Origin of the sequence: Maribacter sp. UBA3344 (genome assembly GCF_002362375.1) — a bacterium.
Lineage (GTDB): Bacteria > Bacteroidota > Bacteroidia > Flavobacteriales > Flavobacteriaceae > Maribacter > Maribacter dokdonensis.
This window is the reverse complement of the sequence record NZ_DERI01000005.1, coordinates 57,672-115,342: the sequence shown is the minus strand read 5'-3', so window position 1 is coordinate 115,342 and position 57,671 is coordinate 57,672. Positions and strand designations below refer to the sequence as shown.

Sequence of the window (57,671 nt, the reverse complement as noted above, 5' to 3'; positions counted from 1 at the left end):
GATTATCGTAAATTAGACCACAACTTAGCAGCTCTTTTAATTGAAACTTATCCTTATGGTTATGGTGATGAAGACATTATTACCTTCAAGAATATTAATGGTGATTATGTTGAGGCAGTTGAGCTGAAAACAACAGACACCTTATACTTGGTAAAAATTAGTAAGAGCCTTTCTAATTTTATCGCAAATTTTGAGGAGAATGTAGGCAAAGAGCTAGAATCAAGCACTCCCGAAGAAATAATGTCTTCAGAAGATATGACAAATGCCTTACACCTAAATTTTGAAAACGAACACGAACAAGAGTTAGATTAAACTAAATATCGCTCTTTTATAATATTAAAATGATGCCTTTGATGACCACTAATCACAAGGCCTAGCGCTGCTACAGACCAAGGTAACCCACTTGCGGTACCTGTTCTTTTTAGGACATCATTAGATAAAAGACTGAAAAAGTTAATAGATGCTTCTCTAACTATTAGGAATTCCTGTAAAATATCCTCTTTAGTTCTTTGATTTGCATAACTCTCTAAAACGTAATCATCTTGCTCAAAACCTGGTAAAGGAGTTTTATCGTTTCTAGAAATTCGAAAAGCCCTGTATTGAAAAACGCGTTCAGAATCTATTAAGTGAACTAAGACTTCAGCTATAGTCCATTTACCCTCCCCGTAGCTATACATCAACTGATCTTTGGTTAAATTTTCAATTAGCTGTTGAAAGTTCTTCTTGCCATTTTCTAAGGCAGACTTTAAATCTTCTTCTTCATTTAAAGCATTTAAGTAGGTTCCGTAAAAATATTGCAATTCGCTATTCTCTAAATCTTTTACCTTCATAAAATATTTTTTGTTTTACAAAAACAACCAAAAAAGCCCAATTAAAAAATTTAACCGGGCTTTTCTTCAAGTTAGTTGACTATATTATTCTTATAACTCGTTAAAAATAGTATGCATTAAACGCTTTTTGTCATTAAAGCTTTCTTCTAACGAAATCATTGTCTCGGTTCTGCTGATACCATCTATATCATCAATTTTAAAGATAATATTTTTAGCATGCGTAGTATCCTTTGCTCTAATCTTACAGAAAATATTGAATTTCCCGGTTGTAATATGTGCAATGGTAACATTAGGTATTTGATTTAAACGTTCCAATACAAATTTGGTCTGGTGCGTTTTTTCAAGAAAAATACCCACATACGCTATAAAAGCATAACCTAGTTTTACGTAATCTAAAGTTAGCGAAGAGCCTTTTATTATACCGGCTTCTTCCATTTTCTTAACCCTTACATGAACAGTACCTGCAGAAATAAGAAGTTTTTTTGCAATATCAGTAAAAGGTGTTCTGGTGTTATCAATTAACATATCCAGAATTTGGTGGTCTATTTCGTCTAATTTGACTTTGCCCATAGTTGTAAAATTTCTGCCAAAAATAAAAAATAATCACATTAAATTCATTGAAACTCGATTTTTTTTATTGAAAATGTAAACAATTTTACTATTTCAAAGAAATAAAACAATGAAATCTAAGAAAGTAGTTTTAAAATATCATTTTCTCTCAACCATTTCACATCGTTTTCATCATTGCAATTCAATGATTTATGTGCAAAAACTTCAGGAGGTTCCTTATCAAAAACATGAACCATAGGAACAAAATCCACTTTACCATTTTTTAGCACCTCCTTATACTGAATTGGTGTAAATTCAGCCGAAGTAAGACCATTATTCTCAAAATCTTTATTATACACCCCAATATCAACAAACTGTTTACCATTCTCTGGTATTGATAAATATTGGTCAACGGTATATTCTGTTATTTCATTATCCTCTATAGTTAATAAACTCTTTACTAAAGCTTTAAAAATGTATACCCTTGTTACATCTCTATCATAATCATTATAATAATGACCAGCTTCAAATAATATAGTAGGTGTTCCCTTCATTTGAAAAGCATCGCCTACGCAATTTGCATTAAAGCCATCATCATACCTACCTACCTGCCCAGGTATTTCTTCTTGCAATTTGCTGTTCATTGCCGCTATTAATTGCATACTCAGTTTTCTAGACGGTGAGTTATTACGGTCTTCATCAAAAGCTGGAGCCAAAAAAGAAACCGTAGCCGGTTTATGAGTAGTACCTACATTAAAAATAGTACGTTGATCATGCAGATTAAAACAAAAATCTGGCGTAAAATCATCATAAACCTTTTTTAGCACTTTACTCTCTGGTTGCGATAAGTTTTGTGCGTCTCTATTTAAATCGATTTCATTGGCATTTATCCTAGTAAAGTCTCTAGCACCATCCGGATTTAAAATTGGAATAATCTTAATGGTACAGGCATTCCATATTTTGGAGGCTTCCATGGAATCTTGATTCATAAAATTAAATAAATCTAAAACAGCCTTCGTTGTCGTTGACTCATTTCCATGCATTTGAGACCACATTAAAATTCGCTTAGGTCCGTTACCAAAAACAACACTTTTGATAGCTTCTCCGCGTACCGATCTACCTACTACCTCAGTTTTAAATGTTACCGGTAATGAATTTAAAAATTCATCTATATGGTCATAAGTAATATATCTTCCCGATATACTGGTTACACCATAGTCCTTATAATTTATTTCTTCCATGTATTACTTTTCAAAAAACAAAAATACTACAGGTACAGTTTACAATTGTAAATCAGTTTGTGATAAAAGAACCAAATTAAATGGTATTGAAATTTACAATTCTAATCAAAAAGATAAATAATATTTCATTATATTGAAAATCAATTATTTAATGTTATTTAAATAAACCTAAACTTCATAAATTTCTAAACGGATTTAAGAATTTTACACATAATTTAACTACTATTAAATGGAGTATGAATTAATTTTGTAAACATGTTAGACAGCAATTCATTCATATTAAGGTTAAAGTCAATTTTAACCCATTACGAACTTTCCTCCTCTGCATTTGCAGATTTAATTGAGGTGCAAAGATCTAGCATATCACATTTGTTGAACGGCAGAAACAAACCTAGCCTAGAGTTTATCATGAAAATTAATGATGCCTTTGCAGAGGTGGATATTCAATGGTTGCTTTACGGCATTGGTAGCTTTCCTAAACTAAACGAAAAAGAACCAACCAAAACTTACAATAAATCTAAACAGACCACCTTACCACCTAGCGAAAAGAATATTGACCGAATAGTTATTTTCTATAATGACGGTACATTTAAAACATACCTAGAAAAATAGTTTTAAAATTCTAAATTCAGCATTCCTAACTTTTACTAGAATCATCATCGGGAATTTGTTTATTTTGCAGTATGATGAAAAAGATATTTTTTACTGCTATTACAAGCCTTTTACTTTGTTCTTGTTACCAACCTGAGCGCGATTGCGAAAAGTATCAAACAGGCACTTTTAAATTCACTTATGAAGTTGGAGACACTGTCAAGGAGGGAAAATTCATAAGAACCAAAGATTACAGCATTGACTATTATGAAAACAAAATAGACAGCGCCACCGTCCGCTGGTTCAATGACTGCGAATTTGTGCTACAAGACATTAATAGCAAAACAGCCATACATTATAAAATTATTAGTACAACGGATTCTTCTTATACCTTTCAATACAAAAGCGCTGTAAAAGACCCTAACAAAAAATTAGTAGTAAAAACCGGAACCGCAATTAAAACCAACTAACCATGTTTGAAATTTTCACCAGTCCAGATGCTTGGATTGCCCTACTTACACTAACATTTCTTGAAATAGTTCTAGGTATAGATAATATAATTTTTATCTCCATTGCCGCAGGAAAACTTGAACCTGCACAAAGAAAAAAAGCTACAAATATTGGACTTGTATTGGCCATGGTTATGAGAATTGTATTGTTATTTGGCATCTCATTGCTTACTTCAATGAAAAAACCGTTTTGGGTGTTTGACAGTGAATGGATTACAGGAGGAATTAGCGGACAGGGAATAATACTCTTTCTAGGAGGTTTATTTCTGCTTTACAAAAGTACTAAGGAAATCCATGAAAAGGTAGAAGATAAAGGGCATGACGAACGCGAAGTAAAGAAAGCGAGATCCACATCCCTGACCAATGCCATTTTGCAAATAACCGTAATAAACATAGTATTTTCATTTGACTCTATTTTAACTGCCATAGGAATGACCAACGGCATCTCTCCCAACCCTAACGATGCATTAATACTTATGATTGTAGCCGTAGTTATCTCAGTAATCATAATGATGTTATTTGCCAATCCTGTTGGAGAATTCGTAAATAGACACCCTTCCATTCAAATCCTAGGGCTTTCTTTTTTAATCTTAATAGGTTTTATGCTAATTGCAGAAGCAGCTCATTTAAGTCATCTAATTGTATTTGGAAATGAAGTGGGCACCATCCCGAAAGGATACCTTTACTTCTCCATTGCATTTTCATTAATGGTTGAATTCTTTGACCTAAGAATGAAAAAGAATAAGAAACCCGCTACACCAATTGAAAATCAGTAGGAAAATTAAATAACGTAAAAACCCTAATTAAACATGTGTTTAATTAGGGTTTTATATTTTCTTGCAACTGTATTTTAAACCGCCTGAGGTGTTTAATTTGGTCTATCAAAAGCCATTTCAGGGTTTTGTTCTTTTTGCTGCTTAAAAAGCCTCTGTTGCTGCTTAACAGTCATTGTACTACCATCATGGCTCCATCCTGGAGGACCAAAAATATACATTAGTTTATGTTTAAATTTCTTCACCTTCTTCACATCTGCCCATATATCTTTAAATTCATGGGTAAGTATTACAATAGGATTATTAGAATTAGGAGCATGTATAACGCCGAATTTTACATCAATTTCTTCATCATACTCTTTCCAGGTACCGAACATTTTATCAAAACAATTAAGAAATCCACCGTGATTCTTATCTAAGTACTCTACATTCTGTGCATGGTGCACTTGGTGCATGGTATGAGTGTTGAAGATTTTCTCTATAAAGCCCATTTTAGGCACATATTGGGAATGCAATTGAAACTGCCAGAAAGATTCTATAGCCAAACAAACTACAACCATTTCTACCGGAAAACCAATAATAGGCATCCAAACATAGAAGAAAGGTTTATACAACAAGGTAAACCACCCATTTCTTATAGCGGTACCAAGATTAAAATTATCTGAAGAATGATGTACAATATGTGCAGCCCATAAAATTCGTATTTCATGATTTGCCCTATGAAACCAGTAGTACGTAAAATCATCGGCCAACTGACATAAGAGCCACACGTACCAAGCATACCCAAAGGACTCATACCCCATTATATTGGTTCTCACCCCATCAACCATTGGGTTGAACAATTCATAGGCCCATTCAAAAAGAACTACCAACAAAATAACCTTAAGTAAAGGACCAATAATGGCCGAACCAATACCCATTGCACTACTAGCTGCAAAATCTTTCCAATCATAAAGATCATCATCTCCATGAGTTTTGCTATAGGTCAATTCTAATAAGATAAAGGCAATAAAAGCTGGTGCACCGTATACCAGCGGGTTAGTGAAATCCATTAATTCAAATTTTTGTAAAGGTAGTTATAAAACCAACCGTTCTAAAAAAATGTCTAATCTTAACTTTCTATTTTACGATAAGACAATTCAATTGTTCAACACAAAACTATTATTTCTTGTTTTTAAGTATCTCATTTTGCTCCTGTAACAATTTTTCCAAACTAGACAATAGCGCAATATTCTTAGGTGTTTCCACTTCTTTATTTGTCGGATCTTCAGATTTTTGCTTGAACCTGTTAATAAACTTCACCATTACGAAAATGGTAAAAGCAATAATTCCAAAATCTATAAGTGACTCTATGAGCTCCCCATAACCTATAGCAACTTCTTCTGCACTATCCGTTGCCTGCCTAAGTATCCACTTTTTATTTGAAAGATTAACATCATCTGTCAACAAAGAGAGAGGAGGCATAATAATAGCAGAAACAATTGTACTGACAACTTTATTAAATGCGGTACCAATAATAATACCGACAGCCAAATCTATCATATTGCCCTTGATGGCAAAATTCTTGAATTCTTCAAAAAAATTCTTCATAAACTCAATTAATCAAATAAAGTGGGTTCATCTGCAGAACCACCTTCTACATCTTTTGATTTCTTATTTTCGGTACCAGATTCTACTGCCTGCTCATCTACTACTTCAATATCTTCCGTTTTTTCAGGGATAACCGGCTCATAAGGCAAAGGCTCTAAGCTATTAATGTTTTTCACCTTTTCAGTAATCAATTGATTACCTAAAGCTTTAATCCCCTTGATAGCTATAAAATTCTCAATATCAACACTTTCACTTTCCTTAGCCTCTTTACCTCTAGGCTTTGGAAATTCAATTTCAATCATTGGTCTCCAATCTGTAGAAACAAGCTCCAAGTATGATTTCGGATGTTCTGAAATAAATAATTCCTCTTTATTTTCATTCTCTATTAAAAATCTTTTTACGTAGAATCTTTCTTTCTCACCCTCCCAATAAATGGCTGAGATGGGCTTTTCAGGTATCCATTTTTCAAGTACGATCATATCATCATCAAAATGCGAAGTAAGCACTGGCAAAAATGTTTTAGCCACACCTTTTTGATTGATTACCAAAAGCAAATCATCACCTTTAAACTCCCCCAACAACTCTCCTCTGCCATCAACATTCAATCTACGCACAACATCATCAAACCAAATCTTTCTTGGCTTTAATGTAGAAACACCTTTTTCTTTAAGTTCTATGCGTTTTACAGAGTATTTGGTCACTATATTTCCTTTAGAGGCTCTTCCTTTTATAAGAACATCTGAAAAATCAATATCCCATTTTAATTTTTTAATGCTTCCAACTTGACGTAACAACACGGTAATAACTTCAGCCTCACCGTTAGGGTTTGCGGAAAAATATAGCACTTGTGTTCCAGGCTTACCTGTACCTAGCTCATAAATTCTATCACGTGTTATACTGGTAACATTAAAACGTTTTATATAGGTAGCCCCACCTTTACCGTCCTTATAAATTAAATTATAAGTAGTACGCTTATCTTTCTTCTTAAATACTGCGACATGAATGATTCCCTTACCAACAAAAATTTTGGAATCTACCTTTGAAACCATCATCTTACCCTCGTTGGTGACAACAATAATATCATCTATATCACTACAATCCGTTACGTATTCATCACGTTTTAACGAAGTACCCACAAAACCTTCTTCCCTGTTTACATAGAGCTTGGTATTCCTTATAACCACTTTGGTAGCTTCTATATCGTCAAAAACACGAATCTCGGTTTTTCTACCTCGATCCTTGCCATAAGTTTCCTTTAGGTTTTTAAAATAATCAATGGCAAACTCTATCAAATTAGCCAAATGGTTTTTAACTTCCGCAATTCGCTCTTGCAGACTCTCTAAATGTTGTTGCGCCTTATCTAAATCAAATTTTGAAATTCTTTTAATACGAATTTCAGTCAACCTGGTAATATCCTCTACGGTAACGGCTCGTTTTAAATGCTTTGTATGTGGAGCAAGCCCTTTATCTATAGCATTTATTACCCCTTCCCAAGTCTCCTCTTCCTCAATATCCCTATAAATACGGTTCTCAATAAAAATTCGCTCTAAAGAGGCAAAATGCCATTGCTCCTCTAGCTCACCAAGTTGAATTTCCAATTCTTGTTTTAAAAGATCAACCGTAGAATCCGTAGATCTTTTCAACATCTCCGTTACACCAATGAATAAAGGTTTATTATCTTCAATAATACAACCCAATGGTGAAATAGAAGATTCACACGCCGTAAATGCATAAAGGGCATCTATTGTTTTATCAGGTGAAATTCCACTGGGCAAATGCACCAATATTTCAACTTCCGCGGCGGTGTTATCCTCAATTTTTTTAATTTTTATCTTACCCTTTTCATTGGCCTTTAAGATAGAATCTATTAAACTACCAGTATTAGTACCATAAGGTATCTCATTGATTACCAGTGTATTTTTATCTAACTGGGAAATCTTTGCACGCACACGAATTTTACCACCCCTAAGTCCATCATTGTAATTGGTAACATCAATAATACCAGCCGTTTGAAAATCCGGAAAAATTTTAAATCGTTGTCCTTTTAAGTGCTTAATGGATGCATCAATCAGCTCTACAAAATTATGCGAAAGTACCTTTGTGGAAAGCCCCACAGCAATACCTTCCGCTCCTTGAGCTAATAACAAAGGAAATTTTACGGGTAAGTTTACAGGTTCTTTTTTTCTTCCATCATAAGAAGCCTGCCACTCGGTAATTTTAGGACTAAAAATAACCTCTAAGGCAAATTTAGACAACCTTGCCTCAATATATCTTGAAGCAGCCGCTCTATCCCCGGTCAAAATATTACCCCAGTTTCCTTGTGTATCTATTAAAAGGTCTTTTTGACCTATTTGAACCATGGCATCGGCAATACTGGCATCACCATGTGGGTGATACTGCATAGTGTGACCCACTACATTCGCCACCTTATTATACCTACCGTCATCCAACTCTTTTAGTGAATGCATGATTCTACGCTGTACAGGCTTAAAACCATCTTCAATAGCAGGTACAGCTCTTTCTAGAATTACGTAGGAAGCATAATCCAAGAACCAATCTTTATACATACCGGTTACCCGTGTAAGGGCCTCGGCAGGTTCAGTTGTTTCGTTATTTTCTTCGGAAAGGTTGTCGTTAATTTCCTCGTTCAAATCGTCATTTTCTTCCATTCAGAAGCAATCGTATTAACTTAATTTATACTACTTTATCTTCTATTAAATCAACTTCTACTTTAAGATTGTTGATAATAAATTTTTGTCGGTCGGGTGTGTTTTTCCCCATATAAAAACTTAGCAATTCTTCAATGGACATTGCTTTATCTAACATTATGGGCTCCAACCTAATATCGTCACCAATAAAATGCCTGAACTCATCAGGTGAAATTTCACCCAACCCTTTAAATCGGGTAATTTCTGGTTTACCACTTAACTTATTTATCGCATTTTGACGCTCTTCATCACTGTAACAATAAATAGTCTCCTTTTTATTTCTAACCCTGAATAAAGGAGTCTGTAGAATATACAAATGATTTTCCTTTATCAATTCCGGGAAAAATTGCAAAAAGAAGGTAATCAACAATAAACGGATATGCATACCATCTACATCGGCATCTGTGGCAATAATGATATTATTATATCGTAAATCCTCAATAGATTCCTCAATATTCAATGCCGCCTGCAGAAGATTGAATTCTTCATTTTCATATACAATCTTCTTTGACATTCCGTAAGAGTTCAAAGGCTTTCCTTTTAAACTGAAAACGGCCTGGGTATTCACATCCCTTGACTTTGTTATGGAACCAGATGCAGAATCACCCTCGGTAATAAACAGGGCACTTTCCAATCTACGATCATGCTTCATATCACTTAAGTGCACCCTACAGTCCCGTAATTTCTTATTATGCAAACTGGCTTTCTTTGCCCTGTCACGAGCAAGTTTACGAATACCGGACAGCTCCTTACGTTCCTTCTCCGCCATCATAATCTTACGCTGAAGTTTCTCTGCCGTCTCTGCATTCTTATGTAGATAGTTATCTAAATACTTGCCAACAAAATCATTGATATACGTACGTACGGTAGGAAAGTCTCCACCCATATCGGTAGAACCCAATTTAGTTTTTGTCTGACTTTCAAAAACCGGCTCCATTACCTTGATCGATATAGCGGATATTATTGATTTCCTAATATCAGATGCATCATAAGACTTTCCATAAAAGTCACGAATAGTTTTTACGATCGCCTCTCTAAATGCTGCTTGATGCGTACCACCATGGGTAGTGTGCTGACCGTTTACAAAAGAATGGTACTCCTCACTATATTGTGTTTTACTATGGGTAATGGCTACTTCTATATCTTCACCCTTTAAGTGGATAACAGGGTACAACATATCTTCTACATTGTTATTATCCTCTAAAAGATCTTTTAATCCGTTTTCAGAATGAAACTTTTCGCCGTTATAAACTATTGTCAACCCTGGGTTCAAGTAAACATAGTTTTTAAGCATGCGTTCTACATACTCATTCCTGTATTTGTAATTTTTAAAAATGGTCTCATCAGGTATAAAGGTAACTTTGGTACCTTTTCTTTTACTGGTTTCCTCAGGACCTACTTCGCTTTCTAAATTCCCGGAACTGAACTGCGCGGTCTTTAGTTGATTATCCCGAGAAGATTGCACCTCAAAAAAACTGGATAACGCATTAACCGCCTTTGTACCAACTCCGTTTAGACCCACTGATTTTTTAAAGGCGCGACTATCATATTTACCACCAGTATTCATTTTAGAGACTACATCTACCACTTTACCTAAAGGTATACCCCTACCGTAATCCCTTACCTTTACAACTTTATCTTTTATGGAAATTTCAATGGTCTTACCAGCGCCCATTACAAATTCATCTATACAGTTATCTATAACCTCTTTTAAAAGAATATAGATTCCGTCATCGGCAGAAGACCCATCCCCTAACTTACCAATATACATACCAGGTCTTAATCGGATATGTTCTTTCCAATCGAGCGAGCGTATGTTATCTTCAGTATATTGAGATTCTTGAGCCATATAAAAAAATTTATGAAAGTTGCGTTAAAGATAGCACCACTCGGCAAAAGATAAAATAGCTAACTGTTAAAGTAATTAACAATTAATTCATGTCTTTTGTTGATAGCCTCAACAAATATGGTAATTCGGTCAAAAACTATTGCATTAAAATTCATAATAAATGAACTAATAATAACTGACCTATGTCATTGTAGTTTTTTCGTCAATTAAATATCTTTAATGAAGAATTTGAATACTTATGGAATTTATTGACTACTATAAAATTCTTGAATTAGACAAAACGGCTACTCAAGCAGATATTAAAAAGGCGTATCGCAAATTGGCCCGCAAACTTCATCCGGATTTAAACCCTAATGATAAATCCGCACAAGAGAAGTTTCAACGCGTTAATGAAGCTAACGAGGTTTTAAGCGATCCTGAAAAAAGAAAAAAGTATGACCAATATGGTAAAGATTGGGAACATGCCGAAGCTTTTGAAGAAGCCAAAAAAAACCAGCGCCGTTCCACTTCTAATACAAATAGAACATACACCAATTATAGCGGGCAGCAAGAAGATTTTTCAGATTTCTTTGAATCCATGTTCGGTGGTGGCGGCTTTGGAGGCAGTGCAAGACAAAGAACCTCCCAATTTAAAGGTCAAGATTTAAATGCTACGTTAAATTTAAATATGACCGATATTCTACAGGAACAAAAGCAGACTTTAGATCTTGGAAACAAAAAAATTAGAATCACTATCCCTGCGGGTGTCGAAGACGGACAAACAATAAAGATTTCAGGTTATGGTGGCGAGGGTGTAAATGGCGGTCCCAAAGGGGATTTATATCTAACATTTGAAATTTACAACAACACAGATTTTCAACGAGTAGGAAACGATTTATATAAAAATGAATCTATTTCTCTTTATGATGCCATTTTAGGTAGCTCAATTGAAATTACAACATTGACCGGAAAGGTAAAATTAAAAGTAAAACCAGAAACACAGAACGACACCAAAATAAAGCTAAAAGGAAAAGGTATGCCTATTTATAAAAAGAAAGGTGCACATGGAGATTTATATATTACCTATAAGGTCACTATGCCAACCAATCTATCTCAAAAAGAAAAAGAATTGTTTAAACAGCTATCAGAATTAAGATAATTATGGATCAAGAGAACTATATACAAATAGAAGTATACTGCAAACAAACGCAAACTCCCTTAGAGTTCATTGACGACTTGTTAGAGTTTGAGATGATTGAAGTTCAAGAAATTGACAACAAGAATTATGTGTTACCACATCACATATTAGAAATAGAACGCATTTACAGATTGAGAAATGACCTTGGTATTAACATGGAAGGAATAGACACCATAAATCATATGCTAAAAAAAGTCAACCGACTGGAGCAAGAATTAAAAATGCTACGAGATCGGCTGACTATATATGAGCCTAATTAAAAGTTATTTCCTAACTTATGAAATAGTAAGATTAAAATGATAATCAAATTCTAAAATTCACATTGACCAGCTTTTAAATCAAAACAATTACCTGCGGCATTTTGTGAAATAGAACAATCAATTGTAGGATTTAAATCAATTAAATTATTTATACCACAATAATTTCTAAGCAAATTGTTATTGTAAATTGACAAGGAACCTTCTACTTTAACTAAACTTTCCAATCCTTCCAAATTAATTAAATTATCATTAGCATAAATTTGAAGATTTGCCCCAATAAATTCTAAATTATTTAAACCATTTAAGTTTTCTATATTTAAAAATTCAAGTATAAAACGGGAACCTATATTCCGCAATGAACTAAAACCACTTAAACTAATTAGTTTTGGATTATTGGAAATCTGGATTTCCCCTTCAACAGATTCTATACTATTCAAAAAATTAATATTTTCTAATTGTAGATTATTTTCTAAAAAAATATTTCCAGAAATTAACTTTAAGGCTGAAAACGTATCATCCTCTAATAGACTACTAGTTTCTGATAATCGAAAAGAATTTACTTGCTCCAAAGCATTAAAACCTGATACATTTTCAATGGTTTCATTATATCCTATACTAAAATTCCCTGTAACACTCTTTAAAGAATTAAAACCATCTATTATTTCAAGTACAGGATTAAATTCTATTTCAAATCTACCTTCAATAGTCTGCAAGGATTCAAAACCTTCAATACTTTTAATACTTGAATTTCTTGTAACTTTAAAACCAGAGCTAATACTAACTAAAGTATTAAAACCCTTAATCTCAATCAATTTTTGATTGTTGTAAATTGATAAACTACCTTGAATTGATTCTAACTTATTAAAGTAAGGAAGACTTATTAAATTTAAATTATCATTAATACTAATTGAACCAACTTGCATTTCAGCATTATTAAACCCATCAATCAATGTCAATGCATTATTATCTACAATTTGAAAATTTCCAAAATTTATAATATTGTCAAAGCCTTTTACTGAAATTAAAGCATCATTATTTTCTACATGAATATTTTGAATTTGTGTTAAATTATTAAACCCATCAATACTTTTAAGATTAGTATTATTAACAAATACCATTCCCTGCAAAGTTGACAATTCGTTTAAGCCCGAAACATCTAACAAACCAACATTTTGTTCAATAAAAATATTGTTTTCAATTATCTTAACATTTTTAAATCCATCTAAATTTTCTATTAAAGTAGTTGCCTGTATGCTGATTCCCAAAGAAATTTCTTGCAAGCCATGAAAACCAATTAAACTTGAAAGTGATTTGTTGCCAAAAATATGAATGAAATTAGCTATTGAAATTTGAGACAATGCATCAATATTTTCTAATTTATCATTTGAGTACAATTGAATATCTCCACTAAAATCATTAAGATTATTTAATCCACCTAAATCTTTTAAAATTTCATTTTCATAAAGTATTAAATCAGCACCAATACTACTTAGACTATTTAAAGAAGATAAATCAACAATTGTTGAAGGATTATTTGAGTCTCTAATTTCTAATGAACCAGAAATTTCTGTATAATTATTGTCACCAAAATCATCTACCTCTTTTTGGGATGTAAGCACTACATCACCTTCAAAAACTTTTTCAATTTGCTCGAACATACCAGTTTTAAGGCTAACTTCATTCCCATAGCCCACACCCTCACTATTGGTTGCGTAAGCCCTCACAAAATATTCGGTATTTGATTCCAACCCATCAATTACACTTGTAAAATCTGCTGCGCCAGTACCATCAGATGTTATAAAATCATCAATTGTTGGTGTTGAAGAAACACTCCAACAAACTCCTTTAGATATAATTTCCGCACCTCCGTCATCAGAAATATCACCCCCTGAAACAGCTGAATTATCAGTAATATTCGTAGCAATATTAGTAGTTAACTCCGGAATTCCTAACTCTACAAATTCATCTGTGCCCAAATCATCCGATTCAGAATCCGAGCAACTAATTGTACATAAAATAATAAAGTAAAGCGGTAATAATTTTTTAAACTTCTGCATTTAGATAGATAAAATTTTAATTTATTCAAAGAAAACAAATCAACTAATTATCTAACTAAAAAACAGACTTAACAATCAAATTAATCGCCAATTAACATCAGTAGCCTCTTACACATTAAAACGGAAATGCATTACATCACCATCTTTAACAATGTATTCTTTACCTTCAACTCTCATTTTACCCGCTTCTTTCACTTTTGACTCACTCCCAAAGGTAACATAGTCATCATAAGCAATAACTTCTGCACGAATAAAACCTTTTTCAAAATCGGTATGTATAACTCCAGCTGCTTGTGGCGCAGTTGCACCAACAGGAATTGTCCATGCACGTACCTCCTTTACCCCTGCGGTAAAATAGGTTTCCAAATCTAATAACCTATAAGCTCCACGAATTAATTTTGCCGAACCAGGTTCCTCCAAGCCCAAATCTTCTAAAAACATTTGGCGCTCATCATATGTTTCCAATTCGGTAATGTCAGCCTCAGTGCCAACAGCCAAGAATATGACCTCTGCATTTTCTGCCGCAACTGCTTCCCTCACCTTTTCTACATACGCATTTCCATTAACCGCTGCCTCTTCATCCACATTACAAACATACATCACCGGTTTATCGGTTATAAACTGTAACGGTTTCACAAATTCTAGCCTTAACTCCTCTTCAATTTCGATAGCCCTTACAGAGGTACCAGCCTCTAGACCTGTCTTAATAGCCAATAGAACAGCTTCTTCTTTTTGCGCTTCCTTATTTCCCGTTCGTGCGGCTCTTTTTACTTTTTCCAATTTCTTATCTACAGTCTCCAAATCTTTCAACTGAAGCTCCATATCTATGGTTTCCTTATCCCGAATAGGATCAACACTACCATCAACATGAACTATATTGTCATTATCAAAGCAACGTAATACATGAAGAATTGCATCCGTTTCACGAATGTTACCTAAAAATTGATTCCCTAAACCTTCTCCCTTACTAGCACCTTTAACCAAGCCGGCAATATCCACAATTTCTACAGTTGCAGGTAACACTCTTTCTGGGTTTACCAATTCCTCTAACTTCTCTAACCTTGAGTCTGGGACATTAACCACACCAATATTAGGTTCAATTGTACAAAACGGAAAGTTTGCGCTTTGTGCCTTAGCATTGGACAAACAATTAAAAAGTGTTGATTTACCAACATTTGGCAACCCTACAATACCTGCTTTCATAATTTATAATATTTCAAGAGTGCAAATATAGTTTTTACCAACACAATTTTCATTCATTTTTAAATCTAACACATCTGTTAAATTACATACGATTAAATTAAATATAATTCAAATTATTTAGCTAAACGATATTTAAATTGAACGTATTTAACAATATTTAAGAAATATTTCTTACTTTGTCAGCAGAACATGTGAAAATATATGGAACTTCATTCAGATGAAACAATATGGTATTTCTTTAAAAAGGGCGAAGCAAACGGCTTTAGTCTCCTTTTTAAAAAATACTATCCTCAATTACACGTGTACGGTTTAAAGCTTAGTAACAACAGAGAAATAACAGAAGATTGTCTGCAAAACTTCTTCATTCAACTATTTGAAGAACGCGAAAAACAAAATGAGATTAAGAATCTTAAAGCCTACCTATTTGTATCTTTTAAAAGAAGATTGATCAAACAATTACAAAAAAATCAAAAGAACGTTCCAATTTCTGAAGCACAGCTATTTAAATCTAATTTTACTTTTTCTGCCGAAGAAATTTCAATTCACCAAGAGATGCATTTTAAATGCACGTCTACCTTAGCCCAACTGATTAATAATTTATCCCCTAGACAAAAAGAGGTACTCTATTTGAAATACTACAGCGAAATGAAAAGTTCCGATATTGCTGAAGTTATGGATATGAACTACCAAAGTGTTTTAAACGTACTTCAAAAAGCTTTAACAAAGCTAAGAAAAGTATCTGAAAATCAACAGATTAAAAATATTTTGAAAAAAAATTGAATTTAATAGGGTATATTTTTAAGAAGTAAATCTCTTATAAATGGAATACCTTACTAAATGAACAAGAAGCACAAATTCGATCTACATTATTTTCTAAACGATGCGTCTTTTGAAAACTGGGCCAAAGGCTTAAACAATAACGATGTCTCCTATTGGAATTCTTGGATACAAAACAATCCAGAACATCTAGAAACATTTCATAATGCAAAATCTATAATTACGGGTATTAATTTCAATCAAGACTACCCTAGCAACATCGATGTTGATCATGCGCTATCAAAGGTTTTAGATAAAATTGATATTGACGATTCTTCAACAAAAAAAATGAAGAAAGTTCGCTCATTGAATACGGTATTATACTCTACAGCTGCCGCAGTACTTCTGATCCTTATAAGCTACAGCAGCATTACATATTTTAATGAACATTCCACCACTGTACACAAAACCAATTACGGAGAAATAATTGATCTAAAGCTACCTGATGGTACATCTGTGGTACTTAATGGCAACTCAGAAATTTCATATGACAATGATAATCCACGCCTTTTGAACTTAAAGGGTGAAGCATATTTTAAAGTTAAACCCATACCAAGTACAAATGCCAAGTTTTGGGTAATTACCAATGACCTTAAAGTTGAAGTATTGGGCACACAGTTTCATGTGAATACCAGAAAACAAAAAACAAACGTAGTTCTTGACGAGGGTTCTATTCATTTAGAATTTAAAAATGGTGAAGTGGCAAAAATGATACCGGGCGAAATGGTTTCATTTTCAAACGAGAGTAAAAAACTACTTCATAAAAGGGTAAATATTGAGACCCCATATGCTTTATGGAGAGGTGGCACCTACGCCTTTAATGAAATTCCACTTAAAGATGTTATGACCAATTTAGAACTGACATATGGTCTAGAAGTACAGTATTCAGCTGAAAATTTAAAGGAAATACCCATTTCCGGTGGTATACCAAATCAGAATTTGAATATATGTATAGCTGCCATAGAGAAGGCTACAGGAACAAGAATTATTAACAAAGGAAATATTTTACGCGTACAAGAAAACCCTATTTATTAACTAAACTATTTATTTATGAGAACAAAACAAATAAAGAGATTGCTTTTTGCAACACTACTATGTACTAGTAGTATTAGCATGATGGCGTCTGAAAAACTCAAAGAAAAAATCACTTTAAGTGAGTTTTTAAACGAGATAAGTGAAAAGCACGAAGTGTATTTTACTTACAACCCCACTCTGGTATCTACTACCAGTTTAAACCCTGAGGAATATAAGTTCCCTGTTTTAGATAAAATCATAAATAAACTAGAACGTAAAACTAGTTTCGATTTTGAATATTTAGGAAACAAATACTATGTAGTTTATCATAAAAAACCACAAAGAGCTAAGGTTTTAAGACTAAAATCCAGTACAAACGGTATATCTGCCATGACATTGAACACTAAGGTTCAAAATAGCATTACAGGTAAGGTAACCGACGATTCAGGAATGCCTTTAGCAGGTGTAAACATCGTAGAAAAAGGAACCACAAACGGAACAACTTCAGATTTTGATGGTAATTATACCATTAATGTTGAAAATGACACCAAATTAGTTTTTAGCTACATAGGTTTTGCTTCCCAAGAAGTGTCTACAGCTGGCAAAAGCGTAATTAATGTTCAATTATCTGAAGGTGTAGCCCTAGATGAATTTATTGTTGTTGGGTCTAGAACTGCTCCTAGAAGTAATACAGATACACCATTACCTGTTGATGTTGTTGGTGTTAAAGAATTGACCTCTACCGGTCAGGCTACTTTTGACAAAGCTTTACAATACAGAATACCATCTTTTAATACGGTACAGACACCTGTAAATGATGCAACTTCATTATTGGATCCTTATGAGATAAGAAATATGGGACCAAGTAGAACGTTGATATTAATAAACGGAAAGCGTAAAAACTTAAGTGCATTGTTATACACTCAAACATCCCCAGGTCGTGGTGAAACCGGTGCTGATATATCGGCAATACCTACAGATGCGATTAAAAGAGTGGAAATTCTTAGAGATGGAGCATCTGCTCAATATGGTTCTGATGCTATTGCGGGCGTAATGAACATTATTCTAAAAGATTCTCCAAATGAAGGTTCTGCCACGTTGAGAACAGGTATTACTTCTGAAGGTGATGGTGAAATGTTCGGTGTAGCAATCAATAACGGTTCTACCATAGGCGAAGACAAAGGTTTTGTAAATTATACATTGGATTTATCTAAAGTAAATCAAGCAAATAGACCAGGTACTGTTAATGCTGCTGGTGAAGCCGCTGATTTTGGTGCCGATATTGCAGATGTACAAGAATTCTTATCAAGACGTCCAGATGCTGGTAACATCAATGGTTCTCCAGAAACTGCTGCTGCAAAATTCTCCGTAAATTTAGGTTATGACTTAAGCGAAAACACCACTTTATATGGTAACGCTGCATATGTCTACAAAGCTGTAAATAGTTTTGCAAACTACAGAACACCGTATTGGAGAACAGTTGATGATTTTCCTTATCTAGCTGATTTCTTTCCGGGTGACAACCCAAATACTGCCGGTGGATATGATGGATACTTACCAACATTTGAAGGTTTATTAAGTGACTATAATGCAACAATAGGATTCAAATCAACAATTAATGATTGGAATGTTGATGCAAGCTTCACAACCGGTGGCAACTTACAAACGTATAAGGTAAACAATACCCACAATAGAAATGTTGTATATTCTCCATCTGTATTTATAGATGCTAATGGCAATGGCTCTGTTGATGACGGTGAAATTACTGAAGGTTCAGAATTATATAGAGAAAATAGCCAGCAGTCTTTTGATCCGGGAGGAACTAGATTTTCCCATAATGTTGGTAACATTGATATCTCAAGGTTACTTTCAGACAAAGTAAGTATTGGTGTTGGTGCTGAGTTTAGAACAGAAACTTTTGAAATTATAGAAGGTGAACTTGCCTCTTACGACGGTGGTGGTGCAGATTCATTTGCAGGAGCATCTCCTCAAAACTCAGGAAAATTCAATCGTTATAACATTGGTGGATATTTAAGTTTAGACTACGATGTATCTGATGCATTTTTACTAAGCGGTACTATTAGAACGGAAAACTATTCTGATTTTGGAAATACGTTCATCTATAAGTTTAGTTCTCGTTACAAGTTTAGCGATGCATTTACATTGAGAGGTTCTATTTCTTCTGGTTTTAGAGCTCCTACCCTACACCAAATTTATACTCAAAAAGCACAGTACAGCTTTGTACCGGGTCAAGGTATTCAAGTTGGTGGTCTGATCAACAACGTGTCTACACAAGCAAAACTTTTGGGTATACCTCAATTAGACGCTGAAACATCTACAAACTTTACTATAGGTTTTGGTGGAAAAATCGCTAATAAATTCAGCTATACTTTAGATTATTACAACATTAAAGTAAAAGATAGAATTGTATTAGGTAATGAGATAGGTCCTAGTGGCGACGCTACTAACGCATTAGACGTTTTATTGGCGAACAACAACTTAAGCGATGTAAGTTTCTTTTCTAACGCAATTGACACCAAAACCTCTGGTGTAGATGTGGTACTTGCCTACAAAGGAATTGAAATTGGAGAAGGCAGCTTAGATTTGAACTTATCTGGTAACTATACAATTCAGAATGAACTAGACGGTCCTGTAAAGGATATCGCCTTAGTAGCAAATTCTGGTCAATCTGTAGTTAACCAAACGCAAGAAGCCTTGTTCTTTACATCAAGACCTAGAACAAAGTGGATTTTAGGAGCTAATTATGACATCAATAAATTCGGTTTTTCATTGAATAACACATTATTTGGTAAAACCAGCTTCTTTCAACAAGGTTTAAGTACTGATGCAAATGGTAACTTTAATTTGGGTACAGAATTCGATCCAAAAGTAGTTACGGATTTAGGAGTTAATTATAGCGCTACAGATAAATTAACTATAGCCTTAAACATTAACAACTTGTTCAACGTATTACCAGAATGGAGTTTTGTTTCTCAAAATGCTGCAGGAGATGCTATCTTGGCAGATCCAGCTCAGACTCAGAACCAATCTAACCTAATTACTTTTAACCAACGTTATTCTCAAATGACGTATGATGGTTACCACTTTAGCCAATTAGGAACCATGTTCAACTTATCTTTAAATTACAAGTTTTGATTTTGATTTAGTTTATTTAATAAAAAAGCTACCTATTGATTTAGGTAGCTTTTTTTTATTTCATCAAGAAGTAATAATAAAATCTAATTCAGAATATATTTTTTATGATAGCTATATTCTAAAAATCACCCCCTCATTTATTCAGGGTGCATAAAGCGTTGCTTTGCCAATAATACCTCCTCTGTTTCAACATGGTCATCATCTGGCACACAACAATCTACCGGACATACAGCTGCACACTGTGGCTCTTCATGAAAGCCCATACACTCGGTACATTTATCTGGAGCTATATAATACACTTCATCACTAATAGGTTCCTGTACTTCACCCGCGTCAACTTCTTTTCCATCAGGTAAAACAACATTGCCCTCTAAAGATGTACCATCACTATATCTCCACTCATCTGCTCCTTCGTAAATTGCAGTGTTTGGACATTCTGGTTCACAAGCCCCACAATTTATACATTCATCAGTTATTATAATTGCCATAATTTCTTCTACATTAAAATGCCCAAAAAAGAACGGGCATGCTTATTTTTGCACAAAGGTAATTCCTACCTATTTAGTATACAAATATAATGGCCCATAGCAACCTTACGATAACAGCTTTTGTTAAACTTGGAAATTTTCTAAGAACATTTTGTGAATTAATAGACAAAAACACCATTTCTGATCATTTAAATGACAAATGGGTAAGTTCTTTCAAATCAGAAATAGAACGAGCACATCATTACAATGGCTGGTTTACGGAAGAAAACTGTACCCATGCTTTCAAAGAATGGGGAAAAGTACTTTCTGAAGAAAATATTGAAGCCTGGCTGAGTAACTACGACCTTAGCATCAACAATGAAAAGGTTGTAGCGTTAATTTTGGCCGGCAATATTCCTTTAGTAGGGTTTCACGATCTTTTATGCGTTTTAATTACCGGCAATAAAGCTTTAGTAAAACTATCAAGCAATGATCAAAAATTAATTCCACTTCTCATTGATTTTTTAATTGACATTGAACCTTCTTTAAAGGATAAAGTAATATTTACCAAAGAAAAACTTGATCATTACGATGCTGTAATTGCGACTGGAAGTAACAATACGGCACGTTATTTTGAGTATTATTTCGGTAAAAAACCAAATATTATTCGTAAAAACAGAAATTCTGTGGCTGTTTTATCCGGAAAGGAATCCCAAGAAGAACTAACAGCATTAGGAGAGGATATTTTTAGATATTTTGGTTTAGGGTGTAGAAGCGTATCTAAAATATACCTCCCAAAAGAATATAATATTGACACTTTTTTCAAAGCAATGTTTCCGTACAATAGCATTATCAACCACCATAAATACGCCAATAACTACGATTACAATAAAGCAGTTTATTTAATGAGCGAGTTTAAATTATTGGATAATGGTTTTTTGATTTTAAAAGAAGAGGAAAGTTTTGGTTCGCCAATAGCTTCATTGTTTTACGAGTACTACGAAGATGTGTCAACATTAAAAGAGAAGCTTAAGGACAATAAAGAAAACTTACAATGTATTGTTTCATCTGGTTTTGTAGAAGATGAAATTTCTTTTGGAAACACCCAAAAACCAATGCTAAACGACTATGCCGACGGTATAGACACCATAGCATTCTTATTGAACACTTCTAAGAATTAAATAGCGATAGTAAAGAAAAATCTTCAAAAAATTCTGACCTTTGCAACCTTAAATTACACACAAGATGAAAAAACATAATTTTAGTGCCGGTCCCTGTATCTTACCAAAAGAAGTACTTTTAAAAGCTTCTGAATCTGTTATGGACTTTAATGGTTCTGGACTTTCACTTATTGAAATTTCACATAGAAGTAAAGACTTTGTTGCCGTAATGGAAAATGCAAGATCATTGGCATTAGAACTGCTAGATCTTAAAGACAAAGGCTATAAAGCATTATTTCTTCAAGGTGGTGCAAGTATGGAGTTTTTAATGGTAGCCTACAATTTACTGGAGAAAAAAGCAGGTTATTTAAATACTGGTACTTGGAGCGATAAAGCCATTAAAGAAGCTAAATTATTTGGCGATGTGGTTGAAGTTGGCTCATCTAAAGATGAAAATTTTAAATACATACCTAAAGGATACTCAGTTCCCAGCGGTTTAGATTATCTACATATTACATCTAACAATACAATTTTTGGGACCCAATTCAAGAAGTTTCCAAAAACCGACTGTCCTCTTGTTTGTGATATGAGCTCAGATATATTCTCAAGAAGTTTAGACTTCTCTCAGTTCGATTTAATATATGCCGGTGCACAAAAGAATATGGGTCCTGCAGGGACAACTTTGGTGGTCGTTAAAGAAGAAATTTTAGGTCAAGTATCTAGAAAAATTCCTTCAATGTTAGATTATCAAGTACATATTTCAAAAGATAGCATGTTCAATACACCACCTGTATTTGCAGTTTACACTTCTATGTTAACATTAGAATGGTTAAAAAATCTTGGTGGTATTGCAGCTATAGAAGAAATCAACGAAAAGAAGGCAAGATTACTTTATTCTGAGATTGATCTAAATCCTGTTTTTGAAGGCTTTGCCAATGTAGAGGACCGTTCTTTAATGAACGCCACTTTCAACCTTACGGATGATGTCTTAAAAACCACTTTTGAAAGTTTGCTAAAAGAAGCCGGAATTAATGGTTTAAACGGTCACCGTTCCGTTGGAGGGTATAGAGCTAGTATGTACAATGCATTATCATTAGAAAGTGTTGGTGTATTGGTAGACGTCATGAGCGAAATGGAAAGAAGAGGATAATTGTTGTAACATATACCGAACACAACAATAAAATTGTATTAAAACATATGAAGATATTAGCAAATGATGGAATTTCCCAAAATGGCATCACCACTTTGGAGAAAGCTGGATTTAACGTTTTAACGACGACGGTTGCTCAAGAACAATTAAGCAACTATATCAATGAAAATAAAATTGACGCATTATTGGTACGTAGTGCTACCAAAGTCAGAAAAGAATTAATTGATGCCTGTCCTACTCTAAAACTAATTGGTAGAGGTGGTGTTGGTATGGATAATATTGATGTAGATTACGCTAAATCTAAAAATATTCATGTCATAAATACACCAGCTGCCTCATCAGAATCTGTGGCAGAATTGGTTTTTGCACACCTTTATGGAGGCGCACGTTTTTTATATGATGCAAATAGAAATATGCCTTTAGAAGGTGATAGTAACTTTAAAGGATTAAAGAAATCTTACTCAAAGGGTACGGAACTTAGAGGTAAAACCTTAGGTATATTCGGATTTGGTAACATTGGTCAAGCTACCGCTAAACTTGCCATTGGCGCTGGTATGAAGGTTATATACTGTGATCCAGATGTAGCGCAGACAGACATTGAGCTTACTTTTTATGATGGTCAAAATGTTACGTTCACACTAAAGAACACTGACAAAGATGATGTCCTAAAGAATGCAGACTATATTTCATTGCATATTCCCGGTCAAGAGAACTATGTTCTGGGAAAAGCTGAATTCTCCAAAATGAAACAGGGTGTTGGTATCGTCAATGCCGCAAGGGGTGGTGTTTTAGATGAAGTTGCATTGATCGATGCTTTAGAAAACGGCACTGTTGCTTTTGCCGGTTTAGACGTTTATGAATCTGAACCAAAACCAGAAATTAAAATTCTAATGCACTCTAGCATTTCGCTTTCTCCACACATTGGTGCAGCAACTTTAGAGGCACAAGAAAGAATTGGACAAGAATTGGCCGACCAAATTATTTCTTTACTAAATTAAGAGCTCAATAGCATATTTTATTGACTCTTTTTCGTATTTTACAGCATAAACATTAAATTAACCATTACAATGGCAGGATTATTAGATTTATTAAATAGCCCAATGGGGCAACAATTAATTAGCGGTGTAGCTGGACAAACAAATCAGCCTGAAGACAAAACCGCTAATGTACTAAGTATGGCAATGCCACTAATTCTTGGTGCAATGAAAAAAAACGTTTCAACACCAGAAGGTGCTCAGGGTTTAATGAGTGCATTATCAAGTAATCATAGTGGCGGAATCTTAGATAACCTAGGAGGTTTGTTTAGTGGCGGTGTAGACGAAAGTGTAATGAATGACGGTGCGGGTATTTTAGGCCATGTATTCGGAAGTAAACAACCACAAGTAGAAAGTGCATTAAGTGCAAAATCTGGTTTAGATTCTGGATCGGTTGCTCAAATACTAAAAATTGCAGCCCCTATAGTTATGGGCTTTTTAGGCAAGCAAACTGCGCAGAGCAATGTAAGTGACGGCACAGGAATGAACGCTCTTTTAGGTAGTATGCTCGGTGGCCAACCTCAAGAAAACCAAAGCCTTATCACTTCATTATTAGATGCTGATGGTGACGGAAGCATATTAGATGATGTTGCCGGTATGGTAATGGGCAGCAATAAAAAACAAGGTGGTCTTGGAGGCCTTTTAGGAGGTCTTTTCGGTAAATAATACCTAGAAATCATATAGTTAAGCCGCTTGTAAATACAAGCGGCTTTTTTTGTATCTTATTTCTATGAAAAAGAAGATATTTAAAATTATTTACGGTACAATAGCTGCGACCTTTTGTGCATTGCTATTTAATTGTGGTACAAAGAGCGCATCACTAGCTATAAGCGAAGATGAAAAAAATGCCTTTACCCAAGTAGAAGGAGATACCATTTCCATTTCAAGTGAAGAAACTGAATATGAAATTATTATCATAGAGCCTGGTTTTAATATATGGTTGGCCTCAATAGCAAAACCTGAAGGTTATTATTCGCAAAATTTCTTGGAAAATAGAAATCAAATAATGGTTTTAGAATGGAACCAAAGAGTATTACAGCCTGCTAGATACAATCCAAATTTATATGAAATGCAAATAGATTACTTTAGACAAATTGATTATGGCTATGAAGTAAACTATAAGCTGTATAATTATTTTATTTATTTCCAAAGAAAATACAATCAGCGATTAGGCCCTTTTATACCACGTATATAAAAAGTATATTTGGCGTTTTCAATACATGCCATGCAGAAATTAAAAGAACGCTGGGGAATCACCAGTAATTTTCAACTTGTAATTATATTTATAGTATTTGCCATCACCGGATCATCATCTGTATATGTAGCAAAGCCTTTTCTAAATTTAATTGGTCTTCAGCAAGAAAATTTTTCGACTGCCTGGTGGGGAAGCACTCTGTATTGGTTTTTACGAATTTTATTAATTTTCCCTTTCTATCAAGTGTTATTGGTAATTTATGGATGGTTATTTGGTCAATTTAGATTTTTTTGGGCTTTTGAGAAAAAAATGCTGAAAAGAATTGGACTTGGATTTTTATTCTAACACACTTTTGTTGGGTTTTCTTTAACAAACAGTTCTACATCTTTTAGTACTTTAGCGCTGTGAAGAGATCAATATTTACATATTTCTCAGTATTTATTTTGTTCTGCCTTATGCTGATCAAGGTAACTTCTTTTCATGTCTATTCCCATCAAGATAATAAAGTAGATACTATAGAAAATTGTAGTATTTGTGAATTGGCAGTTCAGAATCAAAACGCTGAATACACTTTAGTTGCCACATTTTTATTCATAATTGCTTCAGTAATTATTATCACGGAAAAAAAACTGATACCTTTTTCAATTACAGTACCTAAAACGCTTTTCAGGTACACTACTTTTGGTCGCCCCCCACCCTGCCAAGCCTAATACCCCTTCCGAATTTTAAAATTGGTTTTCTTTTTCAACCAATTTATTATAGCGCTAAACTTATATAATGAAGTATTATTTATATGTTTTCGCAATCCTATGTAGCACAATTATTTACGCTCAAGATTGCAATTCAATATTATTAGGAGAAATTGTTGATTTCCATGACAACAGTCCGTTGAGTGGAGCAACTATTAACATAACTGGCAAAGGTTTTTCTACGGTCTCCCAACAAAACGGAAAATTTAGCTTTAAGGAGCTATGTGACGGGGTTATAGAACTTGAAATATCGCATCCAGAATGTACAACAAAGTTTGTAACATTGACCATTAATGGGGATACCTATTCAGAAATTAGGCTAGAACATCACCTAGAAGAATTAAAGGAAGTCAAAGTTGTTGGCGATGTACCAAAAAACACAAATTCCGCTCAGGAAAATATTTTATCGGTTAAAGATATCGAACGAAGCAGTGGTAATAGTTTAGGAGATGCATTAAAAAAGATTGCCGGAGTATCAACCTTAAATACCGGAGGAAATATAGTTAAACCGGTCATACAAGGTTTAAACGGTAGTAGAATCTTAATTTTGAACAATAACGTTCGTATGCAAGATATGGAATGGGGAGAAGAGCATGCCCCTAATGTAGACGTAAATGCAAATCAGAATATAAGCGTTATAAAAGGTGCTGCCGCTATAGAGTACGGAGGCGATGCTATCGCAGGTGTTATTGTACTTGAACCTTTACCAATAATAAGAACCGACTCTTTATTCGGTAAAACCCAACTTAATCTTGCCTCCAATGGCCGTGGTGGTAACATAACATCTTCATTGACCAAATCATATAAATCAGGCCTTTATATTAAAGGACAAGGGTCATTTAAAAGACTTGGGGATCTTGAAGCACCAGATTATATATTATCAAATACAGGTATTAAAGAAAGTGGGGTCTCACTTAGTATAGGTAAACGAGACTTTATACAAGGATGGGAAGGTTACTACTCATATTTTAATTCGGAAATTGGCATATTGAGAGCATCGCATATTGGCAATATAGATGATTTAATAACAGCCATTAATAGTGACGTACCAAGTGTGGTAAACGATTTTACTTATGATATTTCCCAACCATACCAAGAAGTTAGCCACCATTTAGGAAAGCTAAATTATTATAGAAGATTTGAAGGTTTTGGAAAATGGACCCTGCAATACGATTTTCAAAAAAACAGAAGATTCGAATATGATATACGTGTAGGCGATGATGCGGATAAAGCATCTTTAGATCTTGATTTAACCACACATTCCGTACTTACCAATATAAAATTTGATGCAAAACAAGGTCTAGATCTCAAGGTTGGAGCTCTAGGAAGGTTCCAAACCAATTTTGCCAATCCAGATACCGGTGTCCGAAGATTGATACCTGATTACGATAAATTTGATTTTGGTTTGTATTCAATAGGAAGTTATGAACTTGATACCGATTGGACGCTAGATGCCGGACTACGATATGATTTCAGCAGAATAGATTCCAAAAAATTCTATAGAACTTCTCGCTGGGAAGAACGTGGTTATGATATAGATTTTGCCGATATCGTATTGGAAGATTTAGGTACGCAACTACTGACAAACCCAGTCTTTGACTATCATAACGTCTCAGGAACATTAGGTTTCCATTATGAAATAAACGGAAAAGATCATTTACGGTTTAACTATGCCCTATCTCAAAGAGCACCTAACCCATCTGAATTATTTAGCGATGGTCTTCACCATTCTGCGGCACGAATAGAATTGGGCGATTTAAGAATGAGCAGTGAAACCTCTTCTAAATTTTCAGCTTCACTAGAAAGAAATAGTAACAAATTGGGGTATTCTGTTGCTCCATTTGTTAATAGCATTAGAGACTTTATACTTCTTGAACCAACGGGTGTAGAATTTACTATACGTGGCGCTTTCCCCGTATGGTCTTATCGTCAGACCAATGCAGTCTTGTTTGGTATTGATGCTTCTTTATATAATAATTGGTCATCAAATATTAGAACAGATCATAAGTTTGCTTGGGTAAAAGGTACAGATAGTGAAACAGACACACCGTTGATTAATATACCTGCTGCAAATTTTACAAATAGCATTACATACACCAATACCAAATGGAACAATTTTCTTATAAGTCTTGAAAGTCAATATGTATTTGAACAATCCAGATATCCAGAAAATATTGAGGTTTTTTCTCCTCAACAACAAGAGAACGTGTTATTGGAAATTAATACACCACCCGAAGCTTATCACCTATTGGCATTAAATACGGAAACATCTTTTACAATTAAAAATAAAAATGACTTAACCGTAGGTCTAAGTGCAACCAACTTACTAAATACAAACTATCGTGATTACCTAAATAGGCAACGTTATTTTGTAGATGATATGGGCAGAAATATAAGTATGCGCCTAATTTTTAACTATTAAGAATAATTATTACTAACAAATGAAAACAAGAACAAATATGAAAAGAAACAACATACTAAAAACCGTCCTAGCTCTAAGTTTAATGGCAACCGTAATGACTTCATGTTCAAGTGATGACGATACCCCAGAAGTAGTAAACGAAGAAGAAATCATTACTACGATGAAAGTAACGTTAACAAGCGCTGATGGTATTGCAACATTGCAATCTCAGGATTTGGATGGTGACGGACCAGATGCTCCAGTAATAACAGCTGATAATTTAACCGCAAATACGACCTATACTGGGAGTATTGTATTATTGAACGAAACGGAAACACCTGCAGAGGACATTACCGAAGAGGTAGAAGAAGAAGCAGACGAGCACCAGTTTTTCTTTGGACTATCTGGTTCTTTATCTGAAGTGACTTATTCTGATACCGATGAAGATGGAAACCCAGTTGGTATTGAATTTGAATTAACAACTGGTGATGCAGGTTCTGGAACAATTACAATTACGTTACGTCATGAGCCTACAAAACCTAACGATGGCACTTTAGCAGATGCAGGCGGAGAAACAGATATTGCTCAGACTTTTTCCGTTACGGTAGAGTAGTAAAAATATAAACACATGTAAAACTAAAAGCCTTTGATGTTTAATTCAAAGGCTTTTGTTTTTTTATTCTTCAAATTGATACCATTCAATATCCGTGAGTACAGCCCTCCTACCTAATTTCTTAGGTGGGTAATTGGTAACCAAGTAATTAATAATTACAGCTTCATTCTCTCCCAAGTCCCATAAATTTTGGGTTTCCTGCATCCATTTTATAGTTGATTTCCAGCGTTCTTCATTCATTCGGTTCTGCATTACCAACTTAGCGGAATGGCAGTTGGTACAGTTTTGAACGGTAACCATCATTCCCGGGGCATCTATAAAACCGGTACGTACATGAATTCCATTTTCTACCTTATCGTAATCGTCCTCTTCGGGAACAGTTACCAGCTCGGTTTGTGGTGCATCCGTTTTAAATGTAGAAAAACTTGGATCAACTATTAAATACACTAAAATTATTGCACCAATGCCAATAACAGCGCAAGCTAATATTATCTTTCTGTATAATTCCTGAAAATCGCCTTTTAACTTATTGTGATTCTGCTTTTTCATTTATGCGATTTTTACGGCTATCCTGTGACAAGCATTGTTTAAATACCCTTTTGGATTCCACCCAGGCAATAACATAGGTTGACTAACCCCATTGGAATCGGTAGCTTTTGCCCAGACTTCATAATAGCCCTCTTGCGGAAATGAAATATCTGCTGAGAAATGCTGCCACGCTAATCGGTTTGCAGGTTTTTCAATTGTACAATGATGCCAAGTAGCGCCAAAATCTATAGAGTATTCCATTTTGGCAACTTCTAGTTCACCTGCCCATGCATGACCTCTAATACTTAATTTTTTATTCTTTGATAAAACAGCACCAGATTTTGGATAGGTAATTAAAGATTTTACCGGCATAGATTCAATGATACACATATCTTCATCCGCGACTTTTTCACCAGAAGCAACGGGTTTACAAGGCACTCTATATGCCGTGCCGGTCATTTTGGTACCGTCATGAACTATATTTCTAATACTAATACGTTGTAACCATTTTCCAGAAACCGAGGCAGGCCATCCTCCCGCAATGACCCGTAGGGGATAACCATGTACTAAGGGAATCTCTTCACCGTTCATTTTAAAAGCCAACAATGTTTCATCTTGTAAAGCTTTTGACATGGGCGCTCCTCTAGATATTGGTTCTTTAGTAGGATCTCTACTAAGGTGTGTATCTGCAGAATGATAACCAAAGTAGACAGCATCATCTTTAATACCGACATCTTCTAACACATCGCGCAATCTCACACCTGTCCAACTAGCACAATACACCGCACCCACAGTCCACTGATTTCCTTTTGCAGGTGGATCAAATTCGCTTCTACCATTACCACCACACTCTAAGGTCAATTGATAGGTATGATGCTTAAATTTTGACTTTAGCTCAGACAACGTATATGTTTTCTCCTGCTTAACAGACTCTCCGTCTATGGTAAGTGTCCAAGTATTAACATCTATGTCTTCCGGAATCAATCCGTTATTTCGAACAAAAATAGATTTATTTGGAGTTACCCTATCATCTAAAAGATGAGCTTTAGCCTCAATATTCCAAGGCTTATCGTTTAGTACGACCATGCCTTTATCCTTATTGAATAACTTAAATGGGTCTGATTCTTGTAACGCCACAGGTGTGTAGCCCAAAGGCATACATTCCTTATAAATAATATCCACTCCTAGTAAAGCGGCAAGACCACTTAGACTAGATTTTGCAACAAAATTTCTTCTCTTCAAAACTCATGGTATTTGAGTTAAAGTTAAGAGTTTCTATAAAAATAAAGGTGGGTTTTACACTTCAATCGTACGCCCTTTTTTAGAAGACTTGAACACATATGTATATAACCACATTAGCGTAAACGAAGGTATGATATCAAAACCAGGAACAATTTCTTCTATAAAAGTGAAAACACCGGCAGCTTGACCTATTTTTCCTTTATACATACGTGTCATTAACCACGCAGAAAGTGGAGCCCATACCACATCTGAAAATTCACCCACGAAAGGTATAGCAAAAGAAAGCATACCTATACCATCAAATAGCAACCCCATGAAAAGTTGCTTGTATTTTTTATCTTTTAAAATTGACATACTTAAAAATTAGTTATTCTAACTTTAGATTACAACAAAGATGCCAAATTTTACAAAAAAATATTCTCAACGTGCAGAGATAGTAATTAGGAAAGTTTAGCACTAATTAACTTCAAGAATTCATTTCTAGTCTCAATTTTTTCAAATTGACCTCTAAAACCAGATGTTGTAGTTACAGAATTTTGCTTTTGTACACCTCTCATCATCATACACATATGTGAAGCTTCTATAACAACGGCCACTCCCTTAGGCTTTAAAGTATTATTTATACACTCTAAAATATCATGCGTTAACCTTTCCTGTACTTGTAACCTTCTTGCAAAAACATCTACCACTCTTGGAATTTTACTTAATCCTACGATATGACCATTTGGTATGTAAGCAATATGTGCCTTACCAAAAAATGGCAACATATGATGCTCACATAGGGAATACAGCTCAATATCTTTTATAATGACCATGTCATCATAATCTTCTTTGAACATTGCCCCTTTCAAAATTTCAACGGCATCTTGCTTATAACCTTGAGTTAAAAATAGCATTGCTTTTGCAGCACGTTCAGGTGTTTTAACTAAACCCTCTCTTGCTACATCTTCACCAATTTCATCAATAATAGATGAGTACCTACTTTTAACTTCATCGGTAATTTCAAGATTATATTCTTCTAAATTTCTATACGGGGACATATTTTATATTTAATGTTTAACCTAATTAAATTTAGGTTGAACAAATTTAATATTTCTTTCCTCAACAAACGTAAAAATATCATAAATAGTTCATATTACTATATAGTCTTAAATAATGGCACCAGAACATTGGGCTAAATGATCACTAAATGAAAATTACAGTTTTTAACGTGCCCCTTTTTCATTAATTTTGAATTTCAAACTATCACAACTCTAAACTAAACTTAACTCATGATAAAAGCTTCTAACATTCATAAATATTACGGAGAATTAGAAGTATTAAAAGGAGTTGACCTCCATATTAAAAAAGGAGAAATAGTATCTATAGTTGGTGCTTCCGGTGCCGGTAAAACTACCTTATTACAAATTTTGGGAACTTTAGACGTTCAATCAAATAGAAAAGACAGTACGTTACTGATCAATGGTATTGAAACTACGGAACTAAATGATAAAGATTTAGCAAAATTTAGAAATGAACATATAGGATTCATTTTTCAATTTCACCAATTATTACCAGAATTTACGGCCATTGAAAATGTATGCCTACCTGCATTTATAAAAAAGACGCCAAAATCTGAAGCTGAAGATAGAGCCAAAGAACTATTAAACTTTTTGGGCCTGGGTCACAGATATGACCATAAACCTTCAGAATTATCGGGCGGAGAACAACAGCGGGTAGCGGTTGCCCGTGCGTTGATCAATAACCCTTCAATAATTTTTGCTGATGAACCTAGTGGAAATTTAGATTCAGAAAGTGCAGACAACCTGCATAAATTATTTTTTGAGCTTCGTGAAAAGTTTGGTCAGACCTTTGTAATTGTGACCCACAATGCTGAATTGGCAGAAATGGCAGATCGTAAATTAACCATGGTAGATGGTAAAATTGTAGACAAGGAAATAATAATAGCATAACCAAGATCCGTATGCTTCAAGAGCTACTTTCATTTATAATAAAACCTGTCTATACACAAGATATTGAAAGTTCTTTATCAGAAAAATTGAGAGTTCTCTTCAAGCTTTTAATTATTGCATTAACGGCAAGTATTCTATTATTAATGGCAGCTACAGTTTTAGAAAGTATCCTAAAGCTTGAGATGGGCAAACATGCCATGGATGATTTATTCGGAAACTACTCAGTGGCACTTATTTTCTTTTTAGCAGTAATTGTAGCTCCTTTCTTTGAAGAACTGTTATTTAGAGGTCCGCTTGTCTTTTTTAAAGATTCAAAATTTTTTAAACCAATTTTCTATTTGTTTACAATTGCGTTCGGCTTTATGCATATCAGTAATTTTGAAATGAGCACTCAGGTTTTACTTTTTTCCCCATTGTTGGTTGCACCACAAATTAGTGTAGGTTTTCTTTTAGGCTACATACGGGTAAAATTTGGTCTTTTATGGTCTATGGCGCTACACGCCATTTACAATATGGTTTTAGTGGTTCCTGTGCTAATTATGCAATTGTTAGATATTTCTATTGAATGACAAAAAGTGAGCTAAAAATATTTCTTGACGAAAAGGTTTTTGAATACAATAAACCTGAATTCTTAGAAACCGACCCTATACAAATTCCGCATCTTTTCACACAAAAAGAAGATATTGAAATCAGTGCTTTTCTAACGGCAACCATTGCTTGGGGTAACAGAAAGAGCATCATCAATAATTCTCATAAGTTAATGGAAAAAATGGGACAAAGTCCGTATGACTTTGTGCTTAACCATACCGATGATGATTTAGATAATTTATCAGGATTTGTTCATAGAACTTTCAATGAAAATGATTTAAGATATTTTATAAAAAGCTTAAAGAATATTTACCTTCAACACCAAGGTCTTGAAAGTATTTTCACAACTCTTCAAGACAAAAATTCTCTACAGCCCACCATTACAAAATTCAAGAAAATATTTTTTGTGTTACCATATGAGCAACGCACAACAAAGCATGTATCTGATCCTTTAAAAGGTTCTGCCGCCAAAAGGATAAATATGTTTTTACGTTGGATGGTTAGAGATGCAACTACCAATGTAGATTTTGGCATATGGAAAGGAATACCTACCTCAAAATTATCTTGTCCATTAGATGTACATTCAGGTAATGTAGCTAGAAAATTAGGATTATTAAAAAGAAAACAAAACGATGCCAAAGCATTAGCCGAGCTAGATAAAAGCTTAAGAAAACTGGACCCTTTGGATCCAGTTAAATATGATTTTGCCCTTTTTGGTTTAGGTGTTTTTGAAAAATTCTAGTTTATGGCTTCTTTCTCAAATCTTTTATCGGTCAGTGTTTTCATAAACGCAATAATCGCCTTTGATTCTGTAGTCGTTAGATGTAAAGAATCAGGCGGTAGTGTTTGGTAAGGTACATCTAAGCCCATGCCCTGACCGCCACCAACATTATAAAACTCAACTACTTCCTCTAAAGTTTCATACACCCCGTTGTGCATATAGGGTCCGGTTAATTCTGCATTACGCACTGTTGAAGTTTTAAAAAAATGCTTCTTCTCCTCTACTTCATAAGGATAATACTGCCCCCAATCATCATCTAAAACAGGGTTTTCAAAACTTGCGTTTTTGGGCACACCCAAATTTTCAAATTCGCTTTCCATATATTTAGGAGGCACTGTACCGTTAAATGCCGGTGGAAAATGACAAGTGGCACACGCCGCTTTACCCATAAAAAGATTAAAACCGGTAATCTCTTCGGTAGTCATGGTTTCTTCTAGATTGTTCATGTTTCTATCGAATTTAGAATCGAACGGAGCTAAACTTCTTATATATGTTGCAATAGCATTACGCACGTTCATATCGGTAATTTTACCATCGTAAAGCGAATCAAATTGAACTTTATATGCTGATTTTTCTTGAATTTTTTCTTCTAATTGTTCCAAATCTATATGAAACTCATTTTCATTATTGGTGACTCCAACAATTTGATCCTCAAGACCATCTGCCCTACCATCATAAAATAAAGAACGTTGGTAAACAGCATAGGTTAATGTTGGAGAATTACGTTGTAAATCTTGTCCGTTAATACCTTTAGCAATTTTATGACCGTCGGTAAATGCTTTTTCCGCAATATGGCAAGTAGCACAGCTTATTGTACCAGAGCCTGATAAATCGGTATCATTGAATAACTGTCTTCCTAACTCAATTCTTTCTTCAGTAATATCTGGTGCTCTTTGCGTGGAAAACATCTTCATATTGAAAAAGTTCTTGTCAAAAAGATTGGTCACCTTAGGGTCTAAAGCTCTTGATTGGCTTAACTCAATTCCCCAATCATTAGCAGTCTTATCCACTAGCTCCAATTGCGTATTGGTATGTAATCTTATAAATGAGTATCGATCAAATTCATCAAAATTGGCACTTTGTAAATCATCAATGGTGGAAGAAATTTCTTTTTTCCATTGTACATATAAGGTATTATTCCTAAAAGCCTCTTTATAAATATCCAAAACTGTTTGTAGCGTTTTATAATTATAAACAGCTTCGTTCAATGAATTTGCCAACATTGGAGAATCAAAACCTGTAATACCTTTAGTGGCCACATTTACAATGGCATCTCTTATCATTTTTAAATGATGCCTATCTCTTTGGGTGATGAGAATATGATTTTTTCTTACAAACGGAATTCTAATCTTTAAATACTCCAATACAGTATTTAAATCTTCATTGGAATATCCTTCTTCACTATAAAGGAGCTCTTCCAATACTTGAAAACTCTTTGGTTTCTGTTTTTTAATATCGGTATGGTCGTCTATTTCTACCTTAAGCAAATTAGGCGCATTCATTGAGATGTAATTCTCATAATCATACGCAATAAGCATAGGCTCTACCCTTTTATACCATTCCCTACTTTTTAAAAACAATTCTTTATTCTTTGAGAGCGATTGTGCGGTATCTATTTGCTGCATGTAATAAGAAGTACTATCCAATGCCAGAAAATAATGTTCCCTTATAGCATTGTTGAACATAGATTGATCATTAGCATTTATAGCCAACAAAGGTTTTGTTTCCTCATTCTTGCAGGACAGAAAAAAACAAACAAATACTATCAAAATCCATTTATAATTAAATGCGCTCATGTTTCATTTGAAATTAATATGAATAGAAAAAGGTTCCCAGTGAAGGGAACCTTTAAACTTGGTACAATTACATCACTTATCTAGGTAAGCCAGTCAATTTGAATAAAACTGAACCTTCTAATGCAGCACTGCCTTCACTAATTGCTGTTGGGTCAACAAATTTTAGTCCGTCTGCCCTTACAGCTGTATCAGGAGTGGTACTAAAATTCCAACCATGTACTTGAGCTCCACCAATAAAGGTTGGTTCAGTTGCACCTATGATATCGGTAACATCGATCAAGCCGGTTATTTCCCACATACTATCGGTATTACCAATACCAACACTTGCAGCATATGTTTGGTTACACTCCATAACTTCAACAAAGTTGCCCGTATTTAGGTCTAATTGCCATAATTTGGCAAAACCTGTTATATCTGCATTTAAATCTCCATAACCATTTGGATCTTCTTGAATGTAAGCATAGTTCTCAGTTACCAAAATGTTATCTGGAGAATGCATTCCATCACCTTTTCCACCTTCCAAGTCACCATCAACTACAACAGTTAATTTAGCAGGAGCCGTTGGATCTTCAGGATCTAAAACTAGTTTATATACACGACCAAAACCTGTACCTCTTAAGTTAAGGTCCGGATTATCACCACGAATTCTACCCGTAGCATTAAAATACACTTCTCTTTGAGCATCGGCAGAACCTCTTCTCCAATCGATATCTTCAATTCTTTGAAATCCTATAGCACCCAAGTCAATAGCTTCTTGGTTCAACTCATCTATAGTTCTTTCAGTAACTTCTACCCATTCTACATCGTATTCAATGTCTTGAGCCATACCCATTTCAAATAACTGACCACCTTCTCCTGGAGCAGATTCTACTGGGTTTGTACCTCTAAGTACATAAAGTTTTCCTCCATAAAGGTCACCTCTTTGACCAACGTACATTCCAAAATGAGCTTGCGGATATGTATTATCACTATGATCATCACCCATAAAAATTACCGTTTGAGAAGAATAGGCATCTTTGCCAATAACAACAGCATTTTCAGTTGACCACTCACCCAGTGCAGGTAATCTTTCTACTTCTACCCTGTCTTCTTTTGCTCTAAAAGGGTTTACTTTAAATACACCTTTAGCGTTACCGCCCCATTCTCCACCAGATAGGTATAAAGGACCAAATCCGTGCTCTTCAACAGTAATTGAAGATCCAGAACACATTGCCGTAAATGCAGTAGCTGTAGAATTTACTATATAATCTCCTTGTAAAGGCTGAAGTTCAGAATTTAACATAATTCTTGCAATGGAGTAATCTGCTTCTAGATTATTGATTAAAGCATAGTTACCATCTTCGGTAGGATATAGTGCAGCACCATCCATATAAGAACCATAAACAAAAGTAGAATCAGATTCTAAGATATCTGCAGAAGACATGATCATATTAAGGTCGGCAGAACCTGCAAAAGCACCTTTTAATTCGAAAAGTTCGTTTGGAGTTACGGAACTAGTTAATGGAATAGATTCTTCTAGAGTCAAATCTTGTCCGTCAGCACCATCGGCGCCATCAGCTCCGTCTGCGCCATCAGCACCGTCTACACCGTCAATACCGTTTGTACCATCTACACCATCTTCTCCATCACAGCTCATTACAGCTAATCCTAAGCAAGAAAGGAAAAGGGCTTTAAATAGTAAATTTTTCGTTTGTTTCATTATCAATATAGTTTTTAGGTTATGAATTCCAAAACTATAGAGATAACCTTGTAAAAAGGTATTCTAAAAATTAGCAATAAATGAACTAAACTTTATGATAATGTTAACATGTAAACTTAACTTGAAATCGAAGTGATCAAATCTTGAATTTAACTTTAAGTTAAGTTTCAACTATTTGTTTTTCAAATAATTACACCACAATACCTAAATCACCTAATGACAATAATTGTTCTTGCCCTCCTTCTCTTATCGATTTGTAAATAGCCTCTACAATTATCATATCTCTTTTTCCCATTTCACCAGGAGCCAAGTTTTTACTGTCCAACAAAATATGCTTTGCAAAATCATCCATCTGTAAAGCCTGTTGTCTTTTATGTGGAAACTTTAAGATATCGCCATTAGAAGTTCTACCACTTATTGGCCCGTAACTATGGGCTGGATCTAACTCAAACCAACCTTTACTACAATGACATTTTAATCTATTACCATTAGCATTATGCGAAGTCATCATATGTGCAACAGCACCATTCTCAAATTTAAACTGAGCTGTAATGGTCTCATCGGTATCCTTAAAATAATCTGGTCTAGTACTAAATTCTTGTGCAGAAACTGAAATAGGGTTTTGACCTGTACCATAGATACTGGTTTGTATAGCGTACACACCCATGTTCATGAGCGCTCCGCCACCAGATAATTTTTTATTTAATCGCCATTGATCTGGATTACCGTTAGAGACATATCCTGCATCAGATGAAACAAACAATACATCGCCAAAAGTTTTTTCCCTAACGTATTTTTTGACTTCATGGGTATAAGGGTCGCTTTGCATTCTATAACCAACAGAAAGCTTAACCTTATACTCATTGCAGGTATTCATAATTGCATCACATTCCGTAACACTTACGGCCATTGGTTTTTCACAGATCACATGTTTACCTGCCTTTGCCGCACGAATACAAAATTCCGCATGCATACTGTTAGGTAATACTACATAAATAACATCTATACTGTCATTATCCGCAATGGTATCAAAATTCTCATAATTATAAATATTCTCTTTGGGTATATTGTATTTCTCTTGCCAAACAGATTCCTTTTCTTTGGTACCGGTTACAATTCCTGCCAAATAACAATGCTCCGTATCCAATAAAGAAGGTGCTAATTGATAAGTACTGTAGCTCCCTAAACCAACCAAGGCTACACCCAACTTTTTACTGTTTTTATTAGTTGTAAAGGCATTTGCCAACGGCATATTGGCTAGAAAAGCGGATCCTAACAGGCCTTTAGTAGCCAAACCATTAAATGATCGTCTTGTAAGTTGTTTCATGAGTATTAGTTGTATGAATTAGAAATGTAAATAATTATCAGGTAATTCCATAATTAATTAGGTTGTATTAACATTATGAATAACAGCTAAAAAATTTTAAACATATCATTTTTAAAACCATCATAATTAAGGATTTGACATTTAAAACTCAATCGGTCCGAACAACGAATAAAATAGCACAATTATGCTTATTTTCGTTTTACAACAGAACCTTATCAAACCATGAAAAAAATAGTACAATTTACCTTTTGTTTGGTCACTGCATTTGCCTTTGGCCAGTCTAGGGAATTACCCGTAGACACCGTTATCACAACACAACATAACGCTACCATTAATGGCGCTAGTTTTTCGTACACCGCACAGACCGGGACCCAACCTGTGTGGGATGAAAATGCAAAACCCATAGCCTCTTTGCATTATACCTATTATACTAGAAACAACATCAAGGATCGTGCTGCTAGACCGCTATTGATTTCATTTAATGGAGGTCCAGGATCAGGTTCGGTATGGATGCATTTAGCGTATACCGGACCAAAGGTTTTAAAAATTGATGATGAAGGATATCCTGTTCAACCTTATGGTGTAAATGACAATCCGCATTCAGTTTTAGATATTGCGGATATCGTTTATGTAAATCCTGTAAACACAGGTTATAGCAGAACTATCCCTGCAAGCGGAAAAGAAGTAGACCGCGACAAATTCTTTGGCATAAATGCCGATATTAAATATTTGGCAGAATGGCTGAACACCTTTGTAACCAGAAACAACAGATGGCGCTCGCCAAAATATATAATCGGGGAAAGTTATGGGGGCACACGTGTTATGGGTCTTTCTTTGGCTTTACAAAATCAACAATGGATGTATTTAAACGGTGTCATAATGGTTTCACCGGCTGATTATAAAGTGATACGCAATTCCGGACCCGTTGCCGAAGCAATAAACCTACCATATTATACTGCAGCGGCATGGCACCACAAAGCTTTACCACCTGCCTTACAGAGTAAGGATCTTTTAGAAATTCTACCGGAGTCTGAAGCATATACAATTGATAAGCTTATACCGGCATTGGCTAAAGGAGGATTTTTAGAGGCTTCCGAAAAAGAGGCTGTAGCAGATAAAATGGCTTATTACTCAGGATTGAACAAAAAAGACATTCTTGACCACAACCTTTCCGTACCTACTTCTTTCTTTTGGAAAAATCTTTTAAAAGATAAAAGCGGGCATACCGTAGGGCGCTTAGATTCAAGATATTTGGGAATAGATAAACAGCTATCTGGAACAAAGCCAGACTATAATTCTGAATTAACATCTTGGCTACATAGCTTTACCCCTGCCATTAACTATTACTTACAGGAAGAGTTAAATTTTAAGACCGATGTAAAATATAATATGTTCGGTCCGGTACACCCTTGGAACAATGACGATGACAATACCAGAGATAATTTAAGACAAGCAATGGCACAAAACCCATATTTAAATGTTTTGGTACAATCTGGCTATTATGATGGAGCTACCACCTACTTCAATGCAAAATATACCATGTGGCAAGTAGACCCAAGCGGACGCATGAAAGATAGATTTAGTTTTAAAGGATATCGTTCAGGTCATATGATGTACCTACGAAGAGAAGATTTAAAAACTGCAAATGATGATATTCGTGATTTCATAAATCGTACTATTGCAACAGGAAAAAGTGCAAAGTATTAGAAAACTACCTTTCTAGAACAGTACTGGACATTCCCAATACAAATAGCGAGTTGATCTCTGTTGTTTTTATTGGGAATTTCATTTGATGACGGTAATCTACAGTTTTTGTAGCATCTTTAAATAATTGCTCCCTTTTACGTTGTTTTCTTTTTTTGAAAATATCAATTGTAGCACCAATTGTTACACCACCCAATACGGTAGCTAACAAATCTTCATTGCTCCATCCTCCATATTGATTTTGATCAATAGCCTCTTTGGCCAAACCAATTAGCAAACTTCCTCCAACTGCACCAACAAAAGTCCACGTTCTGTCTCCATCTGAAATTTCATTCGCAACCCCTGCCCCCACAAGACCATATAAATTACCTCCTAAGTAGTGAAGAACCTTATCTTGCTCAATTTGACCGTAAGCTTTGACAGCTAAAAATAGCAGAAGAGAAATAGTTAGTATCTTTTTCATACTGCGCAAAGATAAAAATTCTAATAGATGCCCTAGGTTAAATAATTACAAGTAATAACCCGGCAAATTCATCATAGGTCAATTTTATATTATCTTAGGATTTTAAATTAGAATATGGAAATAAAAAGTTTTATCAAAAGTCTTACAATAATGCACCTATTCCTATTAATAGGCTTAAGCATTTTTACCCTTTGGGTATTTTTACAGATCAATTCTTTTAATACAAGTACTGCAGGGCAAGGGGTCTTTTTATACATGGTACCCCTATTTGCAATGTTGGGGTATTTTGGCAGTCAATGGGTCTTCAAAAAAATGACTTCCAATATTAAATCAGAAAGTCGTTTAGAAGAAAAGCTAAAAAAGTATCAATCTGCTTTACATATCAAATATGCCCTTATTGAAATCCCTGCCTTCATAGGGTTGTTTGCATATTACAATACTGCCAATGCCCTTCCATTGGTCATTTCTGTGTGCTTATTGGCCTATTTGGCTGCGCAAAGACCAAATAAGGCTAATATTATAAACAACATCCCATTAAAAGCAGAAGAAAAAGAACAAATTCAACAATCATAATAAAGATGAATAGAATAAAAACAATAATATATACGTGTATGTTATCTATTTTAGGATTAACCTCTGTAAATGCCCAAGATTGGCCTGATCTAAATCATTTTGAAGTTGCTAATGATACAATAGAACAAGCCAAAGAAAACGAAAATCGGGTGGTGTTTATGGGCAATTCCATTACAATAGGTTGGCTAAAAACGCGTCCGGAGTTTTTTAAGGGCAAGCCCTATATTAATCGAGGTATCAGTGGTCAAACCACGCCACAAATGTTAATACGTTTTAGACAAGATGTCATTGATCTTAAACCAAAAGTGGTAACAATATTGGCAGGCACCAATGATATAGCAGGTAATACAGGACCATCTACCCTAAAAATGATTATGGACAATATTAAAGGCATGGCAGAAATGGCGCATGCAAATAACATTAAGGTAATTCTTTCCTCTACCCTACCGGCCTACGATTATCCTTGGAAGCCAGGTTTAGAACCTGCTGGAAAAATTATTAAGCTTAATGAGATGATAAAAGAATATGCCAATACGCATGGACATATCTATTTAGATTATTTTTCAAAAATGGTTGATGAGCGTAATGGACTTCCAAAAAAATATGCCAGAGATGAAGTACACCCAACAGCTGAAGGCTATATGGTTATGGAGCCATTAGTTGAAGCGGCTATCTCTGAAGCTTTAAAAAATTAAAGCTTTTAATAAGCAGGTAATCTTATTGTTGAATACAACAATTGAAACCAACTAAGATTTAATTATTTTTGATAAATTTTGATCACTATAAAATGAAAAAAACACTATTCTTATTGGTCGCAACGGCCTTATCTTGTAATTCTTCCCAAAAAACCATTAAAGAAAACGCTTCTGAAGAACCACCAATTGCATCTGAAATTACTTACGCAGAAACAATTACCGAAGCTGAACTAAAAGATCATTTATATATCTATGCATCGGATGAGTATGAAGGTAGGGAAACCGGACAACCAGGTCAGAAAAAAGCAATAGCCTACTTAAAGGCGGAATATGAAAAGTTAAGTATTCCTGCAGCAAAAGAAGATGGCAACTATTTTCAAGAAGTACCTTTAGAGATAAGTAAACTACCTATAGGTAAACTAAGCTTGAACAATACGGATTTTATCATAGGAGAACACGTACTTACTTTTGCTGCTGCAAATTCTTCAAATGATGAAATTGTTTATATAGGTTATGGTATTGATGATACGGTATACTCTAGTTATGACAATGTAGATGTTACAGATAAAATTGTACTATTAAAATCTGGTGAACCCATAAAAGAAGATGGCACTTACGTTATTTCAGGCACTTCAGAAAAATCTATTTGGAGCAATATGTCAGAGTCATTGACCAAGCGTATACAAATTGCAGTTGACAAAGGTGCCAAGGGAGTACTATATTACGATAAGGACAATTTCAGCAGATTTAAACGCAGATTTGAATCTATGAAGCAAAACAACAGTGGTAGAATGGAAGTTGTAAATAATGACGCCCCTGAGTTTTACAGTTTGTTTATAGACCAAACCCTTGCAGAAAGTATTTTACCGACAATAGAAAAAGAAAACGATTCTAAAGTTTTAACTGAAAAATTGATTTTGAATTTTGAAAGTTCTAATGACAAGGTCTCTTCAGAGAATGTTGTTGCCATCATAAAAGGTTCAGAAAAACCAAATGAATTTTTAGTGATATCCTCTCATTTAGACCATATTGGCGTAAGTGGTGATGGTCAAATAAATAATGGAGCAGATGACGATGGATCGGGTACTGTTGCCCTATTGGAAATTGCAGAAGCCTTTAAAAATGCAGCCGATGCAGGCAAGGGACCAAAAAGGTCTATAGTATTTTTACATGTTACCGGCGAAGAAAAAGGATTATTGGGATCTCAATATTACACTGATGTTGACCCTATTGTGCCTTTAGAACAAACCGTAGCCAATTTAAATATTGACATGATCGGTAGAATTGACCCAAAACGGGAAGGAGACAGAAATTATATTTATTTAATTGGTTCTGATAAGCTTAGTATTGAATTACACAACCTATCAGAAGAAGTGAATAAGAAATTCATGAATATTGAATTGGACTATACCTATAATGACGAAAACGATCCAAATCGTTTTTACTATAGAAGTGACCACTACAATTTTGCTAAAAATAACATTCCCATCATATTTTATTTTAATGGTACGCATGCTGACTATCACAAACCAAGTGATACACCAGATAAAATCAATTATGATCTATTGGAGAACAGAACTAGATTAGTATTTTACACTGCTTGGGAAATAGCAAATAGAGAGCAAAAATTAAAGGTAGATTAAGCATCAGCCTATTTAAATTTAATAAGCCTGGCACTTTGTGTCAGGCTTATTTTTTTTGCATAAAAAACTGACAGCCAACACCTTTAAAACAAAAAAGTCTTGGAATAAATCCAAGACTTTCTATCTGCTTTAGGGTGGAAGACCGGGTTCGAACCGGCGACCCTCGGTACCACAAACCGATGCTCTAACCAGCTGAGCTACAACCACCATTTGTAAGCGAGTGCAAAGATAATTTTTTTCTTTAGTTCTAACAAATAATAAATTGAAATTTGAAGAAATAAATAATTTTAATAATCGTTTAATTAATTTATTTATAACTTGAAGTTTTAAATAAAACAACCTACTTAGCCCCTAATGCGTTCTAAATCAAATTATAAATATAATTTTTTACTCATTGCATTAACATGCCTAAGTTATACTACCTGTTTTTCTCAAATTGATAGTGTTCAATTTTATAAATCAAAAATTTCTGAATTAACAGGAGGACCAGACTTTACTGAAGACAATACCGCATATATTGATAACCTAAATTACTTATCCTATTATTCAAGGTTAATTGAGCAAGACTCCATGCTCGTTTATTCTGAAAAGGCACTTGAACTAAGTTTAAAGAACAACTACAAACAAGGAGAGCTAGAAGCTTTGACCAATTTAGCTACTTTATTTCTTTATACTGGGGATACCGATAAATCAATAGAATATACATTACAGGTCATTGAAAGTCCCTTATTGTCGACTTACCCAAAAACTGAAATGAAGGTCTACAATGTACAAGGGCAGGCTAATTTTTTCAAGCAAGATTACCCTGCCACATATGCTAATTTTTTACATGCACTTTCAATTGCAGAAAAACAAAACGATTTGTTTTTTCTGTTTAGAATGAACATGAATTTAGGCACAATTTTCAGCAAATTGGAAAATTATAACGAAGCTTTGGCATATTACGACAAGGCATTAGAAGTGACCCAAAATTTAAAGGATCCTACTAAAGATGTAATGCTATTAAGCAATCTAGCATATTTAAACATTAAACTAAACAATTTAGATGAAGCAAAAATTCACCTAGATAAATGTTTAAAGTTATTTGAAAGTCAAACCAATAAAACATGGCTGGCTTGGACACAATATACACTAGGGTATTATAATCAAGCAAAAAATAACTTTGACACCGCTTTAGATTATTATAAAAAAGCATTGGTGCTGCATGAAAACTTTAACGATGTAAAAAGCAAAGCCGATATTATATACGGTATAGCTGGCACCTATCTAAGCAAGGACAACCTACCCTTGGCAGAAGAAAATATCTTAGAAAGTATAGCATTATATAAAGCATCTAATCACGATAGTGGCTTAGAACAAGCATATCGTATTCTATATCAAATTAAAAAACAGCAAAATGATGTTGCTGAATCTTTGAAGTATTTAGAGATGACCGAAAAATTATCATATGATAATTTCAAGAAAAAGAATACACGAAATTTAACTATGCTTAATGCTAGATTAAATTATGAAAAGGAAACTGAAGAACTCAAAGCCCAAAGTGAGCTGGCGCTAAGTCAACAGCGCAAATACATTAAATGGGCATTAGCCGCACTACTTACATTAATTATTATAGTATTCATTATTTTAAATGCCAATAGACGAGAAAAAATATTAAATAAAAAACTGGCCAAACAGGCAGAAGTATTAAATGAGAATCAAAAAGCGCTTAAACAAATAAATCACAATCAGGATCGGTTATTCTCAATAGTTGGACACGATTTAAGGAGTCCGATCATATCCTTAAATGAAATATTGGGTCTTTACCTAGAAGACCCGGAAGGAAAGGAATACTTTGAGAAATTTGCTCCACAGTTAAAAGAAGATATTGAACAAGTGCAGTTTACCATGGACAATCTTTTACACTGGGGAAAAACACAAATGCAAGGTAGCACCGTAAATATCAAAAGCATATTGGTTAAAGAAGAACTAGATATAATTCTACAACTATATAGAAATGAAATTAAAAAGAAATCCATAGTTGTTAATAATCAAGTAGCTGCTAACCATAGTGTCTTTGCCGATTTACAACAATTTAATATCATTTTCAGAAACCTAATTAACAATGCCATTAAATTTACCCCAAATAATGGCATGATTACGATTTCCACCAAAATAAAAAATAAGAACTTGGTTATTGAAGTGTCTGACACAGGCGTTGGTATGACAGAGACCGATGTTCAAAAGCTTTTTAGTTCTTCTGAAAATTTCTCTAGTTACGGTACAAACTCAGAAAAAGGTACCGGCTTAGGTCTAAGGCTTGTAAAAGCCATGGTTATTAAAAATAATGGAGAGATAATGGTGAAAAGCGAACCTAACAAAGGCAGCCAGTTTATTGTTGAGCTTCCCATAGATATCAAATAGAAAGAAACTTCTAGGTACATTAAAATTTATTTACAGAACATCAATAACAAGATCATATTTTGGGTTAATAATTCATCCTTGATTTAAGAAATCATCGACCAACTACACGTTTAAGACGTTAAAACACACAATAAAGCGCATTTCACAACATTTATTCTATATCCCTAACCTACTAACTTAATTTTAAACCAAGTTATAGGGATTACCATGAATTTTAGCAGAATAACCTCAAGTTTAAATTACAACCTACTAAAGGGTTGGCTTGTTGTGTTCTTATTTTCCTGTATTATAGCTCCTAAAGCCTTAGCTCAAAATTCTAAAAGAGATACACTACTACAAGAAATAAAAGAATTTAGAAATTCTAATGTTTTCGATACCAGAGATACACTATATATTCATAATTTAATAAATCTTGCCACTGAACATCGCTATCATAATCTTGACAGTCTTTTAATTTTAAGTAAACAAAGTCTTGATTTAAGTAAAAAATCTAAATATGTAAATGGTGAGATAAGCTCACTTCACGCTATTGGAGGCTATTATTCTGATAAAGGCAAAATAGACCAAGCAATTACGTATTTTGAAAAAGCCTACCAGCTTGCCAAAAAAAATAATGACAATTCTATTTTAATCATTAGAACGTTAAATGATTTGGCCAAAGAATATGGTTACAAAGGAGATTATTCAAAAGCTTTAAAATGGTACTTAGCAACCATTGAAATAGCCGAAAAAAACAATGATAAAAATTCCATTTCCATTGTAAATGACAACATTGCGCATTTATACCTTGAACAAAAAGATTATGAACAAGCAATGGTCTTTTTACAAAAATCAAAAGCAATACATGAAGAAGTAGGTAATCCGGTTTTTATGGCCGAGACCTTGAGCAATATCGCATCTACTTATGCAGATATGAATGAGCTTGAATATGCCATGTATAATATCAACATAAGTATTGCAACTTTTGAAAAAGAAAAGATTTTAGAATGGCTTGCGTTCTGTTATGAAATTAAAGGCAAAATATATTTAAAAAAGAACAAGAATACTTGGGCGCTTTATTGGTATAAACAAAGCGAATTATTACATAAAGAAATAGAGGATGACCGTGCCAAAATAGACCTCTTAATTGGTATGACCGAGGCCTACATGAACCAAGGTAAGGATAGCATTGCCGAGGTTTATGCCTTAAATGCTTTTGATCTATCAAAAAAAATTGGGCTTAGAACCGGAATTAAGAACAGCGCTAAGAAATTAGCACAATTACATAAGAAGAAAAAAGATTTTGAAAAATCATTATGGTATCATGAAATTTATCAAGTAACCTATGAATCATTAACGCAAACCGGAAATGAAAAAGCATTGAATATGCTTAAAACAAAAATGGAATATGATCAACAAAAACAACAGTTGATCGATGATAATGAAAAAGCATTGGCAAAGCAGAAGATATTTGTATACGTAGCCATTATTATTCTCATCATTTTTGCCATTATTATGTTCATAATTCATAGAAATGAACAACAGCAGAAAAAATTAAATCTTGAGTTAAGAAATAAAAAATCTGATTTAGAAGAGAAACAAGCCTATTTAAATGAGTTAAACCAAACCAAAAACAAATTATTCTCTATAATTGGTCACGACCTTAGAGGACCAATTGGGGCTTTTCAAGGTCTTTTGAAATTATTCAAAGAAGGGGAAATGACCAAGGAAGAATTCTTGAATTTTGTACCCAAGTTAAAGGTAGATATTGATACTATTTCGTTTACTCTAAACAACTTACTTTCTTGGGGCCAAACGCAAATGAACGGTTCTGTCACCAAACATGCTACCACACAATTAGATAGCATAGTAGAAGAAAATGTAGCCTTGTTATCCGAAATTGCCGAATCTAAATCTATTTCAATAGTTAATAGAATTGAACCCAATTGCCAAATTTGGTGTGATCCCAACCAAATAGACATTATTATAAGAAATTTACTGAGCAATGCCCTTAAGTTTACTCCTAACAACGGTCAAATTGTGATAGGCGCCATTCAAAAAATCAAGACCTGTGAAATTTATGTAAAGGATAATGGTATGGGCATGAGCGAAGATATCATCAGTAAATTGTTCGAAAAAGATTCCAACCACACCACTTATGGTACAAATGATGAAAAAGGCACCGGACTTGGACTTTCCCTTTGTAAAGAAATGGTAGAAAAAAATAATGGTAAAATTTGGGTACACAGTGCTTTGGGTAAAGGCTCAAGTTTTTACTTCACCATACCAAGGGTTCAACAACCGCAAAAACAATATAAAGAGTCTGCTTAAATCAAGTTATCCAGAGAATCTACAGCTACCAATCTTTCTACTGTAAATCCTTCTGCATAATCGACACCGACCAATCTACCTAAGTCTTCTGCCCTATACTTAACGCTTTGTATAAAAGTTTTGCTACTTATTGGCGTTTCTGGCTCATTACTATTAGGATCGTGAAATTGAGAGGCATATGCCAGAATTGAATTGGTTTTTTCTTCCATATAGCCACTAATATCCACCACAAAATCTGGTGTAATATTTTTCCATTGTATATAATGGTAAACTTGTTTAGGTCTCCATTCTTTTTGGTTTTCCTCCCCAACTGTTGTTTCTATTCTTCTCAACCCACTTAAAAAACAGGCGTCACTGACCAACTTACTTCCTTTACCATGGTCTATATGTCTATCATCAATAGCATTGCATAAAACGGTATTAGGCTGGTATTTACGTATCATTTTTATGACTTCCAGTTGATGCTCCTCATCATTAACGAAAAAACCATCTCTAAACTTTAAATTTTCTCGCACAGCTACACCTAAAACTTTTGCAGCAGCGGCAGATTCCTTATCACGTATCTCAGCAGAACCTCTTGTCCCCAATTCACCACGTGTTAAATCTACTATACCTACTTTTTTTCCAAGTGCTATTTCTTTTGCAATGGTACCTCCTGCCCCAAGTTCAGCATCATCAGGGTGTGCTCCAAAAACCAAAATATCCAATTTCATTTTATATTCTTTCTTAGTACTACTAATTATTAATTTATTTAATGAAATTCAATGCTTGTTGAATGTCGTTCTTTAAGTCTTCTATTTCCTCAATTCCTAACGAAAAACGAATTAATCCGTCAGAAATACCTTGTTCAGCCCTTACTTCTGCACTCATTAAGGCGTGTGATGTTTGTGTTGGGGATAATACAGTGCTTTCTACACCTGCCAAACTCATTGATGGTTTTATAAGGTTCAAAGCTTTTTGGAACTTTGAAGAATCTAATTTCTCATTCAATTCAAATGATAACATACCACCATATCCTTTCATTTGATTTTTGGCAATATCGTGATCTATATGTGTTGGTAAACCAGGATAATATACTTTTTCAACCTCTTCCAATCCGTCTAAAAAAATTGCCATTGCCAAAGCATTTTCATTTTGCGCTTTAACACGTATGCCCATAGTTTTCATACTTCTTTCTAGCAACCATACCGTATAATCACTTAAACTTCCTCCAAAATTCTTTGCCAATTGAAAAATGCGGTCCATATTTTCTGTTGTTGAGGCGACTGCACCTGCACAAATATCCGAATGCCCACCCATATATTTGGTTGCACTATGAATTACGATATCAATTCCAAAATCAGTAGGGTTTTGATTTACCGGACTAGCAAAAGTATTATCTATCATGGTTATTAAACCATGTTTTTTAGCCAGGGCCGCTATTGCCTCTAAATCTGTTATGGTCAATAAAGGATTAGATGGCGTTTCTATATAAATAACTTTGGTATTTGCCTTTATTTCTGCCTCAAAAGCATCGGCGTTCCATCCTGACGTAAAAGAGTATTCAATACCGTATTTAGAAAACTCTTCGTTAATTAAATTATACGTTCCCCCATAAAGCGTCTGTTGTAGCACTACATGATCACCAGCACCCAAAAACGCTAATAAAGAGGTGCTTACAGCCGCCATTCCACTACCAAATATCAATGCAGATTCTGCATGCTCCAACGCTGCGATCTTTTTACAAAGACCTTCTTGGTTGGGTGTATTAAAATATCTTGGATAGCGTTTTACATCAACATCTTCATAGGCGTAAGAAGTACTCATATATAGTGGAGAAACTGCGCCTTTGTGCTGCTTATCTTCTAATTCACCCACATGGGTACAAATAGTATTTAGTCCTTTTATCTTCGAATTCATATGCAAAAATTATAAAAAATAAAGGTAAGGAAATTGAACGTAATGACACTCTTAACTCATACCTTACCAAATTAGATAAAACAAAAAACCAAGCAACATTATTCGCCCTTTACTATCATTCATCAACAACTTATATTCATTAAAATTTAATAGAGTGATGCTCGTATTAAGAATTATTGAAAAGTTGCAATTAAACTGTATTCCATGAGTTCATTTTTCTTTTTTGTTGATAGATTTATAATGAATAATGTAGGTTAGTCTTCAAAATAGATAGACTAGGTTTAAAGAATACCAAAGAATTATGAAAAAAACGATAATTACCGTAGTGATCTGTATGTTGATTTTATCTTGTAAAAATCAGGAACCTATTGCCAGGGGATATCAAGGACAAGGTAAAAGTGCTGTGGTATCTACTCTATCCAAACCAGTACAAAAGCAATGGAAAGGCGTATGGACCTTTGATAGTGAAACTGTATTCTTTAGTAATGACTTTGAAAGCGGAAGATTAAACGGAGTTGTTTTTGATGGCAACGATCACTACACTACTTTGATTACTGCAGAGAATACACCGGTTAATGTGAGCCCGTGGTATGCATTTAAAGTGTGGTCTAACACTCCAAAGACAATAACTATAAAAATGACCTATCAAGATTCACGTAGTAGATACTACCCTAAAATTAGTACAGATGGATTGCATTTTACACCATTAGACAGCACCAATTTTACCAGTATCAACCAAGGTTCTGGCTCATTTGGTATAAAGGCAGTACCGGAAATGGTAGAGATAAAAGTAAATATAGATAAATCCCCTACTTATATTACAGCACAAGAACTTTACGGATCTACTAGGGTAAAAAATTGGATTGATTCATTAGCTACCAAAGACTTTATTTCAACCTACGAAATTGGCAAAAGCAAAGAACAAAGAGCAATGAATTTAATGGAAGTGAGCACTGGAGACCACAAAAAAGCCGTTATGGTCATTTCTAGACAACATCCGCCAGAGGTTACCGGTTTTCTTGCCATGAAATCATTTATTGAAACTTTGAGCGGAGATTCTCCAAAGGCCCAAAAATTTAGAGATAACTATGACTTGTTCGTAGTTCCGTTAATGAATCCTGATGGGGTAGACAATGGGCATTGGAGACACAATATGGGCGGAATTGATTTAAACCGAGATTGGCAAGATTTCAATCAACCCGAAACACAAAGCGTAAGGGACTTTCTTGTAAAAAAGGAATCTGAGGGTTATGAATTTGTTTTTGGTGCAGATTTTCATTCCACCTGGGACGATATTTACTATCCAATAGATTCTACGATTACCGGTAATAAAGGCAAAATTGTATTCGACTGGATAAATAATATAACCAATAGACTACCACAGAAGCATACCAATGTAAAACCATCAACAGAAATAAAACCAACAATGGTATCTAGAAATTACTTTTACGTTAACCACCATATGCCGGCCATAGTTTTTGAATTAGGCGATAATACACCTAGAGATTTTTTAAAGGAAAAAGGAAAGGTAGCAGCCGAAGAATTAATGGATTTATTGGATAATAAAGATTAAAATTAACGAGCAACTAAAAACAAAAAGCCTCATTGAAATTTCCATGAGGCTTGTTATACTATACTTATTTTTATTTACTATAATTAACTTTATATCTCCAAAAGCTAATTCCGCCCAATACTAAAACTCCAGCAACTAAATAATATATAAATGTTGGCGTAATAACCTGTGCTCCACTTGCATAACTATGTAGACCTACCAAATAAAAATTTACACCAAAATATGTCATCATAATACTACCAAAGGCAACAACACTCATAAAGTTAAATGTCCATTTACCTCTAAGACCCGGCACTAATCTGGTGTGTATTACAAAGGCGTAAATCATTATGGAAATCAATGCCCAAGTTTCTTTTGGATCCCAACCCCAATAACGCCCCCAACTTTCATTGGCCCATTGACCACCTAAAAAGTTACCTATGGTAAGCATCACAAGACCTGTGGTTAAGGCAAGTTCATTAATAATGGTCAATTCTTTGATATTGATTGCCATACGTTCTTTATTCTTTTTGGTAGTCAAAATCATTAAGATCAAGGATACCAGGCCTAAAATCATACCTACAGTCAAAGGACCATAACTACCCACAATTACCGCAACATGGATCATTAACCAATAACTGTCCAAAACTGGCTGTAAGTTGGCAATAGATGGATCTATCCAACTTTGGTGCGCTATCCACAATAACATTGAAGTAACAAATGCAGATGCTGCAAAAGTCATGTCACTTTTACGACCCAAGGCCCAGCCGATACCCATGGTTGCCCAGGCTACATATAGAATACTTTCATAAGCGTTACTCCAAGGTGCATGCCCAGAGATATACCAACGTAATATTAGACCAGCGGTATGCCAAATGAACAACAACATGATAGTTCCTTTGAAAAAATAAATTGCCACTCTCCAAATGGAACGATCTTTGAAAATTTGAAATATTAGAACAAAGAACATTAAAAGACCTACTAAGGCATAATATTGGTACAACCTATTAAAAATATTAAGCTTGTTGTAGATTACCTCTGTATCTATTTTCTGTTGAGATGGCAACACCTCACTACCATGGTTTAGCTGATTTTGATGAAATGCAGCCAATAATTTATCAGCAGAAGCATAGTCGCCACTTTGTTGCGCTTTGCCTAGCGTCATTAAATAATAAGGCATTGCATTTTTTACAAAATTCGCATACAACGAATCTCTAATCTCATACTGCCCACCCCTATATTCAATAGCGGAAATCCATTTATTATTTTCATCGTCCAACAATGGAAAAATCTTAACAATGTCTTGTCCTAAAGCCTGATTCAATAGACTTAATCGGATATTGGCATCCTTAAAATCTTGTTGAAATTTGTTTGGGTTATTGGTAGCGGTAGCTTCTCTTAAAAAAGGTTCTAATTTGTACTGTCCTTTTTTATCAAAGAAATCAGTTGCTTTAACGTATTTCTGACCAGAAGGAATACCTATAATTTTTCTAATACTATCGTTTTGCGATTTTTTGTCCAAGGCAATAAATTCGGTATTGTACCAAACCGCCGGATTCATCATCATTGAAAGTAAAATTTGATCGGAAGTATACCCTAAGTAAGAATCTTTTAAACTAAGCTTACGAAGAAGTTCAGATGAAAATGTATTGATAGGCTTCATACGCCCACCTTCATCTTGTATTACCAATTTACCAAATTTATCTGCATGGGCTTTACTGACCATACTAGCTTCAAGCAAAGAATCGATCTGCGTTTTGCTAGGCGCCTGTTGGTGACCCTCTTCTGGTGTATGTTGTTCTTGGGCAAAAGAAGAAAAAGAGAATGCCATCAAAAGGGTAATAACACCAAACATTTTTTTCTTTTTAATTTTAAGCTTATCCAAAGAATCTGCTAAATCTTGAAAACGAGTTTTACCAAAGAACATAATTCCCATTAATCCTATATACAAAAGAAAATAACCAATGTAGGTGATCCAAGTTCCCCAAAAGTCATGATTTACAGATAATGTAGTCCCTTTTTCATCAGGATCAAAACCAGATTGAAAAAAACGATAACCTTCATGGTCCAATACATGGTTCATAAAAATGTCATAATCAAAAGGACGCTCATCTTCAATAGTCACCCTACTCATAAAAGAGGCATAACCTTTTTCTGTACCAGGATATTTTTTGGCGATAAAATCGTTCAATTTAATACCGAATGGCAACTCATGTACCTTAGATCCATATCTAATGGAAAAATTGAGTCCGCCTATATTAACCTTCTCACTAAAATCAGATGGCCCTTTGCTACCTAGCAATTTTATTTGTTTTGTTTCTCCATTGGCCGATACATCAAAAACAATGGCATCTTGATCCATTTTTGTTTTCTCATCTTCCGGAATTTCAACAATACCATATGAGCCTTGGGTAATAGAATCTGGTATTACAAATTGCATACCTGCCGTATTATACAAAGACCTTAATTGTAAAGGTTGTACACTGTCTTTAACCAATACCCCTTGAAATTGGTCTGCCATTCGCATAAAACTACCATCAAAAGGAGCATAAATTTGATATAATGAATCGGTCGTCATAATATTGATTGCTCCATCTGTCTTATTATTCAGAGCAAATAACACGTTATGAATACTAGAGACTTTACCATCTTCTAAAAAATGATCATGTCTTTCACCATCGCCAGCTTCAACAATTTTTAAAAACTTAGTTCCTTTTGGGTCCGGTAACAAACCTTGTTTAGCTCCCTTTATAAATTCAACATAGGAAATTTCAAAATCTTCACCATTGAAATCGGCACTCCATGGCAAGTTAGATTTTATAGCTTCTGGAGTAACGATCAAATCGTCCTCTAAAATTTTTCTTCGAGGTTCACCGTCAATTTCACCGTCAACATAAACGGTTAAGTATGTTTTATCTGAGTAGAACACATTCTCTGTATTCCCCTCTCTTATAGGCATCATGCCTTCAAAACTAATGTAACGCGTTACAAAGGCACCAACAATGATCAAGACCCATGATAGGTGTAAAATTAGCACTGGCCACTTTTCCCACCTTAATAAACGGTATCTAGAAATATTACCAATAAAATTGATAACGAAGAACACCATTATAAGCTCAAACCACCAGGTATTATAAATCCAAATTCTAGCAGTTTCTGTACTATACCAGCTTTCAATAAAGGTGCCGAAAGCCATAGCCGTAGCAAAAACAATAAACAAAATGGACATTAAACGCGTAGAGAAGAATATTTTCTTGAACATTTCCGTCATGGAAGATAGGAGTTGATTTTCAAGTTGCAAAAATAAGGCCTTTTCACCATTTACGAATGACTTTTACCACTTTATAACGTCTTTGAAACTGTTAATTTTAATACAACAATAGATCTATAAACTTTGTACTTTTGCGCCATGATATCCGTAGTAATAGTTGGCACCGGTAATGTAGCGCAAAATCTTTATTATGCCCTACAACAAACCGATGGTGTTAATATTAAACAAGTAGTAGGTAGAAACAGCACTCACTTAGAATTTGTAAAAGATAAACTATTGGTGAATACGGACTTTACCAATATACCAAATGCGGATATTTACCTTTTGGCAATTTCCGATGATGCTATTGGTACAGTAACAAGCTTTTTCAAGGGTAAAAACGGACTCGTTGCCCATACCTCTGGAGCCACTTCCATTGCTGTTTTGAACGGGGTAAAAAGACCTGGCATATTTTATCCTTTACAAACCTTCACAAAAGGCAAAATAGTTTCATTCACTTCTATACCTATCTGCATAGAAGCAAATACTAAAACTGATATGGAATTATTAACCGGTCTTGGCAAAACTTTAAGCAATACCGTTGTCGAGATAAATTCTGAACAAAGAAAAACACTACACGTTGCTGCCGTTTTCGTAAATAATTTCACCAATTATCTCTATACCTTAGGAGCTGAAATTTGTGAAGAACATCAAATTGATTTTAACCTTCTAAAACCATTAATCACAGAAACTGCCACTAAATTAAATGATTTATCTCCTTTACAAGCACAGACAGGACCTGCCAAAAGAGGTGATCAAAAAACATTACACAACCATTTACAACTATTAAAAGATAAACACCAAAGGGAATTATACACCCTTTTAAGCAACGCAATTAAAGAAAAACATGGAAAAGAGCTATAAAGAGTATTTAAAAGATATAACAACATTTATTTTCGATGTCGATGGTGTATTCACGGACGGCAGCCTGATGATTACCAGCAATGGAGAATTATTACGCAATATGAGTGTAAAAGACGGGTATGCTCTTAAAGTTGCCTTGAGCAAAGGCTATAATGTTTGTATTATTACTGGCGGCACCAATGAAGGGGTACGTACTAGACTAAGAGGTTTAGGAGTTACGGATATTTATATGGGCGCACATTATAAAATGGATGCTTTAGATGAGTATATGGACATATACCATATAGAAGCAGAAAATATTTTATATATGGGAGATGACATACCAGATATTCCACCCATGAAAGCTGTTGCATTACCCACCTGCCCGCAAAACGCCGTAGCAGAAGTAAAGAATGTAAGCAAATACATATCTCACAAAAATGGAGGACATGGTTGCGTAAGAGATGTTATTGAGCAAGTTTTAAAAGTACGTGGAGATTGGACCAATCATTTTAGCGCAGCAAACGATTAGATCATGCTGAAACAAAAATTAAAAGATTATCGCTTAATATTAGCATCAGGCTCCCCAAGAAGACACCAATTTTTCAAGGATATGGAGCTTGATTTTGAAGTACAGATAAAATCTATTGATGAAGTGTATCCATCAGAATTACAGGGCGCAGAAATCTCGGATTACTTGGCCAAATTAAAAGCCAGTGCTTTCAAAGATGAGCTTCAATCTGAAGATATTTTGATAACGTCTGATACGGTGGTATGGCATAAGAATGAGTCTTTGGCAAAAGCAGCAAATGATACTGAAGCCAAAGAAATGCTAAGCAAGCTCTCCGGAGATTGGCATCAAGTTATTTCTTCTGTATGTTTTACCACAGTTGAACGACAAATTGTACAACATTCGATTACCGAAGTCAAGTTCAAGAATTTATCTAAATCCGAGATTCATCATTATATTGAAAAATATAAACCTTATGATAAAGCAGGCGCATACGGAATTCAAGAATGGATAGGGCTAATAGGTATTGAGGAAATCAAAGGATCATACACTAGTGTCGTTGGCCTGCCCACCCAACTAGTTTATGACACATTATCAAAATTGGTAACATAAAAAACTATCACCATGAAAAGTATAAAGCAATTAAAACCAACCACATTTTTTTACAGTATTTTCGGGGTCCTTTTAATTTTTTCCAGCTGCAAAGAAAAATCGGAAAAGAATAGTGATACTTTAGCCATGGCAACAACTACACCCGTTG

Annotated in this window: 52 protein-coding genes and 1 tRNA gene (2 of these 53 cut by a window edge); 31 read left to right on the top strand and 22 right to left on the bottom strand. The window is 34.5% G+C overall.

The genetic code is table 11. The features are described from left to right. Positions 1-312 carry the 3' portion of a hypothetical protein gene (locus B2Z27_RS02595; RefSeq protein WP_074673677.1) on the top strand. Its footprint begins 18 nt before the window's first position, so only the last 312 of its 330 coding nucleotides appear in the window; the start codon falls outside the window, past its left edge; its stop codon occupies positions 310-312. Here B2Z27_RS02595 and B2Z27_RS02590 read toward each other — a convergent pair. From B2Z27_RS02590 to B2Z27_RS02580, 3 genes are all read right to left on the bottom strand, one after another. Beyond that, positions 309-830 carry a DinB family protein gene (locus tag B2Z27_RS02590; RefSeq protein ID WP_074673676.1) on the bottom strand — a complete coding sequence of 174 codons (522 nt, stop codon included), beginning with the start codon at positions 828-830 and terminating at the stop codon, positions 309-311. The genes B2Z27_RS02595 and B2Z27_RS02590 overlap by 4 nt on opposite strands. A gap of 90 nt (positions 831-920) precedes the next feature. Beyond that, entirely contained in the window at positions 921-1,400 is a 480-nt protein-coding gene (locus B2Z27_RS02585) for an Lrp/AsnC family transcriptional regulator (RefSeq protein WP_027066901.1), read from the bottom strand. Positions 1,401-1,516: 116 nt separating this feature from the next. Further along, positions 1,517-2,620, bottom strand: coding sequence for a M14 family metallopeptidase (locus B2Z27_RS02580; protein WP_286812447.1), 1,104 nt, complete (start codon positions 2,618-2,620; stop codon positions 1,517-1,519). 255 nt (positions 2,621-2,875) lie between these two features. On the opposite strand from B2Z27_RS02580, the gene B2Z27_RS02575 reads away from it, so the two are divergent. From B2Z27_RS02575 to B2Z27_RS02565, 3 genes are all read left to right on the top strand, one after another. Then, positions 2,876-3,232: a helix-turn-helix transcriptional regulator gene (locus B2Z27_RS02575; RefSeq protein ID WP_215997687.1), complete on the top strand. Its 357-nt coding sequence runs from the start codon at positions 2,876-2,878 to the stop codon at positions 3,230-3,232. A gap of 71 nt (positions 3,233-3,303) precedes the next feature. Then, entirely contained in the window at positions 3,304-3,681 is a 378-nt protein-coding gene (locus B2Z27_RS02570; protein WP_286812446.1) for a hypothetical protein, read from the top strand. A gap of 2 nt (positions 3,682-3,683) precedes the next feature. Then, complete coding sequence (locus B2Z27_RS02565; protein WP_286812445.1) at positions 3,684-4,496, top strand: TerC family protein; 813 nt, start codon at positions 3,684-3,686, stop codon at positions 4,494-4,496. 92 nt (positions 4,497-4,588) lie between these two features. On the opposite strand, the gene B2Z27_RS02560 is transcribed toward B2Z27_RS02565, so the two are convergent. The 4 genes from B2Z27_RS02560 to B2Z27_RS02545 form a co-directional block, all read right to left on the bottom strand. Continuing rightward, on the bottom strand, positions 4,589-5,545 hold the full coding sequence (locus B2Z27_RS02560; RefSeq protein ID WP_058102603.1) for a sterol desaturase family protein: 957 nt from the start codon (positions 5,543-5,545) through the stop codon (positions 4,589-4,591). Between the two features lie 109 nt (positions 5,546-5,654). Beyond that, a complete protein-coding gene (gene mscL / locus B2Z27_RS02555; RefSeq protein ID WP_286812444.1) occupies positions 5,655-6,083 on the bottom strand; it encodes a large-conductance mechanosensitive channel protein MscL in 429 nt (142 codons plus the stop codon). A gap of 8 nt (positions 6,084-6,091) precedes the next feature. Continuing rightward, positions 6,092-8,752 carry a DNA gyrase/topoisomerase IV subunit A gene (locus tag B2Z27_RS02550; protein WP_286812443.1) on the bottom strand — a complete coding sequence of 887 codons (2,661 nt, stop codon included), beginning with the start codon at positions 8,750-8,752 and terminating at the stop codon, positions 6,092-6,094. A gap of 25 nt (positions 8,753-8,777) precedes the next feature. Then, positions 8,778-10,640, bottom strand: coding sequence for a DNA topoisomerase IV subunit B (locus B2Z27_RS02545; RefSeq protein WP_286812442.1), 1,863 nt, complete (start codon positions 10,638-10,640; stop codon positions 8,778-8,780). Positions 10,641-10,878: 238 nt separating this feature from the next. Between B2Z27_RS02545 and B2Z27_RS02540 the strand changes: the two genes are divergently transcribed. Both B2Z27_RS02540 and B2Z27_RS02535 read left to right on the top strand, forming a co-directional pair. Next, positions 10,879-11,778: a J domain-containing protein gene (locus B2Z27_RS02540; RefSeq protein WP_286812441.1), complete on the top strand. Its 900-nt coding sequence runs from the start codon at positions 10,879-10,881 to the stop codon at positions 11,776-11,778. A 2-nt stretch (positions 11,779-11,780) separates the two neighbouring features. Then, a complete protein-coding gene (locus tag B2Z27_RS02535; protein ID WP_286812440.1) occupies positions 11,781-12,077 on the top strand; it encodes a chaperone modulator CbpM in 297 nt (98 codons plus the stop codon). Between the two features lie 50 nt (positions 12,078-12,127). Here the strand turns inward: B2Z27_RS02535 and B2Z27_RS02530 are convergent, their stop codons facing one another. Both B2Z27_RS02530 and ychF read right to left on the bottom strand, forming a co-directional pair. Next, positions 12,128-14,134, bottom strand: a complete 2,007-nt coding sequence (locus B2Z27_RS02530) for a hypothetical protein (RefSeq protein WP_286812439.1) — start codon at positions 14,132-14,134, stop codon at positions 12,128-12,130. A gap of 108 nt (positions 14,135-14,242) precedes the next feature. Beyond that, positions 14,243-15,337 carry a redox-regulated ATPase YchF gene (gene ychF / locus B2Z27_RS02525; protein ID WP_286812438.1) on the bottom strand — a complete coding sequence of 365 codons (1,095 nt, stop codon included), beginning with the start codon at positions 15,335-15,337 and terminating at the stop codon, positions 14,243-14,245. 201 nt (positions 15,338-15,538) lie between these two features. Here ychF and B2Z27_RS02520 point away from each other — a divergent pair, with 201 nt between their 5' ends. From B2Z27_RS02520 to B2Z27_RS02510, 3 genes are all read left to right on the top strand, one after another. Beyond that, complete coding sequence (locus B2Z27_RS02520; protein WP_071342105.1) at positions 15,539-16,117, top strand: RNA polymerase sigma factor; 579 nt, start codon at positions 15,539-15,541, stop codon at positions 16,115-16,117. A gap of 57 nt (positions 16,118-16,174) precedes the next feature. Beyond that, complete coding sequence (locus B2Z27_RS02515; protein ID WP_286812437.1) at positions 16,175-17,188, top strand: FecR family protein; 1,014 nt, start codon at positions 16,175-16,177, stop codon at positions 17,186-17,188. Positions 17,189-17,557: 369 nt separating this feature from the next. Next, positions 17,558-20,323, top strand: coding sequence for a TonB-dependent receptor (locus B2Z27_RS02510; protein ID WP_058104223.1), 2,766 nt, complete (start codon positions 17,558-17,560; stop codon positions 20,321-20,323). A gap of 137 nt (positions 20,324-20,460) precedes the next feature. Here the strand turns inward: B2Z27_RS02510 and B2Z27_RS02505 are convergent, their stop codons facing one another. Next, positions 20,461-20,811: a 4Fe-4S dicluster domain-containing protein gene (locus tag B2Z27_RS02505; RefSeq protein WP_058102593.1), complete on the bottom strand. Its 351-nt coding sequence runs from the start codon at positions 20,809-20,811 to the stop codon at positions 20,461-20,463. Between the two features lie 89 nt (positions 20,812-20,900). On the opposite strand from B2Z27_RS02505, the gene B2Z27_RS02500 reads away from it, so the two are divergent. The 8 genes from B2Z27_RS02500 to B2Z27_RS02465 all read left to right on the top strand — a co-directional run bounded on the left by B2Z27_RS02500 (position 20,901) and on the right by B2Z27_RS02465 (position 29,092). Then, a complete protein-coding gene (locus tag B2Z27_RS02500) occupies positions 20,901-21,971 on the top strand; it encodes an acyl-CoA reductase (RefSeq protein WP_286812436.1) in 1,071 nt (356 codons plus the stop codon). Positions 21,972-22,035: 64 nt separating this feature from the next. Beyond that, on the top strand, positions 22,036-23,100 hold the full coding sequence (serC, locus tag B2Z27_RS02495) for a 3-phosphoserine/phosphohydroxythreonine transaminase (RefSeq protein WP_058102591.1): 1,065 nt from the start codon (positions 22,036-22,038) through the stop codon (positions 23,098-23,100). A gap of 47 nt (positions 23,101-23,147) precedes the next feature. Next, complete coding sequence (locus tag B2Z27_RS02490; RefSeq protein ID WP_058102590.1) at positions 23,148-24,098, top strand: D-2-hydroxyacid dehydrogenase; 951 nt, start codon at positions 23,148-23,150, stop codon at positions 24,096-24,098. 69 nt (positions 24,099-24,167) lie between these two features. Continuing rightward, on the top strand, positions 24,168-24,800 hold the full coding sequence (locus B2Z27_RS02485; protein WP_071342101.1) for a DUF937 domain-containing protein: 633 nt from the start codon (positions 24,168-24,170) through the stop codon (positions 24,798-24,800). Between the two features lie 64 nt (positions 24,801-24,864). After that, a complete protein-coding gene (locus B2Z27_RS02480) occupies positions 24,865-25,329 on the top strand; it encodes a DUF6146 family protein (protein ID WP_286812435.1) in 465 nt (154 codons plus the stop codon). A 30-nt stretch (positions 25,330-25,359) separates the two neighbouring features. Next, a complete protein-coding gene (locus tag B2Z27_RS02475; RefSeq protein WP_286812434.1) occupies positions 25,360-25,674 on the top strand; it encodes a DUF6787 family protein in 315 nt (104 codons plus the stop codon). Positions 25,675-26,106: 432 nt separating this feature from the next. After that, entirely contained in the window at positions 26,107-28,500 is a 2,394-nt protein-coding gene (locus tag B2Z27_RS02470) for a TonB-dependent receptor (RefSeq protein WP_286812433.1), read from the top strand. Between the two features lie 37 nt (positions 28,501-28,537). Next, complete coding sequence (locus B2Z27_RS02465; RefSeq protein ID WP_286812432.1) at positions 28,538-29,092, top strand: type 1 periplasmic binding fold superfamily protein; 555 nt, start codon at positions 28,538-28,540, stop codon at positions 29,090-29,092. Positions 29,093-29,155: 63 nt separating this feature from the next. Here the strand turns inward: B2Z27_RS02465 and B2Z27_RS02460 are convergent, their stop codons facing one another. The 4 genes from B2Z27_RS02460 to folE all read right to left on the bottom strand — a co-directional run bounded on the left by B2Z27_RS02460 (position 29,156) and on the right by folE (position 31,902). Beyond that, positions 29,156-29,641 (bottom strand): monoheme cytochrome C, encoded by a 486-nt coding sequence (locus B2Z27_RS02460; RefSeq protein ID WP_286812431.1) that lies wholly within the window; start codon positions 29,639-29,641, stop codon positions 29,156-29,158. Beyond that, the gene (locus B2Z27_RS02455) at positions 29,642-30,862 is read right to left on the bottom strand and encodes a sulfite oxidase (RefSeq protein ID WP_286812430.1); all 1,221 of its coding nucleotides are present in this window, start codon (positions 30,860-30,862) and stop codon (positions 29,642-29,644) included. Positions 30,863-30,916: 54 nt separating this feature from the next. Further along, the gene (locus B2Z27_RS02450) at positions 30,917-31,216 is read right to left on the bottom strand and encodes a hypothetical protein (protein ID WP_058102581.1); all 300 of its coding nucleotides are present in this window, start codon (positions 31,214-31,216) and stop codon (positions 30,917-30,919) included. Positions 31,217-31,302: 86 nt separating this feature from the next. Next, on the bottom strand, positions 31,303-31,902 hold the full coding sequence (gene folE / locus B2Z27_RS02445) for a GTP cyclohydrolase I FolE (protein WP_058102580.1): 600 nt from the start codon (positions 31,900-31,902) through the stop codon (positions 31,303-31,305). A 231-nt stretch (positions 31,903-32,133) separates the two neighbouring features. On the opposite strand from folE, the gene B2Z27_RS02440 reads away from it, so the two are divergent. Genes B2Z27_RS02440 through B2Z27_RS02430 form a run of 3 tightly spaced genes read left to right on the top strand, consistent with a single transcriptional unit; the run spans position 32,134 to position 34,144 of the window. After that, complete coding sequence (locus B2Z27_RS02440; RefSeq protein WP_071342093.1) at positions 32,134-32,814, top strand: ABC transporter ATP-binding protein; 681 nt, start codon at positions 32,134-32,136, stop codon at positions 32,812-32,814. 11 nt (positions 32,815-32,825) lie between these two features. Next, complete coding sequence (locus B2Z27_RS02435) at positions 32,826-33,383, top strand: CPBP family intramembrane glutamic endopeptidase (RefSeq protein WP_286812429.1); 558 nt, start codon at positions 32,826-32,828, stop codon at positions 33,381-33,383. Beyond that, positions 33,380-34,144: a TIGR02757 family protein gene (locus B2Z27_RS02430; RefSeq protein WP_286812428.1), complete on the top strand. Its 765-nt coding sequence runs from the start codon at positions 33,380-33,382 to the stop codon at positions 34,142-34,144. The genes B2Z27_RS02435 and B2Z27_RS02430 overlap by 4 nt, the downstream gene beginning before the upstream one ends. Here B2Z27_RS02430 and B2Z27_RS02425 read toward each other — a convergent pair. The 3 genes from B2Z27_RS02425 to B2Z27_RS02415 form a co-directional block, all read right to left on the bottom strand. Then, on the bottom strand, positions 34,141-35,979 hold the full coding sequence (locus B2Z27_RS02425) for a cytochrome-c peroxidase (RefSeq protein WP_286812427.1): 1,839 nt from the start codon (positions 35,977-35,979) through the stop codon (positions 34,141-34,143). The genes B2Z27_RS02430 and B2Z27_RS02425 overlap by 4 nt on opposite strands. 76 nt (positions 35,980-36,055) lie before the next feature. Then, positions 36,056-37,678 carry an alkaline phosphatase PhoX gene (locus B2Z27_RS02420; protein ID WP_286812426.1) on the bottom strand — a complete coding sequence of 541 codons (1,623 nt, stop codon included), beginning with the start codon at positions 37,676-37,678 and terminating at the stop codon, positions 36,056-36,058. A gap of 190 nt (positions 37,679-37,868) precedes the next feature. After that, complete coding sequence (locus B2Z27_RS02415; protein ID WP_286812425.1) at positions 37,869-39,005, bottom strand: Gfo/Idh/MocA family protein; 1,137 nt, start codon at positions 39,003-39,005, stop codon at positions 37,869-37,871. Between the two features lie 222 nt (positions 39,006-39,227). On the opposite strand from B2Z27_RS02415, the gene B2Z27_RS02410 reads away from it, so the two are divergent. After that, positions 39,228-40,712, top strand: a complete 1,485-nt coding sequence (locus tag B2Z27_RS02410) for a S10 family peptidase (RefSeq protein ID WP_071342087.1) — start codon at positions 39,228-39,230, stop codon at positions 40,710-40,712. Positions 40,713-40,716: 4 nt separating this feature from the next. On the opposite strand, the gene B2Z27_RS02405 is transcribed toward B2Z27_RS02410, so the two are convergent. Further along, the gene (locus B2Z27_RS02405) at positions 40,717-41,172 is read right to left on the bottom strand and encodes a hypothetical protein (RefSeq protein ID WP_180268617.1); all 456 of its coding nucleotides are present in this window, start codon (positions 41,170-41,172) and stop codon (positions 40,717-40,719) included. Positions 41,173-41,286: 114 nt separating this feature from the next. Here B2Z27_RS02405 and B2Z27_RS02400 point away from each other — a divergent pair, with 114 nt between their 5' ends. The 3 genes from B2Z27_RS02400 to B2Z27_RS02390 all read left to right on the top strand — a co-directional run bounded on the left by B2Z27_RS02400 (position 41,287) and on the right by B2Z27_RS02390 (position 44,083). Further along, a complete protein-coding gene (locus tag B2Z27_RS02400; protein WP_286812424.1) occupies positions 41,287-41,745 on the top strand; it encodes a hypothetical protein in 459 nt (152 codons plus the stop codon). A 38-nt stretch (positions 41,746-41,783) separates the two neighbouring features. Then, positions 41,784-42,440, top strand: a complete 657-nt coding sequence (locus B2Z27_RS02395) for an SGNH/GDSL hydrolase family protein (RefSeq protein ID WP_236973384.1) — start codon at positions 41,784-41,786, stop codon at positions 42,438-42,440. Positions 42,441-42,532: 92 nt separating this feature from the next. Beyond that, positions 42,533-44,083, top strand: coding sequence for a M28 family metallopeptidase (locus B2Z27_RS02390; protein ID WP_286812423.1), 1,551 nt, complete (start codon positions 42,533-42,535; stop codon positions 44,081-44,083). A gap of 132 nt (positions 44,084-44,215) precedes the next feature. On the opposite strand, the gene B2Z27_RS02385 is transcribed toward B2Z27_RS02390, so the two are convergent. Further along, a tRNA-His gene (locus B2Z27_RS02385) sits at positions 44,216-44,291 on the bottom strand. A 146-nt stretch (positions 44,292-44,437) separates the two neighbouring features. Here B2Z27_RS02385 and B2Z27_RS02380 point away from each other — a divergent pair. Next, positions 44,438-46,486, top strand: coding sequence for a tetratricopeptide repeat-containing sensor histidine kinase (locus B2Z27_RS02380; RefSeq protein ID WP_286812422.1), 2,049 nt, complete (start codon positions 44,438-44,440; stop codon positions 46,484-46,486). A 207-nt stretch (positions 46,487-46,693) separates the two neighbouring features. Next, complete coding sequence (locus B2Z27_RS02375; RefSeq protein WP_286812421.1) at positions 46,694-48,796, top strand: tetratricopeptide repeat-containing sensor histidine kinase; 2,103 nt, start codon at positions 46,694-46,696, stop codon at positions 48,794-48,796. Here the strand turns inward: B2Z27_RS02375 and bshB1 are convergent. Together bshB1 and B2Z27_RS02365 are read right to left on the bottom strand one after the other, a co-directional pair. Continuing rightward, entirely contained in the window at positions 48,793-49,509 is a 717-nt protein-coding gene (gene bshB1, locus B2Z27_RS02370) for a bacillithiol biosynthesis deacetylase BshB1 (protein WP_286812420.1), read from the bottom strand. The two genes, B2Z27_RS02375 and bshB1, sit on opposite strands and share 4 nt — an antisense overlap. A gap of 34 nt (positions 49,510-49,543) precedes the next feature. Next, complete coding sequence (locus B2Z27_RS02365; protein WP_286812419.1) at positions 49,544-50,695, bottom strand: trans-sulfuration enzyme family protein; 1,152 nt, start codon at positions 50,693-50,695, stop codon at positions 49,544-49,546. 301 nt (positions 50,696-50,996) lie between these two features. Between B2Z27_RS02365 and B2Z27_RS02360 the strand changes: the two genes are divergently transcribed. Beyond that, positions 50,997-52,268 carry a M14 family metallopeptidase gene (locus tag B2Z27_RS02360; protein ID WP_286812418.1) on the top strand — a complete coding sequence of 424 codons (1,272 nt, stop codon included), beginning with the start codon at positions 50,997-50,999 and terminating at the stop codon, positions 52,266-52,268. Positions 52,269-52,338: 70 nt separating this feature from the next. Here B2Z27_RS02360 and ccsA read toward each other — a convergent pair whose 3' ends face one another. Beyond that, a complete protein-coding gene (gene ccsA, locus B2Z27_RS02355) occupies positions 52,339-55,518 on the bottom strand; it encodes a cytochrome c biogenesis protein (RefSeq protein ID WP_286812485.1) in 3,180 nt (1,059 codons plus the stop codon). A 138-nt stretch (positions 55,519-55,656) separates the two neighbouring features. On the opposite strand from ccsA, the gene B2Z27_RS02350 reads away from it, so the two are divergent. The 4 genes in view from B2Z27_RS02350 to B2Z27_RS02335 are tightly spaced (at most 12 nt apart) and all read left to right on the top strand, a layout consistent with a single transcriptional unit that may run on beyond the window. Further along, positions 55,657-56,421, top strand: a complete 765-nt coding sequence (locus tag B2Z27_RS02350; protein WP_286812417.1) for a Rossmann-like and DUF2520 domain-containing protein — start codon at positions 55,657-55,659, stop codon at positions 56,419-56,421. Beyond that, positions 56,405-56,932: a KdsC family phosphatase gene (locus tag B2Z27_RS02345; RefSeq protein ID WP_058102563.1), complete on the top strand. Its 528-nt coding sequence runs from the start codon at positions 56,405-56,407 to the stop codon at positions 56,930-56,932. The genes B2Z27_RS02350 and B2Z27_RS02345 overlap by 17 nt, the downstream gene beginning before the upstream one ends. A 3-nt stretch (positions 56,933-56,935) precedes the next feature. Then, positions 56,936-57,523, top strand: coding sequence for a Maf family nucleotide pyrophosphatase (locus B2Z27_RS02340; RefSeq protein WP_286812416.1), 588 nt, complete (start codon positions 56,936-56,938; stop codon positions 57,521-57,523). 12 nt (positions 57,524-57,535) lie between these two features. Beyond that, positions 57,536-57,671 carry the start of a septum formation inhibitor Maf gene (locus B2Z27_RS02335; RefSeq protein ID WP_286812415.1) on the top strand. 821 nt of this gene lie beyond the right edge of the window, so only the first 136 of its 957 coding nucleotides appear in the window; the start codon lies at positions 57,536-57,538; its stop codon lies beyond the right edge, outside the window.

Coding starts and splice junctions, on each gene's coding strand:
- B2Z27_RS02520 (WP_071342105.1), top strand. CDS start 15,539: ATGGAACTTCATTCAGATGAAACAATATGGTATTTCTTTAAAAAGGGC.
- serC (WP_058102591.1), top strand. CDS start 22,036: ATGAAAAAACATAATTTTAGTGCCGGTCCCTGTATCTTACCAAAAGAA.
- B2Z27_RS02380 (WP_286812422.1), top strand. CDS start 44,438: ATGCGTTCTAAATCAAATTATAAATATAATTTTTTACTCATTGCATTA.
- B2Z27_RS02530 (WP_286812439.1), bottom strand. CDS start 14,134: ATGCAGAAGTTTAAAAAATTATTACCGCTTTACTTTATTATTTTATGT.
- B2Z27_RS02465 (WP_286812432.1), top strand. CDS start 28,538: ATGAAAAGAAACAACATACTAAAAACCGTCCTAGCTCTAAGTTTAATG.
- B2Z27_RS02510 (WP_058104223.1), top strand. CDS start 17,558: ATGACATTGAACACTAAGGTTCAAAATAGCATTACAGGTAAGGTAACC.
- B2Z27_RS02570 (WP_286812446.1), top strand. CDS start 3,304: ATGATGAAAAAGATATTTTTTACTGCTATTACAAGCCTTTTACTTTGT.
- B2Z27_RS02340 (WP_286812416.1), top strand. CDS start 56,936: ATGCTGAAACAAAAATTAAAAGATTATCGCTTAATATTAGCATCAGGC.
- B2Z27_RS02575 (WP_215997687.1), top strand. CDS start 2,876: ATGTTAGACAGCAATTCATTCATATTAAGGTTAAAGTCAATTTTAACC.
- B2Z27_RS02535 (WP_286812440.1), top strand. CDS start 11,781: ATGGATCAAGAGAACTATATACAAATAGAAGTATACTGCAAACAAACG.
- B2Z27_RS02540 (WP_286812441.1), top strand. CDS start 10,879: ATGGAATTTATTGACTACTATAAAATTCTTGAATTAGACAAAACGGCT.
- B2Z27_RS02435 (WP_286812429.1), top strand. CDS start 32,826: ATGCTTCAAGAGCTACTTTCATTTATAATAAAACCTGTCTATACACAA.
- B2Z27_RS02470 (WP_286812433.1), top strand. CDS start 26,107: ATGAAGTATTATTTATATGTTTTCGCAATCCTATGTAGCACAATTATT.
- B2Z27_RS02395 (WP_236973384.1), top strand. CDS start 41,784: ATGTTATCTATTTTAGGATTAACCTCTGTAAATGCCCAAGATTGGCCT.
- B2Z27_RS02440 (WP_071342093.1), top strand. CDS start 32,134: ATGATAAAAGCTTCTAACATTCATAAATATTACGGAGAATTAGAAGTA.
- B2Z27_RS02550 (WP_286812443.1), bottom strand. CDS start 8,752: ATGGAAGAAAATGACGATTTGAACGAGGAAATTAACGACAACCTTTCC.
- B2Z27_RS02580 (WP_286812447.1), bottom strand. CDS start 2,620: ATGGAAGAAATAAATTATAAGGACTATGGTGTAACCAGTATATCGGGA.
- B2Z27_RS02420 (WP_286812426.1), bottom strand. CDS start 37,678: ATGAAACAAACGAAAAATTTACTATTTAAAGCCCTTTTCCTTTCTTGC.
- B2Z27_RS02430 (WP_286812428.1), top strand. CDS start 33,380: ATGACAAAAAGTGAGCTAAAAATATTTCTTGACGAAAAGGTTTTTGAA.
- B2Z27_RS02365 (WP_286812419.1), bottom strand. CDS start 50,695: ATGAATTCGAAGATAAAAGGACTAAATACTATTTGTACCCATGTGGGT.
- B2Z27_RS02590 (WP_074673676.1), bottom strand. CDS start 830: ATGAAGGTAAAAGATTTAGAGAATAGCGAATTGCAATATTTTTACGGA.
- B2Z27_RS02515 (WP_286812437.1), top strand. CDS start 16,175: ATGAACAAGAAGCACAAATTCGATCTACATTATTTTCTAAACGATGCG.
- B2Z27_RS02425 (WP_286812427.1), bottom strand. CDS start 35,979: ATGAGCGCATTTAATTATAAATGGATTTTGATAGTATTTGTTTGTTTT.
- B2Z27_RS02500 (WP_286812436.1), top strand. CDS start 20,901: ATGGCCCATAGCAACCTTACGATAACAGCTTTTGTTAAACTTGGAAAT.
- B2Z27_RS02585 (WP_027066901.1), bottom strand. CDS start 1,400: ATGGGCAAAGTCAAATTAGACGAAATAGACCACCAAATTCTGGATATG.
- ccsA (WP_286812485.1), bottom strand. CDS start 55,518: ATGACGGAAATGTTCAAGAAAATATTCTTCTCTACGCGTTTAATGTCC.
- B2Z27_RS02450 (WP_058102581.1), bottom strand. CDS start 31,216: ATGTCAATTTTAAAAGATAAAAAATACAAGCAACTTTTCATGGGGTTG.
- B2Z27_RS02480 (WP_286812435.1), top strand. CDS start 24,865: ATGAAAAAGAAGATATTTAAAATTATTTACGGTACAATAGCTGCGACC.
- B2Z27_RS02405 (WP_180268617.1), bottom strand. CDS start 41,172: ATGAAAAAGATACTAACTATTTCTCTTCTGCTATTTTTAGCTGTCAAA.
- B2Z27_RS02390 (WP_286812423.1), top strand. CDS start 42,533: ATGAAAAAAACACTATTCTTATTGGTCGCAACGGCCTTATCTTGTAAT.
- bshB1 (WP_286812420.1), bottom strand. CDS start 49,509: ATGAAATTGGATATTTTGGTTTTTGGAGCACACCCTGATGATGCTGAA.
- B2Z27_RS02475 (WP_286812434.1), top strand. CDS start 25,360: ATGCAGAAATTAAAAGAACGCTGGGGAATCACCAGTAATTTTCAACTT.
- B2Z27_RS02485 (WP_071342101.1), top strand. CDS start 24,168: ATGGCAGGATTATTAGATTTATTAAATAGCCCAATGGGGCAACAATTA.
- B2Z27_RS02490 (WP_058102590.1), top strand. CDS start 23,148: ATGAAGATATTAGCAAATGATGGAATTTCCCAAAATGGCATCACCACT.
- B2Z27_RS02410 (WP_071342087.1), top strand. CDS start 39,228: ATGAAAAAAATAGTACAATTTACCTTTTGTTTGGTCACTGCATTTGCC.
- B2Z27_RS02565 (WP_286812445.1), top strand. CDS start 3,684: ATGTTTGAAATTTTCACCAGTCCAGATGCTTGGATTGCCCTACTTACA.
- B2Z27_RS02415 (WP_286812425.1), bottom strand. CDS start 39,005: ATGAAACAACTTACAAGACGATCATTTAATGGTTTGGCTACTAAAGGC.
- B2Z27_RS02460 (WP_286812431.1), bottom strand. CDS start 29,641: ATGAAAAAGCAGAATCACAATAAGTTAAAAGGCGATTTTCAGGAATTA.
- B2Z27_RS02360 (WP_286812418.1), top strand. CDS start 50,997: ATGAAAAAAACGATAATTACCGTAGTGATCTGTATGTTGATTTTATCT.
- B2Z27_RS02345 (WP_058102563.1), top strand. CDS start 56,405: ATGGAAAAGAGCTATAAAGAGTATTTAAAAGATATAACAACATTTATT.
- B2Z27_RS02375 (WP_286812421.1), top strand. CDS start 46,694: ATGAATTTTAGCAGAATAACCTCAAGTTTAAATTACAACCTACTAAAG.
- B2Z27_RS02560 (WP_058102603.1), bottom strand. CDS start 5,545: ATGGATTTCACTAACCCGCTGGTATACGGTGCACCAGCTTTTATTGCC.
- folE (WP_058102580.1), bottom strand. CDS start 31,902: ATGTCCCCGTATAGAAATTTAGAAGAATATAATCTTGAAATTACCGAT.
- B2Z27_RS02545 (WP_286812442.1), bottom strand. CDS start 10,640: ATGGCTCAAGAATCTCAATATACTGAAGATAACATACGCTCGCTCGAT.
- mscL (WP_286812444.1), bottom strand. CDS start 6,083: ATGAAGAATTTTTTTGAAGAATTCAAGAATTTTGCCATCAAGGGCAAT.
- B2Z27_RS02505 (WP_058102593.1), bottom strand. CDS start 20,811: ATGGCAATTATAATAACTGATGAATGTATAAATTGTGGGGCTTGTGAA.
- B2Z27_RS02400 (WP_286812424.1), top strand. CDS start 41,287: ATGGAAATAAAAAGTTTTATCAAAAGTCTTACAATAATGCACCTATTC.
- ychF (WP_286812438.1), bottom strand. CDS start 15,337: ATGAAAGCAGGTATTGTAGGGTTGCCAAATGTTGGTAAATCAACACTT.
- B2Z27_RS02350 (WP_286812417.1), top strand. CDS start 55,657: ATGATATCCGTAGTAATAGTTGGCACCGGTAATGTAGCGCAAAATCTT.